This is a genomic window from Rhizobium sp. BK538 (genome assembly GCF_014197575.1).
GTDB lineage: Bacteria > Pseudomonadota > Alphaproteobacteria > Rhizobiales > Rhizobiaceae > Rhizobium.
This window is the reverse complement of record NZ_JACIFT010000016.1, coordinates 56,737-114,407: the sequence shown is the minus strand read 5'-3', so window position 1 is coordinate 114,407 and position 57,671 is coordinate 56,737. Positions and strand designations below refer to the sequence as shown.

The 57,671-nt window shown below is 58.4% G+C and carries 43 protein-coding genes (1 of these 43 running past the window's edge); 26 read left to right on the top strand and 17 right to left on the bottom strand.

The genetic code is table 11. The features are described 5' to 3' along the window. Positions 1-81: 81 nt before the first annotated feature. The 14 genes from FHX09_RS20495 (at position 82) to FHX09_RS20430 (ending at position 20,112) form a co-directional block, all read left to right on the top strand. Positions 82-1,140, top strand: a complete 1,059-nt coding sequence (locus tag FHX09_RS20495; RefSeq protein ID WP_132592418.1) for a dipeptidase — start codon at positions 82-84, stop codon at positions 1,138-1,140. Between the two features lie 44 nt (positions 1,141-1,184). Further along, positions 1,185-2,828: an ABC transporter substrate-binding protein gene (locus tag FHX09_RS20490; RefSeq protein WP_007798226.1), complete on the top strand. Its 1,644-nt coding sequence runs from the start codon at positions 1,185-1,187 to the stop codon at positions 2,826-2,828. An 18-nt stretch (positions 2,829-2,846) separates the two neighbouring features. After that, complete coding sequence (locus tag FHX09_RS20485) at positions 2,847-3,914, top strand: ABC transporter permease (RefSeq protein WP_183719767.1); 1,068 nt, start codon at positions 2,847-2,849, stop codon at positions 3,912-3,914. Then, on the top strand, positions 3,911-4,846 hold the full coding sequence (locus tag FHX09_RS20480; RefSeq protein WP_132592416.1) for an ABC transporter permease: 936 nt from the start codon (positions 3,911-3,913) through the stop codon (positions 4,844-4,846). Before FHX09_RS20485 ends, FHX09_RS20480 begins: the two co-directional genes overlap by 4 nt. Continuing rightward, a complete protein-coding gene (locus FHX09_RS20475; RefSeq protein ID WP_132592414.1) occupies positions 4,843-5,676 on the top strand; it encodes an ABC transporter ATP-binding protein in 834 nt (277 codons plus the stop codon). The genes FHX09_RS20480 and FHX09_RS20475 overlap by 4 nt, the downstream gene beginning before the upstream one ends. Then, the gene (locus FHX09_RS20470; RefSeq protein ID WP_007798219.1) at positions 5,673-6,422 is read left to right on the top strand and encodes an ABC transporter ATP-binding protein; all 750 of its coding nucleotides are present in this window, start codon (positions 5,673-5,675) and stop codon (positions 6,420-6,422) included. The genes FHX09_RS20475 and FHX09_RS20470 overlap by 4 nt, the downstream gene beginning before the upstream one ends. 160 nt (positions 6,423-6,582) lie before the next feature. Next, positions 6,583-6,777, top strand: a complete 195-nt coding sequence (locus FHX09_RS20465; RefSeq protein WP_183719765.1) for a hypothetical protein — start codon at positions 6,583-6,585, stop codon at positions 6,775-6,777. A gap of 121 nt (positions 6,778-6,898) precedes the next feature. Further along, on the top strand, positions 6,899-7,063 hold the full coding sequence (locus FHX09_RS20460; RefSeq protein ID WP_007798215.1) for a hypothetical protein: 165 nt from the start codon (positions 6,899-6,901) through the stop codon (positions 7,061-7,063). A gap of 303 nt (positions 7,064-7,366) precedes the next feature. Further along, positions 7,367-7,531, top strand: coding sequence for a DUF1328 domain-containing protein (locus FHX09_RS20455; RefSeq protein ID WP_007798213.1), 165 nt, complete (start codon positions 7,367-7,369; stop codon positions 7,529-7,531). Between the two features lie 361 nt (positions 7,532-7,892). After that, positions 7,893-16,412: a glucoamylase family protein gene (locus FHX09_RS20450; RefSeq protein WP_184450548.1), complete on the top strand. Its 8,520-nt coding sequence runs from the start codon at positions 7,893-7,895 to the stop codon at positions 16,410-16,412. A 99-nt stretch (positions 16,413-16,511) separates the two neighbouring features. Continuing rightward, on the top strand, positions 16,512-17,732 hold the full coding sequence (gene opgC / locus FHX09_RS20445) for an OpgC domain-containing protein (protein WP_132592408.1): 1,221 nt from the start codon (positions 16,512-16,514) through the stop codon (positions 17,730-17,732). 27 nt (positions 17,733-17,759) lie between these two features. After that, the gene (locus FHX09_RS20440) at positions 17,760-17,972 is read left to right on the top strand and encodes a hypothetical protein (RefSeq protein WP_037083547.1); all 213 of its coding nucleotides are present in this window, start codon (positions 17,760-17,762) and stop codon (positions 17,970-17,972) included. A 111-nt stretch (positions 17,973-18,083) separates the two neighbouring features. Next, positions 18,084-19,118, top strand: a complete 1,035-nt coding sequence (locus FHX09_RS20435; protein ID WP_007798204.1) for an aspartate-semialdehyde dehydrogenase — start codon at positions 18,084-18,086, stop codon at positions 19,116-19,118. Positions 19,119-19,293: 175 nt separating this feature from the next. Further along, on the top strand, positions 19,294-20,112 hold the full coding sequence (locus FHX09_RS20430) for a lytic murein transglycosylase (protein WP_132592406.1): 819 nt from the start codon (positions 19,294-19,296) through the stop codon (positions 20,110-20,112). A 59-nt stretch (positions 20,113-20,171) separates the two neighbouring features. Here the strand turns inward: FHX09_RS20430 and FHX09_RS20425 are convergent, their stop codons facing one another. Together FHX09_RS20425 and pdxY are read right to left on the bottom strand one after the other, a co-directional pair. Beyond that, complete coding sequence (locus FHX09_RS20425) at positions 20,172-20,813, bottom strand: carbonic anhydrase (RefSeq protein WP_007798199.1); 642 nt, start codon at positions 20,811-20,813, stop codon at positions 20,172-20,174. Between the two features lie 70 nt (positions 20,814-20,883). Next, positions 20,884-21,759, bottom strand: a complete 876-nt coding sequence (gene pdxY, locus FHX09_RS20420; RefSeq protein WP_132592404.1) for a pyridoxal kinase PdxY — start codon at positions 21,757-21,759, stop codon at positions 20,884-20,886. A gap of 254 nt (positions 21,760-22,013) precedes the next feature. Here pdxY and FHX09_RS20415 point away from each other — a divergent pair, with 254 nt between their 5' ends. Beyond that, entirely contained in the window at positions 22,014-26,789 is a 4,776-nt protein-coding gene (locus FHX09_RS20415) for an NAD-glutamate dehydrogenase (protein WP_132592402.1), read from the top strand. A 27-nt stretch (positions 26,790-26,816) separates the two neighbouring features. Further along, on the top strand, positions 26,817-28,205 hold the full coding sequence (locus FHX09_RS20410) for an MFS transporter (protein ID WP_183719813.1): 1,389 nt from the start codon (positions 26,817-26,819) through the stop codon (positions 28,203-28,205). 15 nt (positions 28,206-28,220) lie between these two features. On the opposite strand, the gene purH is transcribed toward FHX09_RS20410, so the two are convergent. The 4 genes from purH to htpX form a co-directional block, all read right to left on the bottom strand. Further along, positions 28,221-29,837, bottom strand: coding sequence for a bifunctional phosphoribosylaminoimidazolecarboxamide formyltransferase/IMP cyclohydrolase (gene purH / locus FHX09_RS20405; RefSeq protein WP_132592400.1), 1,617 nt, complete (start codon positions 29,835-29,837; stop codon positions 28,221-28,223). Between the two features lie 95 nt (positions 29,838-29,932). After that, positions 29,933-31,597: a heparinase II/III family protein gene (locus FHX09_RS20400; RefSeq protein WP_132592398.1), complete on the bottom strand. Its 1,665-nt coding sequence runs from the start codon at positions 31,595-31,597 to the stop codon at positions 29,933-29,935. 110 nt (positions 31,598-31,707) lie between these two features. Continuing rightward, complete coding sequence (locus tag FHX09_RS20395; protein WP_184450547.1) at positions 31,708-33,102, bottom strand: RsmB/NOP family class I SAM-dependent RNA methyltransferase; 1,395 nt, start codon at positions 33,100-33,102, stop codon at positions 31,708-31,710. Then, complete coding sequence (htpX, locus tag FHX09_RS20390; protein ID WP_132592396.1) at positions 33,093-34,055, bottom strand: zinc metalloprotease HtpX; 963 nt, start codon at positions 34,053-34,055, stop codon at positions 33,093-33,095. The genes FHX09_RS20395 and htpX overlap by 10 nt, the downstream gene beginning before the upstream one ends. 123 nt (positions 34,056-34,178) lie before the next feature. On the opposite strand from htpX, the gene FHX09_RS20385 reads away from it, so the two are divergent. Next, on the top strand, positions 34,179-34,403 hold the full coding sequence (locus FHX09_RS20385; RefSeq protein WP_132592394.1) for a DUF1674 domain-containing protein: 225 nt from the start codon (positions 34,179-34,181) through the stop codon (positions 34,401-34,403). 490 nt (positions 34,404-34,893) lie between these two features. Here FHX09_RS20385 and acs read toward each other — a convergent pair whose 3' ends face one another. Beyond that, on the bottom strand, positions 34,894-36,849 hold the full coding sequence (gene acs, locus FHX09_RS20380; RefSeq protein WP_132592392.1) for an acetate--CoA ligase: 1,956 nt from the start codon (positions 36,847-36,849) through the stop codon (positions 34,894-34,896). A 222-nt stretch (positions 36,850-37,071) separates the two neighbouring features. On the opposite strand from acs, the gene FHX09_RS20375 reads away from it, so the two are divergent. After that, a complete protein-coding gene (locus FHX09_RS20375) occupies positions 37,072-37,770 on the top strand; it encodes a DUF1013 domain-containing protein (protein WP_007798173.1) in 699 nt (232 codons plus the stop codon). 62 nt (positions 37,771-37,832) lie between these two features. On the opposite strand, the gene FHX09_RS20370 is transcribed toward FHX09_RS20375, so the two are convergent. Continuing rightward, positions 37,833-39,743 carry a propionyl-CoA synthetase gene (locus FHX09_RS20370; RefSeq protein ID WP_132592390.1) on the bottom strand — a complete coding sequence of 637 codons (1,911 nt, stop codon included), beginning with the start codon at positions 39,741-39,743 and terminating at the stop codon, positions 37,833-37,835. Positions 39,744-39,825: 82 nt separating this feature from the next. Beyond that, entirely contained in the window at positions 39,826-40,485 is a 660-nt protein-coding gene (locus FHX09_RS20365) for a YggS family pyridoxal phosphate-dependent enzyme (protein ID WP_132592388.1), read from the bottom strand. 200 nt (positions 40,486-40,685) lie between these two features. On the opposite strand from FHX09_RS20365, the gene leuS reads away from it, so the two are divergent. The 3 genes from leuS to holA are packed head-to-tail and all read left to right on the top strand — an operon-like array spanning position 40,686 to position 44,873. Then, positions 40,686-43,316, top strand: coding sequence for a leucine--tRNA ligase (gene leuS, locus FHX09_RS20360; RefSeq protein ID WP_132592386.1), 2,631 nt, complete (start codon positions 40,686-40,688; stop codon positions 43,314-43,316). Then, positions 43,306-43,827, top strand: coding sequence for an LPS assembly lipoprotein LptE (lptE, locus tag FHX09_RS20355; protein ID WP_007798162.1), 522 nt, complete (start codon positions 43,306-43,308; stop codon positions 43,825-43,827). Before leuS ends, lptE begins: the two co-directional genes overlap by 11 nt. Before the next feature lie 11 nt (positions 43,828-43,838). Further along, positions 43,839-44,873, top strand: a complete 1,035-nt coding sequence (gene holA, locus FHX09_RS20350; RefSeq protein WP_007798160.1) for a DNA polymerase III subunit delta — start codon at positions 43,839-43,841, stop codon at positions 44,871-44,873. A gap of 6 nt (positions 44,874-44,879) precedes the next feature. Here holA and FHX09_RS20345 read toward each other — a convergent pair whose 3' ends face one another. From FHX09_RS20345 to hemE, 8 genes are all read right to left on the bottom strand, one after another. Beyond that, complete coding sequence (locus FHX09_RS20345) at positions 44,880-45,764, bottom strand: ParB/RepB/Spo0J family partition protein (protein ID WP_132592384.1); 885 nt, start codon at positions 45,762-45,764, stop codon at positions 44,880-44,882. A 27-nt stretch (positions 45,765-45,791) separates the two neighbouring features. Beyond that, complete coding sequence (locus FHX09_RS20340; RefSeq protein ID WP_132592382.1) at positions 45,792-46,586, bottom strand: ParA family protein; 795 nt, start codon at positions 46,584-46,586, stop codon at positions 45,792-45,794. 17 nt (positions 46,587-46,603) lie between these two features. Further along, positions 46,604-47,221, bottom strand: coding sequence for a 16S rRNA (guanine(527)-N(7))-methyltransferase RsmG (rsmG, locus tag FHX09_RS20335; protein WP_132592380.1), 618 nt, complete (start codon positions 47,219-47,221; stop codon positions 46,604-46,606). A 34-nt stretch (positions 47,222-47,255) separates the two neighbouring features. After that, on the bottom strand, positions 47,256-49,130 hold the full coding sequence (gene mnmG, locus FHX09_RS20330; protein WP_132592378.1) for a tRNA uridine-5-carboxymethylaminomethyl(34) synthesis enzyme MnmG: 1,875 nt from the start codon (positions 49,128-49,130) through the stop codon (positions 47,256-47,258). 106 nt (positions 49,131-49,236) lie between these two features. Continuing rightward, positions 49,237-50,550: a tRNA uridine-5-carboxymethylaminomethyl(34) synthesis GTPase MnmE gene (mnmE, locus tag FHX09_RS20325; RefSeq protein WP_132592376.1), complete on the bottom strand. Its 1,314-nt coding sequence runs from the start codon at positions 50,548-50,550 to the stop codon at positions 49,237-49,239. A gap of 95 nt (positions 50,551-50,645) precedes the next feature. Continuing rightward, positions 50,646-51,911, bottom strand: coding sequence for a transcription termination factor Rho (rho, locus tag FHX09_RS20320; protein ID WP_085990693.1), 1,266 nt, complete (start codon positions 51,909-51,911; stop codon positions 50,646-50,648). A 186-nt stretch (positions 51,912-52,097) separates the two neighbouring features. After that, on the bottom strand, positions 52,098-52,634 hold the full coding sequence (gene hemJ / locus FHX09_RS20315) for a protoporphyrinogen oxidase HemJ (protein ID WP_007798141.1): 537 nt from the start codon (positions 52,632-52,634) through the stop codon (positions 52,098-52,100). Positions 52,635-52,637: 3 nt separating this feature from the next. Further along, positions 52,638-53,672 carry a uroporphyrinogen decarboxylase gene (gene hemE, locus FHX09_RS20310; RefSeq protein WP_183719747.1) on the bottom strand — a complete coding sequence of 345 codons (1,035 nt, stop codon included), beginning with the start codon at positions 53,670-53,672 and terminating at the stop codon, positions 52,638-52,640. A 402-nt stretch (positions 53,673-54,074) separates the two neighbouring features. Between hemE and FHX09_RS20305 the strand changes: the two genes are divergently transcribed. The 5 genes in view from FHX09_RS20305 to dnaQ are tightly spaced (at most 31 nt apart) and all read left to right on the top strand, a layout consistent with a single transcriptional unit that may run on beyond the window. Continuing rightward, positions 54,075-54,896, top strand: coding sequence for a pyruvate, water dikinase regulatory protein (locus FHX09_RS20305; protein ID WP_007798135.1), 822 nt, complete (start codon positions 54,075-54,077; stop codon positions 54,894-54,896). 31 nt (positions 54,897-54,927) lie between these two features. Further along, positions 54,928-55,527 carry a Maf-like protein gene (locus FHX09_RS20300; RefSeq protein WP_132592372.1) on the top strand — a complete coding sequence of 200 codons (600 nt, stop codon included), beginning with the start codon at positions 54,928-54,930 and terminating at the stop codon, positions 55,525-55,527. Further along, the gene (locus tag FHX09_RS20295; protein WP_132592370.1) at positions 55,520-56,377 is read left to right on the top strand and encodes a shikimate dehydrogenase; all 858 of its coding nucleotides are present in this window, start codon (positions 55,520-55,522) and stop codon (positions 56,375-56,377) included. The genes FHX09_RS20300 and FHX09_RS20295 overlap by 8 nt, the downstream gene beginning before the upstream one ends. Beyond that, a complete protein-coding gene (gene coaE, locus FHX09_RS20290) occupies positions 56,377-56,988 on the top strand; it encodes a dephospho-CoA kinase (protein ID WP_132592368.1) in 612 nt (203 codons plus the stop codon). Before FHX09_RS20295 ends, coaE begins: the two co-directional genes overlap by 1 nt. Further along, positions 56,981-57,671: the 5' portion of a DNA polymerase III subunit epsilon gene (gene dnaQ / locus FHX09_RS20285; protein ID WP_132592366.1), read on the top strand. 17 nt of this gene lie beyond the right edge of the window; the window shows 691 of its 708 coding nt (coding positions 1-691); its start codon is at positions 56,981-56,983; the stop codon falls past the right edge of the window. Before coaE ends, dnaQ begins: the two co-directional genes overlap by 8 nt.

Genomic DNA, 57,671 nt, shown 5'->3' with positions numbered 1-57,671 from the left:
CTGAAAAAAAGGGTAGCGTATTCCACCAGCTTTTCTATTCTGCGCTCTTCATATCGCCCGCCCGGGCACACAGGAACGCAGATGCAATTCGTATTTGACGGCCATAACGACGTCCTCCTCCGGCTTTGGACACATGAACGGGACGGTGGCGATCCAGTCGCCGAATTTGCAAACGGAACAGATCTAGGCCACATCGATGCTCCGCGTGCCAAGGCTGGCGGGCTGGCCGGCGGCCTTTGCGCAATTTACGTGCCCTCAGGCGATCTCGTTTTTGCGGATCCCGACAAGAACGGCCACTACGTCACCCCGCTCGCCGCCCCGCTCGAACCGCTGCCCTCCCTCAGAATCGCCACGGAAATGGCCGCGATCGCCCTTCGCCTGGACAAAGCGGGCGCGTGGCGGCTTTGCCGCACGCTAAAGGACATTCGCCAAGCGATGGCCGATGGCGTTTTCGCGGCAGTGATGCATATGGAAGGTTGCGAAGCCATCGGCCCCGACCTGGCGGTGCTGGAGGTATTCTATGCCGCTGGCTTGCGATCGCTGGGACCGGTTTGGAGCCGCCACAATATCTTTGGCCACGGCGTGCCCTTCGCCTTCCCGATGTCACCGGACACGGCTCCGGGGCTGACTGATGCGGGGTTTGCCCTCGTGCGCGAATGCAACAGGCTCGGCATCCTGATTGATCTTGCGCATATCACCGAAAAGGGCTTCTGGGATATCGCGAAGACAACAGATCAGCCGCTGGTGGCAAGCCACTCCAACGTTCATGAACTGACGCCGGTCGCTCGCAACCTCACCGACAAACAGCTCGACGCCATCAGGGAAACCCGGGGTCTCGTCGGCGTGAATTATGCGACCGCGATGCTGCGCAGTGACGGTCGCTCCGATGGCGATACGCCGTTGAGCGACATGGTGCGCCATATCGACTATCTCGTCGAGCGTGTCGGCATCGACTGCGTGGCGCTCGGCTCAGACTTTGACGGCGCGACCATACCCGACGAAATAGGGGATGCTGCGGGTAACCAGAAGCTAATTGCCGCGCTCCAGCGCGCTGGCTATGGTGCAGGAGATCTCGAAAAATTGGCCAGAGGGAACTGGCTGAGAATTCTGGCCTCGGCGTGGGGAGAAGAGGACGCCTAGGCCAGCTACTTTGTATTGAAATGAAAAAACAAGGGAACAAAGCCATGATAGTCAGCAAATTTAACCGCACTTTCCGCCTGCTTTCGGCAGGCGCCGCTCTGTCGATCATGATGGCGGCTGCACCGGTAGCCTTCGCGGAAACGCCGAAGGACACGCTGGTCGAAGGCTTCGCCATCGACGACATCATCACCATGGACCCCGGCGAGGCTTTCGAACTGTCGACGGCTGAAGTCACGAGCAACACCTACAGCCTGCTCGTCCGTCTCGACATGGGTGACACGTCGAAGGTCAAGGGCGATCTCGCCGACAGCTGGACCGTGTCCGACGATGGTCTGACCTACACCTTCAAGCTGAAACCCGGCATGAAGTTCGCCTCCGGCAATCCGATCACCGCCGAAGATGTTGCCTGGTCCTTCGAGCGCGCTGTCAAGCTCGACAAGAGCCCGGCCTTCATCATCACTCAGTTCGGCATCAATGGTGACAACGTCACCGAAAAGGCAAAGGCAACGGATGAAAACACCTTCGTCTTCACCGTCGATAAGCCCTATGCGCCAAGCTTCGTACTGAACTGCCTGACGGCAACTGTTGCTTCGGTCGTCGACAAGAAGCTGGTCCTCGATCACGTCAAGTCCGTGACGCCGAGCGCCGATTACAAGTACGACAACGACTTCGGCAACGAATGGCTGAAGACGGGCTATGCCGGCTCCGGCGCCTTCAAGCTGCGTGAGTGGCGTGCCAACGAAGTTGTCGTGATGGAACGCAACGACAATTACTATGGCGACAAGGCGAAGCTCAACCGCGTCATCTATCGCTTTATGAAGGAAAGTTCGGCGCAGCGCCTGGCGCTGGAAGCCGGTGATATCGACATCGCGCGCAACCTGGAGCCCGGCGATCTGGATGCAGTCTCCAAGAATGCCGACCTGACGACCGTCAATGCTCCAAAGGGCACCGTCTACTACGTCAGCCTCAACTCCAAGAACGAGAACCTGAAGAAGCCGGAAGTCCAGGAGGCCTTCAAATATCTCGTCGACTATGACGCGATCGGCTCGACGCTGATCAAGGGCATCGGCGAAATCCACCAGACCTTCCTGCCAAAGGGCCAGCTCGGTGCGCTCGATGAAAATCCCTACAAGCTCGATGTCGCCAAGGCCAAGGAACTTTTGGAAAAGGCCGGGCTGAAAGACGGCTTCTCGGTGACGATGGATGTTCGCAATACGCAGCCAATAACGGGTATTGCCGAGTCCATGCAGCAGTCGCTGGCTCAAGCCGGCATCAAGATGGAGATTATCCCCGGCGACGGCAAGCAGACACTGACGAAGTACCGCGCACGCACGCACGACATGTATATCGGTCAGTGGGGTTCGGATTATTTCGACCCGAATTCGAACGCCGATACGTTCACCAGCAATCCGAATAATTCGGATGCTGGCACTGTCAAGACGCTCGCCTGGCGCAACACGTGGGAAGCGCCGGAACTCGACAAGGAAACGAAGGCCGCCCTGCTGGAGCGTGACGGCGCCAAGCGTGCTGCCATGTATGAGGACATTCAGAAGAAGTTCCTGGCAAACAGCCCCTTCGTGATCATCTTCCAGCAGATCGAAGTCGCAGGCGCTCGCAAGAGCCTGAAGGACTTCAAACTCGGCCCGAGCTTCGACACCAACTATGTCGGACCGATCGGCAAGGAATAATCCGGCAGGATTGATCCGTTGAGCAACGTTGAAACAAAAATGGAGGCACGGCCCAAACAGGGCCGTGCTGTTCCTATTGCCAAGGCAGCCGGGCGATTTCTTGTCGCCGCCGTCACGACTTATCTTGGCCTATTGGCCGTGACTTTCTTCATCGGCCGCGTCGTACCGATTGATCCAGTCCTTGCGATTCTCGGCGACCGCGCTCCGGCCCATGTTGTCGAGCGCGTCCGTCGCGAGCTCGGTTTCGACCTGCCGCTCTACCAGCAGTTCTACATCTATCTGAAAAGCATTCTCTCAGGTGACTTCGGGACCTCCGTGCTGACCACCAATCCCGTCATGGTCGACATCAGGCGCGTTTTCCCCGCGACGATCGAGCTCGCGACGCTCGGGACCATCATCGGCTCGCTCGTCGGTGTTCCGCTCGGCGTGCTCGCGGCTGTCAAGCGAGGCAGTATTGCCGATCAGATCGTCCGTGTCATCGGGCTGATTGGTTATTCGGTGCCTATATTCTGGCTTGCGCTGATCTCGCTCGTCATCTTCTACGCGCAGCTCCGCTGGGTAGCTTTCCCCGGCCGCATCGACATCGTCTTTGAGTACAGCTTTACGCCGGTGACCGGCTTCTATCTGCTCGACAGCGCCATGCAGGGGCAGTGGGACGTCTTCTATGACGTTTTCCGCCACATCATCCTGCCCGCCTCGCTGCTCGGTTATTTCTCACTGGCCTACATCAGCCGCATGACCCGCAGCTTCATGCTCAATGAACTGAGCCAGGAATATGTGGTAGCGGCACGCGCCAAGGGACTTTCGGAAACTCGGGTCATCTGGGGTCACGCACTGCGAAATGCCGCCGTGCCGCTCGTCACCGTCATCGCGCTTTCGTATGCCGGCTTGCTTGAGGGTTCAGTTCTCACCGAGACGGTTTTTTCCTGGCCGGGCATAGGGCTCTACATCACCAATTCCCTCCAGAACGCGGATATGAACGCCGTCCTCGGTGGCACCATCATCATTGGCACGGTCTTCATCGGCATCAATCTTCTGTCCGACCTTCTCTATCGGACGCTTGACCCTAGGACGCGAAGCCGATGACGGTCCCTGCAAATCAATCAGCGCCGCTGAGCCGCCGCGAGTGGCTGCTCTCCGATCGGCCGCAGTCGCGCACGCAAGCGCGATTGGGCCGAGTCTACGTGACCTGGCGCCAGTTCACCGCAAACCGCCTGGCCGTCGTCGGTCTCGTGATCATCATCGCCCTCCTGTTCGTGGCTACCTTTGCGAACCTTCTCGCAACCCATTCGCCCATTGTTGGCGACCTAAAGAATGCGCGGCTGCTGCCGCCTGGCGCTGAGGGCTACTGGCTGGGCACGGACGACCAGGGTCGCGATATCTATTCCCGCCTCATCTATGGTTCCCGATTGACGCTGCTCGTCGTCGTTCTCGTCGCAGCCATCTCGGCGCCGATCGGGCTGATCGTTGGAACAGTGTCGGGTTACGCCGGCGGCTGGGTCGATGCGACGCTGATGCGCATCACCGATATCTTCCTCGCCTTCCCCAAGCTGGTTCTGGCCCTCGCCTTCGTCGCGGCTCTCGGACCTGGCATCCAGAACGCGATCATCGCGATTGCGATCACCTCCTGGCCGCCCTACGCTCGTATTGCGCGTGCGGAGACGCTGACAGTGCGACGCTCCGACTATATCTCTGCAGTCAAGCTGATGGGCGCATCGCCCCTGCGGATCGTGGTCCGGCACGTCATGCCACTTTGCCTTTCTTCGCTCATCGTGCGCGTGACGCTCGACATGGCTGGGATCATCCTGACGGCGGCCGGTCTCGGCTTCCTCGGTCTCGGCGCGCAGCCGCCGCTTCCCGAATGGGGCGCGATGATCGCGTCTGGCCGGCGTTTCATCCTGGATCAGTGGTGGGTGGCGGCCATGCCGGGTTTTGCCATCCTGATCGTCAGCCTCGGCTTCAATCTGCTCGGCGACGGCTTGCGCGACGCGCTCGACCCCAGGGAGAGCGGCCAATGACCGAGCTCCTCACCGTTCAAAACCTCAAAGTCAGCTACCCCACGCGCACGGGCGTCATCGAAGCCGTCCGCGGCGTCTCGTTTACGCTTGGCAAGGAACGCCTCGGCATCGTCGGTGAATCCGGCTCAGGCAAGTCTCAGACCGGGCGCGCCGTTATGGGCTTGACCCCGAAGCACGGCATCGTTTCAGCCGACAAGCTCGATTTCAACGGCATTGATCTTCTCGCCGCATCCGCCAAGCAGCGCCGGCAATTGCGCGGCAAACGCATCGCGATGGTCCTGCAGGATCCGAAATATTCGCTCGATCCCGTCATGTCGATCGGCCGACAGATCTGCGAAACGCTGAGGACCCATGAGAAAGTCGGCAAGGCGGAGGCGCGCGATCGCGCTCTCGCCATGTTGGAGGCCGTGCAGATCCGCGACCCCGCGCGGGTATTCGACCTCTATCCGCACGAGGTCTCGGGCGGCATGGGCCAGCGCGCGATGATCGCCATGATGCTGATCGCCGATCCGGAGTTGCTGATCGCCGACGAACCGACCTCCGCACTGGATGTCACGGTCCAGCTTGATGTTCTCAGGATCATGGACCAGCTCGTGTCGGAACGCGGCATGGGGCTGATCTTCGTATCCCACGACCTGCGCCTGGTTTCGTCCTTCTGCGACCGTGTCATCGTTATGTATGCCGGCAAGGTTGTCGAAGAACTCAAGGCATCGGAGCTCAAGAATGCGTGCCACCCCTACACGCAGGGCCTATTGAACTGCATGCCCCAAATTGGAGAAAGCAGGCATCCGCTGCCGGTTCTCGATCGCAAGCCGGAGTGGGGAGCATGAGCATCGCACTTTCAGTCGACAAGCTGAGCGTGACCTATGATCACTTCCGTGCGTTAAAGGACGTCAGCGTTGATATCGAGACCGGCGAGTCATTCGGCCTGGTCGGCGAGTCCGGATCGGGGAAGTCGACCCTGCTGCGTGCCGTTGCCGGCCTGGCACCGGTGGCAGGCGGCTCGATCAAGATCCATAGCGATCCCCTCGTTGGTGCGAAACGATCCAAGGCCTTTTACAGACAGGTGCAGATGGTCTTCCAGGATCCTTATGGATCCCTGCATCCTCGCCAGACCATAGATCGCCTCCTACTCGAGCCGCTGGCGATACACGGCATCAGCGACAGTGACATGCGGATCGCCCGAGCCCTCGACGAAGTCGGGCTTGGAAATGGCTTCCGTTTCCGTTACCCGCATCAGCTTTCGGGCGGTCAGCGTCAACGCGTGGCAATTGCCCGGGCATTGATCGTCGAGCCGTCCATCCTCTTGCTTGATGAGCCGACCTCGGCCCTTGACGCTTCAGTGCAAGCGGAGGTTCTGAACCTCCTCGAACAGGTGCGGCGAGATCGCAAGCTGACCTTCGTTATGGTCAGCCATGATCTCGGCGTCGTCACCCACATGTGCGGTCGCCTGGCCGTGATGCGAAACGGGGCCGTCGTCGAGCGACTGACTTCAGCGCAGCTTGCGCAGGCAGCCGTGACAGAGGACTACACGCGAAATTTGATGGTTGCCAGTAAGGGTTTCGTCAAAGCTTGAAGGGCAATCCTTCCAACGATTTGATTTCACTGAGGCTCGTTGGGCCTCAGCCTTAATAATCCACTAAAACACGACCATTCGACTAGACTATTGACACTTGCCTTACTTCTGTCATGATCCGGTTAACGCCCGTTAATTTTCGTGATCATGGAGATCCGGCATGTTTTTTCTTGGCGGCATGACCATGGGATATCTGCAGCCATCGGCCAAGATCGATAGAGAAGCTGCACCCTCGACATCCATTCCCGCAGAGAAAGGCCGGCGACTCCTGGAAACACCGGAAGCAACGGTCAGGTGCCGCCAAGGTGCCGGAGACGATCGTTCGTTGCTCTGGGCGTGGCGAATTCTCGTGTAATCGCCGAAGGACGGATTTTTTAACGTCCCCTGGCAGGACAGAATTTTATCTCTACCTATTAGATAGAGAAAATACGAAAACACGCTCTAACAAAAGAAGCGCGGAGAAACGGAGGCAGCACATGGCAGACTTGGGTATCTCGCATGCTCATGTGAATCAATATGGTTCCGTCCAGACCAAGAAGCCGGTCACGACACGCAGCAAGATTCAGCTTGTCGTTCACGCAACGCTTGTCACGGCGGCATTTCTTTTCGTCACAGCCCTCGTCTTTGGCATCGTAGGATAAGCCAAAGAACACGTAGTGTCGCGGCCGTCGAGAGATGCCGCGTCGGAGCCACGTTTTATTCTCTCATCACATTCATTGTGAAACCGAGAATGAAGATAAAAGGGATTCTGGGATATTCCGATCCCGGTGATTATCCTGCTCCATCTCTTCCATGCAGTCTAAGATTACGGTTGGTTGCCGGTATAGAAAAGGTGCGTCGATTTCGACGCGCCTTTTCTATTGGCTGAACCCGGCCTGGGGGCTCCAACGGAACCAATAGGGCGACCTCCCGTTATTTCGTCAGCAAAGACAAAGGAGATCGCCATGCTTTATTATGCACTCGTATTTCTCGTTGTAGCGCTGATTGCCGGGGTTTTGGGCTTTGGCGGCATTGCAGGTGCTTCCGCGTCGATCGCACAGGTTCTTTTCTTCCTGTTCCTGATCCTGTTTGTCGTCTCGCTGGTTATGCGCCTCATGCGACGCGCTTGACAAAAAACACTGGTGTAAGATTGGAAATCGGCGCTTGCCCAAGCGCCGATTTCTTTTCGACCGCAAGTGATGTTCGTACGCTGCCCCATTGCATCCTTTGAAACATCTTGACTTGAATTATCGCAATGGTGTCCAACTTTCCCGGGATGGCTCCGAAAGGGTGGAGGGCGCAACGGAGTCGTGTTCGCACATCGCCCACATAGGTTGCGTTTAAACCGTTTCGCATCGTCGGTTGATTACCGCTTCGATCTTGCTGTCTGGGATCAGGAAACCCCGGCGCTGTTCATGCGGCAGTCATATTTGGCAGTGCAAAAGGCTACGCAAAATCATCATAACTTTGTTTGGATCCAGAACCGAACCCATGAACATTTCCGCAACGTCTCCGAGCCCGTCCCGCGAGTCCGAAACGAAGCAGATCGATCATAACGACTCGATCCGCTCAACCTATCTTTCCATTGAGGATATCAAGGCAATCGGCGCCTCCGTCGCCGTGCGCGGCGTCGACTCGCTGCCCGCTTTTACGCCCTTCGATTTCTTCGCGCGGCATAAGGAAAACGAGAAGGAAATCCTGCGGGTCTACCGCACCACGGCAACGGACGTGGAATCCGGTGAAACCATTACCCCGGCAGCGGAATGGCTGCTCGACAACCATTACATCGTCGAGGAAGCGATCCAGGAAATCCGTCGTGACTTCCCGCGGCGCTTCTATCGAGAACTGCCAACGATCGACGTCAGCGGCGTGCAGATCCCGCGCACCCTGGTGCTCGCATGGCTTTATGTCGCCCACACCCACAGCACGATCTCGCAGGAAAGCCTGACGGCCCTCGTCGATGGCTTCCAGCAGAGCGAAACGTTGAGGATCGGTGAACTCTGGGCACTGCCATCGCTTGTTCGCTATGTGCTCGTGGAAAATCTGCGTCGCATTTCGATCCGCGTCGAGCGCAGCCGCCGGTTGCGTCGGCGTGCCAACGAGGCTGCAGATGAGCTTGTGCGGCTGACGGACCCGACAAAGGCAGCCGAGTATCTTAAGTCGCTCGAGTCTCTTGCCGAAGACAATACCTTCGCAACGCAATTCCTCTACCGCATGCGTGACGGCTCGCAGGCCTCCAGCGTGGCGATCGCCTGGCTCGACGAGCGCCTCGAGGCCCTCGGACGCGATACCGAAGAAACGACAATGGCGGAGCACAGCCGCCTGTCCTCCGGCAACGTCACGATGGGCAACATCATCCGGAGCTTGCGCGAGATCGACGACACCGAATGGTCCGTTTGGGTCGAACAGGTCAGCCATGTCGACAAGCTGCTGTGGGATCATTCCGACTACGGTGATCTCGATTCGGGTTCGCGCAACAAGTACCGCAAGCAGATCGAAAAACTCGCCAAGCGCTCGCCGCTTTCGGAAATGGAGATCGCCCAACTGGCGCTGGATATGACCGAAGAGGCGAAGGCCTCCGGCGAGCCACAACCGCATGAACCGAATGTCGGTGGCTTTCTGACCGGTGCCCAAAGGCCCAAACTCGAAGCGCGTGCGAACTATAGCCCGACCGCAACGCAGCACTTCGTCCGAACCGTTCGCCGTTTCAACTGGCTCTCGATCGCCACACCGGTAATCCTGCTCACCATCATCGCCATGGCGATCGTCGGCAAGTTCATGGCCAATGCCGGCATGGGACCACTTGAGATCGCGATCCTGCTGATCATGTTCTCGCTCCCGGCTTCGGAAGGCGCAACCGGCCTCTTCAACACGGTACTGTCGTTCTTCGTCACGCCGGCCCGATTGGTCGGCTACGAGTTCAAGGAGGGTATTCCCGAAGAAGCCCGCACGCTACTGGTCGTTCCCTGCCTTATCTCCAACCGTGACAGTGTCGATGAACTCGTCCGCAATCTCGAAGTTCACTACCTCGCCAACCCGCGTGGGGAGATCTACTTCGCGCTGCTCAGCGACTGGCCGGACAGCCAGGCCGAGGAAACGTCCGCCGACCTCGAGGTATTGGACTATGCCCGCCGCGAGGTCGCAAACCTTTCAGCACGGTATGCCTTCGATGGCAAGACGCGCTTCTACCTCCTGCATCGCCGTCGACTCTACAATCCATCCGAGGGCGCCTGGATGGGATGGGAGCGCAAGCGCGGCAAACTGCACGAACTGAACCTGCTGCTTCGCGGCGACCGCGATACCACTTACCTTCCGGGTGCAAACATCGTGCCGGCAAACGTTCAGTACGTTATGACGCTCGATGCCGACACACGCCTGATGCGCGATGCCGTCACTAAGCTCGCTGGCAAGCTCTACCACCCAATCAACCGTCCGGTCATCAATCCTGCCAGCGGTCGGGTCGAAAGCGGCTATGGCGTGCTGCAACCGCGCGTCACGCCGTCACTGACGACGGGCAAGGATGCATCGGTCTTCCAGCGTGTCTTCTCGATCAATCGCGGCCTCGACCCTTACGTATTTACCGTCTCCGACGTCTATCAGGATTTGGCGGGTGAGGGCACCTTCACCGGCAAGGGCCTCTATCACGTCGACGCCTTCGAAGCATCGCTCAAAGGGCGCATCGACGAAAACTCAGTGCTCAGCCACGACCTGCTAGAGGGTTCGATGGCCCGCTGCGCGCTCGTCACCGATCTGGAGCTCGTCGAGGATTTCCCGACCCGCTACGAGGTCGAAACCTCGCGCCAGCATCGCTGGGCGCGTGGTGACTGGCAGCTGCTGCCGTACATGTTCAATCCGAGGCACGGCGTCACCGGGCTCGGGCGCTGGAAGATGTTCGACAACCTCCGCCGATCGCTGACGCCAATCGCATGGTTCTTCGCCTCAGTGCTTGGCTGGTATTTCATGGCCCCGCTCGGCGCGCTCGTGTGGCAGATCCTATTGATTTTCTGCCTGTTCGTCGCCCCGACACTCTCCCTCATCAACGGTATCATCCCGCGCACCAGCGATATCGTCGCCCGCGCCCATCTCTACACCGTCTGGTCCGATATCCGTGCTGCCAACGCACAGGTCGCTCTCCGGATTATCTTCATTGCCGATTCCGCTTGCATGATGGCCGATGCCATCGGTCGCTCGCTCTACCGTCTGTTTGTCAGCCACAAGCTGATGCTGCAATGGCGAACGGCTGCCAGTGTCCAGGCCGGCAAGCAGGGAACCATCGTCTCTTACTACAAGGCGATGTGGCACGCCCCGGTGCTGGCCCTGCTCGCCCTAGCCTTTGCAGCGCTTTCCGGTGACAAGGCATATCTGGTCGGCGTTCCGTTCGCGTTTCTCTGGATCCTTTCGCCGATGGTCGCCTATTACGTCAGCCAGTCGGCCGAGACGGAAGACCGGCTTGAGGTTGCCGATTCTGTTTCTAGCGAACTTCGCAAGATCGCCCGCCGCACGTGGCGCTATTTCGAGACGTTCACAACTGCCGAGCAAAACTATCTGCCTCCGGACAACGTCCAGGAGACGCCTCATGTAATCGTGGCGACACGCACGTCCCCAACCAATATTGGCGTCTACCTCCTATCCGTCGTTTCCGGCCGGCATTTCGGATGGTTCTCCTTCGAGGAGACCATTGATCGGCTCGAACAGACGATCGCGACAATCGACAAGATGGAGAAATTCCGCGGGCACCTCTTCAACTGGTACCACACTGATACTCTCGATACGCTTGGGCCGCGCTATGTTTCCGCAGTCGATAGCGGCAACCTCGCCGGCCACCTCATCGCGATCTCGTCGGCCTGCCGCAACTGGGCGGAAGCGCCCTCCGCTCATATGCAGGGCAACCTCGATGGCGTCGGCGATACCGCAGGCATCCTCGCGGAGGTGCTGTCCGAGTTGCCGGACGATCGCAAGACGGTTCGCCCGCTGCGCCGTCGCTTGGAAGAGCGTATCATCGGATTCCAGAACGCATTGGCCGCGGTCAAGCGCGAGCACGAGTTCGCATCGATCCGCATCATCAACCTCGCCGTTCTGGCGCGCGACATTCAAAAGCTCGCTGCCAACCTCGATCATGAGGTGAAGTCCGCATTGAGCGTCGAAGTCACGCGCTGGGCGGAATCGCTCGTCAAGGTCTGCGAAGCCCACATCTCCGACAGCACCTTCGATCTGTCCAACATCGACGCACTGCGTCCGCGCCTGATTGCCTTACGCGACAAGGCCCGCGACCTCGCCTTCTCGATGGACTTCGGCTTCCTGTTCCGGCCCGAAAGACGTCTGCTCTCGATCGGCTACCGCGTCGAAAGTGGCGAACTCGATCAGGCCTGCTACGACCTGCTGGCGTCGGAATGCCGACTAACGAGCCTGTTCGGCATCGCCAAGGGCGATCTGCCGACGGAACATTGGTATCGTCTCGGCCGCCAGGTCGTCCCAGTTGGCTCGCGTGGTGCGCTTGTCTCCTGGTCCGGCTCGATGTTCGAGTACCTGATGCCGCCGCTCGTCATGCAGGAGCGCGGCGGAGGCATCCTCAACCAGACCAACAATCTGGTTGTGGTCGAGCAGATGAACCATGCACGCAAGCTGGGGATCCCGTGGGGTATTTCGGAAGCGGCGTTCAATGCGCGCGACCATAACCTGAACTACCAATACACGAACTTCGGTGTACCCTCGCTCGGCCTGAAGCGGGGCCTTGGCCACAACGCGGTCATTGCGCCCTATGCGTCGATCCTTGCCAGCCAGTACAATCCTGACGCAGCGCTTGAAAACCTCCAGCGCCTGCGCAAACTCGGCGCACTCGGCAAGTTCGGCTACCACGACGCCGTCGACTTTACGCCGACCCGCGTGCCAGAAGGCAAGACTTGCGCGGTTGTATATAACTACTATGCTCACCACCACGGCATGTCGATCGCCGCAGTCGCGAACGTCGCCTTCAATGGTCACCTGCGCGAACTCTTCCACTCGGATCCAGTGATCGAAGCTGCCGAGCTCCTTCTCCAAGAGAAGGCACCGCGGGATATTCCGGTCATGAGCGGCAAGCACGAATCCGATACCCCAGCCAGCATCCAGGACGATCTGTTGCGCCCTGAACTGCGCAAAATCTATGATCCGGCCTCGCGTGATCGCGAGCTGGTCTTCCTCTCGAACGGCCACTATTCGCTGATGCTGACCGCAACGGGCGCCGGCTATTCGCGATGGAACGGCCAATCGGTTGCACGTTGGAAAGCCGATCCGACTGAGGACCGCTGGGGCACCTTCATCTTCCTTCGCGACACGGCGACCAACGAATGGTGGTCGGCAACTACGGAGCCAAAGAGTGTCGAAGGCGAACAGGTAAAGGTTCTCTTCGCTGACGAAAAGGCGGAGTTCACTAAGACGGTAGGCGACCTCACGAGCGAAGTCGAATGCGTTGTCGCCACTGAGCATGATGCCGAAGCACGGCGCCTGACGCTCGTTAATTCGGGGACAGAGGATCGATTTATCGAAGTAACCTCCTATCTCGAGCCCGTTCTCGCGCCAGACGACGTCGACAACGCCCATCCGGCATTTGCCCGCATGTTCGTCAAGACGGAGGTCGGCAAGCGCGGCGACGTCATCCGCGTCGAGCGCAACAAGCGAGATCCGAACGAGCCGAACATGGCCGTCGCTCACCTTATCGTCGACACCTCCGGCTCTACGCGCGACACCGAGTTCGAAACGGATCGCCGCAAGTTCCTAGGCCGTGGGCGTAGCCTCGCGAACGCCGCCGCTTTTGATGCGGGAGCGACCCTTTCCGGTACCGACGGCTTCACGCTCGATCCGGTACTCTCGCTTCGCCGCACCCTCCGCGTACCGCCGGGCAAGAAAGTCAGCGTCATCTTCTGGACCATCGCTGCCCCTAGCCGCAACGAGGTGGATCAGGCCGTTGACCGGTATCGCCATGCAGACGCTTTCAACCACGAACTCGTCCAGGCCTGGACGCGCACGCAGATCCAGATGCGCCATGTCGGCGTGACGTCACAGCAGGCGGCAGCCTTCCAGCATCTTGGCCGTCATCTGGTTTATCCGGATATGTATTTGCGCGCCGATGCGGCCGCAGTTGCCGCCGGCATGCAGTCGCAGTCATCACTTTGGCCACTGGCGATCTCCGGCGATTTCCCGATTTTCACCTTGCGTGTCAACGACGACATGGATCTCGATATCGTCAGGGAAGCGTTGCTTGCGCAGGAATACCTCCGCTCGCGTGGCGTCACCGCCGATCTGGTCATCATGAACGAGCGCGCCTCATCCTATGCGCAGGACATGCAGCACGCCGTCGATCAGATGGCCGAGAACGTTCGCCGCATGGGTCAGGCCGATGGCTTGCGCCAACACATTTTCACGGTCCGCAAGGATCTGATGGAAGAATCAACATACCATGCGCTGATCTCCGCCTCGCGCGTCACGCTCCATGCCAAGAACGGCAAGATTATCGATCAGATCAATCGTGCCGTCGCGCTCTTTTCCCCGAGCAAGGAAGAGCAGCAAGAGCTGGAGCGCGCCGATCGGCTGAAGACGCCCGTCAAGCGGATCGCCCCGGCACCAGCCTCACGGCCCTCCAGGGTGGTGATCGAGGAAGAGGGGGACCTCAATTACTGGAACGGCATCGGCGGCTTTGCCGGCGACGGTCGCGAATATGTCGTGCGCCTTCCCGGAGGTCACGCAACGCCGCATCCGTGGATCAATGTAATCTCGAACGAAAAATTCGGCTTCCATGTGTCTGCCGAAGGAGCTGGTTTCACGTGGAGCGCAAACTCCCGTGATTATCAGCTGACGTCGTGGTCGAATGACGCAGTCATCAACCGCCCCGGCGAAGCGATCTACGTCGTCGATCGGGATAGCGGCGCGGTATTGACCCCGTTCGCAAACCTCTCGGAGCGGCCGGATATTCGCTTCGAAGCGCGACATGGCCTGGGCTATTCGGTATTCTCCAGCGTGCAGAACGAAATCGCGCTTGAGGTCACGCAGACCGTCGATCGCGAAAAACCGGTCAAGCTGCAACGAATCCGGCTACGCAATGCCGGCTCCAAGCCAAGGAAGCTGCGGATTTACGGCTACGTCGAGTGGGTTCTGGGCAACAATACGCAGAAGTCTGCACCGTTCATCCTCTCCGAGCACGACGAGGAGACCGGCGCACTATTCGCAAGCAACAACTACAGCATCGATTATTCCGGTCGTGTCGCTTTCTTTGTGGCCGGCGAGAAGCCATCTAGCTTTACTGCCAGCCGCCGCGAATTTATCGGCAAGAAGGGAACGATTCAGGCGCCACACGCCCTGAATTCGGGAGCCAGCCTTTCCGGCACGACAGAACTCGACGGCGATCCGGCAGCGGTTCTGGCGATCGATATCGAGATCGGACCGGACGAGGAGCGGGATATCTGCTTCTTCCTCGGCGACACCAAGACGAAGGCCGAGGCGCGGGCGTTGATCAACGATATTCGCAAGGTTGCCTTCGAGGACGTTGTCCACGCAAACCGTGCTTTTTGGCAGGGCTTCACCGGAAAACTGCAGGTTTCCACGCCCGATCAGAGCATGAACAATCTGATCAATACCTGGCTGCCGTACCAGAGCCTGGGCTGCCGCATCATGGCGCGTACGGCCTTCTACCAGGCAAGCGGTGCCTTCGGCTTCCGCGATCAGTTGCAGGATACGTTGGCGTTCGTCATCCATGAGCCGTCGATTGCCCGCAAGCAGATCCTGAACGCCGCCTCGCGCCAGTTCCGCGAGGGTGATGTTCAGCACTGGTGGCTGCCTGGCACCGGCGCTGGTGTCCGGACGATGATTTCGGACGACGTGGTTTGGCTCGCTTACGCGATCCATCACTATTGTAGCGTTACGAGGGACAAGAGCGTCCTCGACGAACAACTCGCCTTCTTGGAAGGGCCGGCACTCCTTGAGGGACAGCACGATTCCTTCTATTTGCCGGAAATCTCCGAAGACAAGGCGAGCGTCTACGAACACGCGGCCATCGCGCTGGATCTCGCGATCGCCCGCACAGGCAAGAACGGTCTGCCGCTCTTCCTCGGAGGTGATTGGAACGACGGCATGAACCGTGTCGGCATTGGCGGACAAGGAACGAGCGTCTGGCTTGGCTGGTTCCTGGCGGGTGCGCTACGTTCGTTCTCGGCATATGCGGAGGAACGTGGCGACAAGGCACGGGTTGAGCGGTGGACTCAGCATTTGACCACGCTCAAGGCCGCACTTGAAACCGTCGCCTGGGATGGCGCCTACTACCGGCGCGGCACATTCGACGATGGCAGCTTGCTTGGTTCCAAGGAAAGCCTCGAATGCCAGATCGATTCGATCGCCCAGTCTTGGAGCGTGCTGTCCGGAGAGGGCGATCCGGCGCATTCGGCAAAGGCTATGAACTCCGTGCTGGATAAGCTGGTCGATCCAGAGGCACGGATCATCCGGCTCTTCACGCCGCCCTTTGCAAACTCGGCTAAGGATCCTGGCTATATTAAGGCTTACCCGCCAGGTGTTCGAGAAAATGGTGGCCAATACACTCATGCCGCGACTTGGGTTGTCTTGGCATTGGCTGAACTTGGCCGCGGCGATGATGCCCTGCGTTGCTTCGAGCTGCTCAATCCGATCAGTCATGCCCGCGACCCGGTTTCGGCGGAACGCTATCGCGTCGAACCTTATATCATTGCAGCTGACGTCTACGGTGAGGGCGCGCTCAGCGGTCGCGGCGGGTGGACCTGGTACACAGGCTCCGCGGGCTGGCTCTATCGCGCGGTGATCGAGGGCATCCTCGGCATCAAGGTGAGGGATGGCCGCTTGTACGTGCGTCCAGCACTGGCGAGCACATGGGACGGCTTCTCCGCCGAGATTGAGCACGCAGGTGCTAAATACCTCATTTCGGTCTCAAAATCGTCCCATCCGAGAGGCTACGATGTGACCATCAACGGACGCGAAGTCACCGATCCCGACGAGGGATATCCGGTCGGATAACAGCATTTTCCTCGCTAATCATCCGGCGATTCGTTGCGGCCAAAAGGGAAACCTTTTGGCCGCAACTGCGTTTGCAAATCGGAAAAGCAGGAGAGGTCCATGGCAATAGCGCTCGAGGGAACGATCGGCGCCAAGCAAAGTTCTGTGACGGTAGCGGCGCCGAAACGCGATACGAGATTAGACGTTCTACGCGGACTCGCGCTCATCACGATTTTCATCAATCACGTACCCGGTCAGATTTTCGAGAATCTTACAACCAAGAATTTCGGCTTTTCAGATGCGGCCGAAGCCTTCGTTCTGATTTCGGGCATCGCGGTTGGCTTGGCCTATGGTACGCGCTTTGAGCCCGGCGCGTGGCTGCAGACGGTAGTGAAGGCCATGAAGCGGGCGTTTACCCTTTATCTGGCTCACATGATAACGACGTTCATGACGCTCGCCCTGTTCCTGGCCGGCGCGTGGATCTTCCACCGACCCGGCCTGCTGTGTGAAATCAACATCCTCGCCGTCCTCACCAATCTGAAGGCCGGCATTCCCTCGCTAGTACTGCTTGGACATCAGATCGGCTACAACAACATTCTGCCGATGTACGGCGCGTTGATGTTGATGGTGCCGATCATCCTTCTGCTCAACGCGGCAAGCCCTCTTCTTGCACTCGCCGTTTCCGGCACTGTTTGGCTATTTGCGGGCGTTTACGAGATAGCGCCACATAACATGCTGATCGAGGGTTATTGGTTCCTCAACCCACTGTCCTGGCAATTCCTCTTCACGATCGGCATCGTTGGCATGATGCATGTGCGCCGCGGCGGCCAACTGCCGCAGCACCCGATCCTCTTTGCTTTCGCGGCCGCCTATGTCGCGTTGTCCTTTGCCTGGGTCGTGGGCCAGCTCTGGAGCTTCGGAATTGCGCTGGCATCGCTCGGGCTGCCGCCCGTGCTGACAGGCTTCGACAAGACATTCCTGTCGCTGCCGAGGCTACTGCACGTTCTGGCGCTGACGTATCTCGTCATCAATATTCCAGCAATCTCACGCCTGCTTCGCCGGTCCACGAACAATCCGCTGACCATCCTTGGACGCCACTCGCTGAACATCTTTGTCGCCGGCACTGTTCTGGCGATGGTTGGTCAGGTGGTGCTCTACATCAACAACCACGACCGGATCGTCGGCCCAGTCTTCGTGGTCATCGGCATCGCCATTCAGTTCGCCTACGCCTACCATCTTGAGCGAAAGCGCAAGCTGGAGACCGGCGACCGCGACAGGCTGCCCAGCCGAACGATGGTGCCGGTTCCTGCGCGCGTCGATCGTTCGCAAGATCGACGCTAGACGCCAGTACCATGCGACTGTTGAGAGATCGCTGCCTTCCGCGCCGTCGCATATCATGATCGCAAAAACCTTGACTCCTGTGGAAAACCTTTTAAGAGCAACGGCGGAAAAGGAATATCCATGGTTCGTGATGAACACGCCATTGCTGCATGCAATGACCGGGCACAAGGTGCCGGGATGGGTATTGCCGTTCCGGTTTCTTCCAAAACCAAGGCCAAAACGACGACGAAAACCGTCTGACGTCTCTGGCCTGCCGCTCTCTCCCCGGCCCGGCTGGGGACAGGAAGTCGCGATGTCTTCGCGCTTCCCCCTCACCGGACAAGAGGAGAGAAGAGAAAGAGAGCTTGAGAAATGGGTTTTAAAGTTGCAGTTGCGGGAGCGACCGGAAATGTTGGCCGGGAAATGCTCAATATCCTCTCCGAACGCGGTTTCCCCGCCGATGAAGTCGTAGCGCTTGCGTCTGCGCGCTCGCAGGGCACTGAGGTATCTTACGGCGACAAGACGCTGAAGGTCGCAAACCTCGAGAACTACGATTTCTCGGACACCGACATCTGCCTGATGTCGGCCGGCGGCGAGGTCTCCAAGAAGTGGTCGCCCAAGATCGGTGCGCAGGGATGTGTCGTCATCGATAACTCGTCGGCATGGCGCTACGACGCAGACGTGCCGCTGATCGTTCCTGAGGTGAATCCCGACGCCGTTACCCAATTCAGCAAGCGCAACATCATCGCCAACCCGAACTGCTCGACTGCCCAGCTCGTCGTGGCGCTCAAGCCGCTTCACGACTTCGCCAAGATCAAGCGCGTCGTCGTTTCGACCTATCAGTCCGTTTCCGGCGCCGGCAAGGATGGTATGGACGAGCTGTTCAACCAGACGCGAGCCGTGTTCGTCGCAGATCCGATCGAGAACAAGAAGTTCACGAAGCGTATCGCCTTCAACGTCATCCCGCATATCGATGTCTTCATGGAAGACGGCTACACGAAGGAAGAGTGGAAGGTTCTCGCCGAGACCAAGAAGATGCTCGACCCGAAGATCAAGGTGACCTGCACGGCAGTTCGCGTTCCTGTCTTCATCGGCCACTCTGAATCGGTCAACATCGAGTTCGAAAGCGAGATCACGGCTGATCAGGCACGCGACATCCTGCGCGAAGCTCCCGGCTGCCTCGTCATCGACAAGCACGAGAACGGCGGATACATCACGCCCTACGAGTCTGCCGGTGAAGATGCGACCTATATCTCCCGCATCCGCGAAGACGCGACGGTCGAGAACGGCCTGAACATGTGGGTGGTCTCCGACAACCTCCGCAAGGGTGCCGCTCTCAACGCGATTCAGATCGCTGAGCTGCTTATCAATCGCGGACTTGTGAAGCCGCGCAAGCAGGCAGCCTGAACCAATCGTTAACTATGGTTTGTTAAGCCCGGCTTATTAAGGTAAGGGCTTTTTTGGCGCGGGTTTGCTGTTCTCGGCTTCCCGCGCTTGCCAAATCAAAGACGGTGACAATATTGCCGAAAGCGGGCTGCGGGCCCGGTTTGAAGGCTAGTCAGATCGGGATCGGGGTATCTCCATGCGCATGACAAGATTTCTGTTGGCAGCTTCGGCGGCCTGCATTCTCCACGCAGTTCCTGCAGCAGCCAAGGCAGCCCAGTGTGGCAACAACGGCGCCGGTTTCGAGGCCTGGATTGGCGAGTTCAAGCAAGAGGCAGCTGCAAGCGGTGTCAGCCCCTCCGTTCTTGATCGCGCCTTCGCAAACGTCTCCTACAACAGACCGACTATTGCCGCTGACCGTGGCCAGAAGAGTTTCAAGCTTTCCTTCGATGCTTTCATGCAGAAGCGTGGCGGTGCAGCGATCATTTCGCGCGGCAAGGGCATGAAGCGCGCCAATGCCGCTCTCTTTGCGTCGATCGAACGCCGCTACGGCGTGCCGGCGGGTCCGCTAATCGCGATTTGGGGCATGGAGACCGGATTCGGCAGCTATATGGGCAACCAGCATACGCTGTCGGCAGTGTCGACCCTCGCCTACGATTGCCGACGTTCCGACTACTTCACCGATCAGCTCTATGCAGCACTGCAGCTTGTCTCGGAGGGTTACCTCAACCCGCAGGCGCGCGGTGCGGCCCATGGCGAGATCGGACAGACGCAGTTCCTGCCGCGCAATGTCGTGCGCTTCGGCGCCGATGGTGATGGCGACGGCCGCGTCGATATGGTCGGCTCGCGCGCTGATGCGCTTGCCTCTACTGCTAATTTCCTGAAAGGCCATGGCTGGCAGGCTGGTGCCGGCTATCAGCCCGGCGAGCCCAACTTCGCAGCGATCGCCGGCTGGAACGCGGCGACGGTCTATCAGCAGGCCATCGCTTATATCGGCCAGCAGATCGACGGAAACTGAGAATAATTCAGCGCAAACCGCGAGCGCCGAACTGAGGTTCGGCGCTTTTTTGTTTGAGCCTAGACGTCGGGGCGAATGAAGTCGCGGGTTTCGGCGTCCATGACCCACAGTTCTCCCGTCGAAATATCGAACCAGGCACCGTGAAGTGCGATCTTGCCGGCGTCTTCCAGGGCCTTGATGTCTGGAAACGTCCTGAGATTCTCAATCGAATTGCGGATCGAGACACGCTCGAGGGCGGTTTGGCGCTCGGCAGGAGTCATCACGTCATTGGCGCCGATCTGCTCCGCCGCAGGCCTGACGAGCGACATCCAGCGTCCGATAAAGTCGCCGGGCGAAAGGGGCTCGGCACTCGGATCGAGCGCCGCCCTGATGCCACCACAGCGCCCATGACCCATGACAACGATGTCCGTAACCTTCAGAACCTGAACCGCGAATTCCAGCGCGGCTGACGTGGCATGAAAATGACCATCCGGCTCGTAGGGCGGCACCATGTTGGCGACATTGCGGATGACGAAAAGTTCGCCGGGACCTGCATCAAAGATCAGCTCGGGAGCAGCACGCGAGTCCGAACAGGCGACCACCAGTGTGCTTGGGTTCTGGCCGTGCTCGGCAAGCGTCTTGTAGCGATCACGGGCGTCCGCATAACGCCCGTTCATAAAGTTGCGGTAACCGTCGAGAAGGGTGTTTGGAAAACGCTGCATGATCTTCGATTACAGCCTGCGCCCACCAAGATCAATATCGCACTGCAAGATAGCAAGCGCGGGCGTGACGTCAGCCCTTGCGCCTTTGTGCCGGGTGCATCAAGCGCCGCATCTGCACCATCGCCATCGGCGTTGCCAGGCTTGACGCGTCGCTTGCCAGCGTCAATTCGTCGCTCCCCCGCTTCACGGCGCGGGCAAGTACCTCGTAGACGCTTGCCGTTGCAAGCTGAAGCGCCTTCTCGTCCTCCATGCCGGAAAGAAGCCGCGACAGAAACAGCGCGGCAAGAAGATCACCGAGGCCATTCGGCGGCTTGTCGATCAGGCGATGTTCCGCCAGCAGCGCATGGCGCCCCGAGAGATAGAGATTTCCTGTGCCTCCTGCCATCATCGGCACGGCTGAGGTCACCAGCATGCGGGACGGACCGAGCGACAGGGCAGCATCCATAATCGACGTATTGTCCTCCAGCGGGGCACCAGCGAGCCAGGCGAGTTCAAATCGATTAGGCGTCGCAAGCGAAGCGAGGGGTATCAGATGATCCCTGATCGCCTCGGCCGTTGCCTGCGGCACGTAAAGGCCACCCAGATCCCCCATAACCGGATCGCAAACGTAAAGCAGCTCCGGTTTCTGCTCGCGCAAAGCCGTCACGAGCCGGGCAACCGAGCGCGCCTGCCCGGCATTGCCAAAATACCCTGAAAGAACAGCCTTCACTTCACCGATCCAGGGTGCGCGAATGAGATCGTCGATCGCCGCGTCAAAATCGGCTTCGGCAAACGTGAGCCGTGTCGACCGGCCATGGCCGGGGTGCCACGGCAGCACGATCGTCGGCAGCGCCCAGACCTGATGACCGAGTGTCTCCAGCGCAAAGACCGCCGCACGATTTCCGACGGACCCACGCACAACATGGCTGGAGATAACAATGACGGTTCCTGCGGCATTATCTGACATGATGCTCTACTCGGCCTTCGATGACCGTTGATCTCCTTTTTGCAGCTCCACTGTCAACAGCTCTTCACGCAGACATGGAAACTTCCGCCGCAAGAAATTCGGGCATTCATACAACGAAGCAAAATCTTTCGAAAATATGCGTTCCGACCGCCAAAAACGCATGAAAGCTGCCTCGCAATGCACTCTTTTAGAGATTCTTTCGTCAAATCTTCTGCTAACTTGCGCCAAATCGAGGAGATGAGGGAGTATCTGCGATGGCTGGTCGAAACAATCCGAAGCGAGAAAAACAGCTCGAGAGCGCGACCAAAATCGCGGCCGCAACCGGGGAGACCTACCTCGATCCCGAATTCTTGTTCGGGCGCGCCAGCGGCGACGACCTGGAACGCTACACGCCGGAGATGTTGGCACTTTCTGCCGTGCATTCTGCAAAAGAATTAGCAGCCTGGGCAGGCAATTCAGCGCGCATCACCATCGATACCATCGCCGACGTGGAGCCAAACGGCGTTGCCGTATCCGTTCTTTCGGTCACCGACCACAATATGCCGTTCTTGTATGAATCGGTGATGGGCGAGGTCACCAGCAGTTATCGCGACCTCTACATGGCCGTGCATCCGATCCTCGTGATGGAGGACGGCAAAGCGCCTGAACTTTACTCGGCCGACCTCCAAAGCGAACCGGCCAATCGCGTCAGCCATATCCAGCTGCACCTTGCGCCCCTGACGACGGCTCAGGCAGCCGATCTGATCAAGCGTGTGAAGACCGTGGTCGAGCAGGTGCGCGTGACGGTTTCCGACTGGAGACCGATGCTCGATAAGCTCGGAACGGTGATCGACGAACTTTCTGCCTACAATGCCAGCCGCAGGAAAGCGGAACGCGATGAAGCGCTCGCCTTCCTGACGTGGCTGCGCGATGCCAACTTTACCTTTCTCGGGATGCGTGAGTACGTCTACTCGGGCAAAGGCGCGAGCGCAAAGGTGGAGCGTGACAAGGGCGCTGGCCTCGGCATCCTTTCAAACCCCGACGTGCTCGTTCTGCGCACCGGTAAGGACGCTGTCACGACGACGCCGGAAATCCTCGCATTCCTCGATGGCCCGGATTTCCTGATCGTCACCAAAGCGAACGTGAAGTCGATCGTCCATCGACGCGCCTATATGGACTATGTCGGCGTCAAGCGCTTTGACGCCAAAGGAAACGTAACCGGCGAATTGCGCATCGTCGGCCTCTTCACCTCAACCGCCTACACATCCCTCGCCAGCGAGATTCCGCTGCTCCGTTCCAAGATCGAGCGGGTGAAGGAATATTTCGGCTTCGACCCGATGAGTCACTCGGGCCGTATGCTGGACAATACGCTGGAATCCTATCCACGTGACGACCTCTTCCAGATCGACACGACCCTTCTGGCGAGCTTTGCAGAACAGATCAACGATCTTGCCGACCGGCCGCGTGTCCGCGCGCTGCCGCGCATCGATCACTTTGATCGCTTCGTTTCGGTGATCGTTTATGTGCCACGCGAGGAATATGACTCGATCGTGCGTGAAAAGATCGGAACCTATCTGAAGACCGTCTATGATGGCCGCGTGTCCGCCTATTATCCGGCTTTCCCGGAAGGCGGCGTTGCGCGCGTTCATTTCATCATCGGTCGTTCCGGCGGCAAAACTCCACGCGTGCCGCAAGCAAAACTCGAGGAGGCAATTCGAGCCATCACGGCGCGTTGGGATGACCGGTTCGAAGCCCTGGCTGGACCCAAGGCTCCTCGCTTGCTCGTAAGCCACGCGTTCCAGGATCTCTTCCCGCCCGAAGAAACCTTCTATGATCTTGAGGACATCACCGCTTGTGCAGCCGGAGAGCCGATCCGCATAGCGTTCTACACGCGGGAGAAAGACGGCGTTGAGCTGCTTTGCCTGAAGATTTTCCATTCCGGCGGCCAACTCGCCCTGTCCCGCCGCGTACCCTTGCTTGAGAACCTCGGCTTTAACGTCATAAGCGAGGGAACATTCGATATCGATGTAACCCTCCACGGCGGCCCGGAAACGCTGGTGGTGCTGCATGATATGGAACTTGAGCCTCGGGGAGGTATCCAAATCGATCTCCATCGTCATGGAGAGATGTTGGAGGAAGCGTTCCTCGCAGCGTTCAGCGGCGTCATCGACAATGACAACTTCAACCGCCTGATCGTCTCGGCGGGATTGACTGCGCGCGAAACCAGCGTCCTTCGTGCCTATGCCCGCTATCTGCGCCAGGCCGGCATTCCGTATTCGCTGGACTACATCGCTACCACTCTGGACAAGTATCCGGTAATCGCAGCGATGATCTTTCGGCTCTTTTACGACGCGCTCGATCCGAAAATTTCCGAGAAGACGCGGATCAAGAAGGCGGCCGAGCATCACCAAAGGATCGAGGCGGCTCTCTCCGATGTGCCGAGTCTCGACGACGATCGAATCCTGCGCCGCTACGTCAACGTCGTGGACGCGACACTGCGGACCAACTACTTCCAGCGCGATCAGGATGGCTCGCCGAAAGCGATGCTGGCCTTCAAGCTCGATCCGCATCTGGTCGACGGCTTGCCCGAACCCCGACCATTTCGCGAGATGTTCGTCTATGGCGTCGAAGTCGAAGGCGTACACCTGCGCTTCGGCAAGGTGGCGCGTGGCGGCCTGCGTTGGTCTGACCGCGCTGAAGACTATCGAACCGAAGTGCTGGGGCTTGTGAAAGCACAACAGGTCAAGAACGCCGTCATCGTGCCAGTCGGCGCTAAAGGTGGCTTCTATCCGAAGAAGCTGCCGGTCGGCGGCAGCCGCGACGAAATCTTCAACGTTGGTCGCGAAGCCTACAAGACCTATATCCGCACTCTGCTGTCGATCACCGATAACATCAATGGCGCCGATATCGTGCCGCCAAAGGACACAGTCAGGCTTGACGGCGACGACCCTTATTTCGTCGTGGCCGCCGACAAGGGAACCGCCACCTTCTCGGACACCGCCAACGCGCTCGCGCAGGAAGCGGGCTTCTGGCTGGACGATGCCTTCGCTTCGGGTGGCTCGGCCGGTTACGACCACAAGAAGATGGGCATCACCGCCCGCGGTGCCTGGGAAACGGTGAAGCGCCACTTCCGTGAAATGGATATCGACATCCAGACCACCCCCTTCACCGTTGCCGGTGTCGGCGATATGTCCGGCGATGTGTTCGGCAACGGCATGTTGCTGTCACCAAAAATCCGGCTGGTCGCCGCTTTCGACCATCGCGACATTCTCATCGATCCGGATCCGGATATGGCAAAGACGCTCGCAGAACGGCAGCGGCTTTTCAATCTAGCGCGGTCGAGCTGGCAAGATTTCGACAAGGGTGTCCTTTCGAAGGGCGCGATGATCATTTCGCGATCGGCGAAGTCGGTCACGCTGACGCCGGAAGCAATGGCTGCGATCGGCATCGACAAAGCCGTGGCAACGCCGTTCGAGATCATGACGGCCATTTTGAAAAGCCCGGTCGATCTGCTCTGGTTTGGCGGTATCGGCACCTATGTCAAGGCGCCGTCCGAAACAGACGCGGAGGTTGGCGACCGTGCCAACGATCCCATTCGCGTTGCGGCGGAAGACGTGCGCGCCAAAGTGATCGGCGAGGGCGCAAATCTCGGTGTGACGCAGAAGGGCCGTATTGCCTACGGCTTGAGGGGCGGGCGCTGCAATTCCGACGCGATCGACAATTCGGCTGGCGTCAATACGTCGGACGTCGAAGTCAACATCAAGATCGCGCTTGCCGCCGCCATGCACGATAATCGCCTCACGCGGGCAAAGCGCGACCAGCTCCTGTCATCAATGACGGATGAGGTCGCAAAGCTGGTGCTCAGGAACAACTATTTGCAGTCTCTGGCGATTTCGCTGACGGAGCGCAAGGGCACGGCAAACGGCCTGGAACTTGCCCGGCTCATGACGGTGCTCGAAGGCGCCAAGCAGTTGAACCGGAAGGTTGAGACGCTACCTGACGATACGGTCCTTGCCGAGCGCTATGCTGCGGGCAAGCCGCTGACCCGACCCGAGATTGGCGTTCTGCTTTCCTATGCCAAGATCGTGTTGTTTGATGCCCTGGCCGCCAGCGATTTGCCTGATGATCCCTATTTCACCGCAACGCTTTCGAACTACTTCCCCGCAAAGATGCGCAAGACGAACGCATCCGACATCGACGCCCATCGTCTGAAACGCGAGATCATTGCGACCGTGCTTGCCAACGAGGCCATTAACCGCGGCGGCCCTGGCTTCGCTGTCAGCATGATGGATGCCACAGCGGCATCCGCACCGGAGGTTGTTCGGGCGGCAATCATTGCCCGTGATGGCTTCGATCTCGGACGGCTCTGGACGGAGACGGATGCGCTGGACGGAAAGATCGGCGGCCAGATCCAGAACCGCATCTACGAGGAAATCAGCCACACCTTCACGGTGTTGACGCGCCTCCTTCTGAAGACACAGATGGTCAAGGGCGATATGGCTGCCACCATCGAGGGACTTCAAGCAGCCCTGAAGAAGCTCAAGCCGATTTTCGCCAGCCAGACAGTACCCGAGCTCGAGGCACGCCGCCAAGAATATCGCGAGGCCGGCGCGCCCGATAAGCTGGCCGCCGAGATCTCGGGGCTCCTCGGCTTTGCGCTCGTGCCTGAGATCATGCAGATCGCCGAACGCACGGGCGAACCACTGGCTCGCGCAGCGGAAAGCTATTTCGCCGTCTCACAAACATTCCGGATCGGGCGGTTGCTCGCCGCCGGATCGCGCATCATCTCGGCCGACCACTACGAGAATCTGGCGCTGGCACGCAGCATCGACCAGATCGCCAGTGCGAGACGCGATATCGTCATCTCGGCGCTCGCAAACCATGGAAAGGACAAGCTTCCGGTTCAGGCTTGGCATGCCGGCGATCGCATCAGAATCAACCGGATTGCAGAGGAACTATCCGGGTTGAGTGACAGCGGCGATCCGAATCTTGCCCGGATCACCGTGGCAGCGGGTCTGTTGACCGACCTTGCGCGCGACGGGGCGAGGTGAGACAGTTCCGCTCGGAATCAGGAGCGGATTGTGAATCGCATCGACTGGACGGGAACTCAGCCGGCTAGGGCATCGGAGAAGGGCATCTGGGGCTGGATGCTCTTCGACTGGGCAGCCCAGCCATTCTTCACGGTCGTGACGACCTTTATCTTCGGCCCGTACTTCGTGTCACGCCTGACGGCCGATCCGGTCTCCGCTCAGGCGATGTGGAGCAACATGGCGACGATCTCTTCGGTGATCATCGCCATCTTGTCGCCCGTCCTGGGTTCGATTGCAGACCAGTCCGGCGCGCGAAAGCCTTGGATCGCTTTTTTCGCCGTCATCAAGATTGCGAGCCTCTTCTGCCTCTGGTTTGCGTCACCGGGTTCGTCGCTGGTCTACCCAGTAACCTTCATGATCCTGGCGTCGATCGCGGCCGAGTTCTCGATCGTCTTCAACGACTCCATGATGCCGCGGCTCGTCAGCAAAGACGAGGTCGGCAAGTTGTCCAATACGGCCTGGGGTCTTGGCTATCTTGGCGGGATGATTGTCCTGATCGCCGTGGTCGTCCTGCTTGCGGGAAATCTGGAATCCGGCAAAACAATTCTTGGTCTTGATCCCTTGTTCGGTCTTGATCCACACCAAGGGGAAGATGCCCGCATCACCGGGCCGATCTCGGCCGCCTGGTACCTGATCTTTATTCTTCCGATGTTCTTTTTCACACCGGATGTCAGCAAGGGCCTTCCGTTCGGTGCCGCGGTGCGAACCGGCCTTGCCGAGCTGAAAAGCACGCTTGGCGAGCTCAAGCACCGCCGAGGCATTCTTCATTTCCTGGTCGCCCGCATGATCTATCAGGATGGCGTCAACGGACTGCTGATACTTGGTGGCGCCTTTGCCGCAGGAATGTTCGGCTGGGCGACAATCGAAATCGGGATCTACGGGATCATACTCAACGTCGTCGCAATCTTCGGCTGCATCATTGCAGGCCGGGTCGATCGACATATCGGATCCAAGTCGACAATTGTCATCAGCTTGGCGATGCTGTTGCTTGCAACCGTTGGCATTGTGTCGACGGGGCCGGGATACACGCTCTTCGGCCTGCTCGAACTGCCGACCGCCGATTCCGGTGGACTCTTCGGGACGGCAGCCGAGAAAGCATACATCGCCTACGGCCTGCTGATCGGCCTTGCCTTCGGCCCGGTGCAGGCGTCGTCACGCTCCTATCTCGCACGAAGCGTAAGCCTGAACGAGGCGGGCCGCTATTTCGGCATCTATGCGCTTTCAGGGCGCGCCACGAGCTTCCTGGCGACGCTGTTCTTCTCCGCCGTGACCTATATGACGGGCTCGTCGCGGCTTGGAATGGCAACACTTGTACTCTTTTTGGCCGCAGGGCTGATCCTGCTCGTCCGCACGCCCTATCCTGCGGACAGGGCGTAACGGCGGCCTACCCGCTTAGTGGCGGAAGTGCCGCATGCCGGTAAAGACCATTGCGACATTGTGCTCATTGGCAGCGTCGATCACTTCCTGATCGCGCATCGATCCGCCCGGCTGGATAACCGCCGTCGCGCCGGCTGCGATCATTGACAGCAAGCCATCGGCGAAGGGCAGGAAGGCCTCCGAGGCAACGGCCGAACCGTGCGTCAACGGCTCTGTGAGCCCGAGGGACCTGGCAGCTTCCTCGGCCTTCACGCCGGCGATCCGCGCAGAATCCACGCGGCTCATCTGGCCTGCGCCAATGCCGGCCGTCTGCCCGTCCTTGGCATAGACCACCGCGTTCGACTTGACATGCTTGGCGACCTTGAAGGCAAATTTCATGTCCTCGAGTTCCTGCTGGGTAGGCGCACGCTTGGTAACTATCTTCAGCTCCAGATCCTCGACCATGCCGTTGTCTCGGCTCTGGACGAGCAAGCCGCCGGAGACGGTTTTCGCCGTCAGACCGGCAGACCGCGGATCTGGGAGCCCGCCTGCAGTCAGCAGACGTAGGTTTGCCTTGCGCGCAACGATGGCCTTCGCCTCCTCAGTAACTTCAGGCGCGATGATGACTTCGGTAAAGAGCTTGATGATCTCTTCCGCCGTTTCCGCATCGAGTGTCTGGTTAAGGGCGATGATGCCGCCAAAGGCGGAAACGGAGTCGCAGGCAAGCGCGCGCTTGTAAGCTTCGAGCAAGCTGGAACCGGTTGCCACGCCGCAGGGATTTGCGTGCTTGATGATCGCGCAGGCTGCTGACTTTTCCGGCAGGAACTCGGCGACGAGCTCGTAGGCCGCATCGGTGTCGTTGATGTTGTTATAGGAGAGCTGCTTGCCCTGAAGCAGTGACGCCGTGGCAACACCGGGGCGGCGTTCGCCCGTGACATAGAATGCCGCCTTCTGGTGCGGGTTCTCGCCGTACCGCATCTCTTCCTTGAGCACACCACCAATGACGCGATGACGCGGGGTGTCTATCGAGAGCGCCTCGGCAAACCAGTTGGAGATCATCGAATCATAGGCAGCCGTGCGAGCAAACGCCTTGGCTGCCATCCGTTGGCGGAAGCCATAGGCAGTGCCGCCGGCGTCGGAAGCGAGATGTTCGAGTAGCTCGGCATAGTCCGCCGGATCGGTCAGGATCGTCACATAGGCGTGGTTCTTGGCCGACGCACGGATCATCGCGGGACCGCCGATATCGATATTCTCGACGGTCGTCGGATAGTCACCGCCGGCAGCACGAACGTCCTCGAACGGATAAAGATTGATGACGACAAGGTCGATACCCTCGATGCCGTGCGCCTTCATCGCAGCTTGGTGTTCCGCGTCATCGCGAATGGCAAGCAGGCCGCCGTGCACTTTCGGATGCAAGGTCTTGACCCGACCATCCATGATCTCAGGAAACCCTGTGACGTCGGAAACATCGGTCACCGCAAGTCCGGCGGCTGCAATTGCCTTGTGAGTGCCACCTGTCGACAGGAGGCGAACGCCCTTATCGGCAAGTGCGCGCGCGAGCTCGACGATACCGGTCTTATCGGATACCGAAAGCAACGCTGTCTTGACGGCGACCTTGTCGGGTGCGGGAATTTTCTTGGAAACAACGGCCATGAGGCTTCTCCGTTTGGTCTTCAGGAGATATCCGGCGAGGGATAAGCGGATGATGGCGCCGCGTTAGCACAGCTTTGCCGCCGCGGAAACAGTCGCTAGCTCTTACGCGATAAAAACCAGCGTATTTCCGGTCGGTCAGGATAGGAGAAGGCGATCTCGATCTGATCGGAACCGCAAATGCCCGACGCGTCGGCAAAGAAGACGTCCTCGCCAATCAGCACTTCGTTGCCGGGCGAGGAGAACAGCCATGTTTCTCCATCGGGTGCCGTCATCATCACCGACTCTTTGTCAAGCTGCTTTAGATTGATCGAGGGGTGGGCATGGAAGCGCGCCACGGCACGCACGGCCTCATCGACCTTGCCTTCCGGCGCAACCAGTCGATCATAACCCGTAACGATCAATCCCGTGGCGTTCAGGGTCAGCTCTCGCTCATGCAGAACACCAAATGCGTTAAGGTAGCCGTCATGGCTCGCCTTGATTACGTCGCGCCCGTCATCGGCGAGCGCGCGATCGACGCTTACGGTTTTGACGCCATCAGTAATCACGTTCGCAATGAAGTCTGACGGCGCAAAACGGCTGGATGAGGTGTCGTTGACAGTTACAGTGCTATGCGCAGCAGTCGTTCGAGCGATCTGCACGTAACGCTGTCCGGCAAATTTCGGCGATCCGGAATTGACAATAAAACGGTGACGTCCGGAGGACATCTCAAACGACAGGCAACCGGCATGTGCCGTGCGGGACAGGCTGCCAGTAGGCGGCAATCCGGTATCGGCAATGACCACGGTTCTACCCGCAGCCAGCCGCTGATAGCGCGAATGGGGCATCGCCTTGAAGGGATCGCCCGCGGTCTCGTCGTATCGCAGCAACGACATCAATTCCGTCGCGAGAGTCGACGTCGCGCCATTAAAAAGCGCGAGATCGCCATCCTGGTGCCGGAAGAAGCGCAGGGCCGGATACATACGATCGATGCCCGAGATCAGTTTCTGCGGCAGGTCATGACCGAGATTGACGTAGGTTTGCCGGAGCGGAAGGAGATCGAGGAGCAGCTCCAATCCGACCCGCGGATTGCGCGAGACATGACCTCCGTCAGGTAGAATCTGGCTGTCAAACTCCCGATCCAATGCTTCGGCAGCGCGTCGGAGCGCACCTGAGCGCGTTGGCATTGCAATGGAGGCCATCGCAAGGGCGATCCGCAATCGAAAGCGAACTTCGCCGGGAGGCGCGTACTTTGCCATTCGGCGTAGAAATCGAACTTGAAAGGCTAGCGAGCGCAGGAAACGGCGATAGAAGCCGCGATCGGCATTGTGAAGGACAACGGGCGAATGCGAGAGCCAGGAAATCACCCGCTGCGCGGTGACATCGATCCCCCAGGCGATGCCTTCGATGCGGCCGCCATGCAGCGACAGCCAGTTGTTGACGATGGAGCGGGCGACGCTCGAGTGAAGGTCACTCTTCTTGGTCCGCATATGGCGAAGCCATCCGAAGCCATGAAGCCGCAACGCGAAGGATCGGGACGGAAGGCTGAAATTGAAAGGCGACTTGCCGCCCGTTTCGAGAAGGCGTCCGGCAAGCGGGAAGCGGCCGTTCAAAATCTCTTCGGCCACATGCGGATCGACCGCACGTAGGTCGGTCGGGGCGACAATCAGGCGCTCCGGGGCGTGAACCGTGTGGCGGAAGAGGCGCAGCCGCAGAAGTGCTCCGCGGCACAGCGTGCGCCGCCAAACCTCTCCCAAGTAAAGAGCCGAGAACCCGGACCACATGTTTATTGTCTATTGACCCGTGTCGTTAAGAATAAGTGAATAAGCGCAGAATCCGTGACACTTACGTATCAAATTATGACGGGTGCTCAACTATGCCAGTTGCCTTTCGATCAGGCAACACGGCGCATAACGACGGCGTAGAAGCCGTCAAGGCCACCCGCAAAACCGGCGGGAACCTCCAACATGTCGGGCGTCGTGCGGAATTCTCCGAGGTGGCTGATAGCAGACTCCAGTCCCGGCCAGCGCTTGGCATCAATGGCGACACGCTCGAGCATCGGTGTATCCGAAAGGACGCGAGCGGCTACCTCTTCTCCCTCGGTCGGATCAAGCGAGCAATTGGAAAAGACAATTGTGCCGCCCGGCTTCAGCAAGGTTATCGCGTGGCGCAGCAGGCGCTCCTGAAGCGCAGCAAGTTTCGCAATGTCGTCCGGCCCCTTGACCCAGAGAACGTCGGGATGTCGGCGCGTCGTCCCCGTCGATGAGCAGGGCGCATCCAGCAGTATGGCATCGAACAGTTCCGCTGGCTGGTATTTCGTCAGGTCGCTGGCAACCGTCTCGCCACTCAACGCTAGCCGATCCAGATTGGCTCGCAAACGCTTAATACGGTTTTCGGATTGCTCGACCGCCGTAACGTCACCCCCAGCAAGGATCAACTGGGCCGTCTTTCCGCCAGGCGCTGCACACAAATCCGCAACGCGTTTTCCCGCCAAGTCACCGAAGAGCTGGGCAGGGATACTGGCGGCTGCGTCCTGAACCCACCAGGCGCCCTCCGCAAATCCCTCGAGTGAGGGAATGCCGCCCTCGAAGGCGGCCAGCCGAACACCACCGGTCGGCAGCACAAGGCCGCCCAAACGCTGCGCCCAGCTCCGCGCGTCCGTTTTGACGGTAAGATCAATTGCGGCCGGCTCGAGCTGCGATTCAGAGATCGATCGTGCCCTTTCCTTGCCGTAGGCCTTTTCGAGCCTTTTAAGAAACCATTCCGGCATGACCGGAATGGCGTTGATTTCAGCCAGGACATCCTCTTTCTCGCGTCCGAGACGGCGTAGGACGGCATTTACCAGCTTGGCAAAGCGGCGATTCCGCGGGTCCTGATTTGATTGCTCAACTGCGAGGTCGACCGCGGCATGATCCGGCACATCAAGATAGAGGATCTGCCCCGCGGCAATCGCGAGAACGTGATGCAATGCCCGCGCGCCTTCGGGAAGCGGCGATTCGAGCAGGAGGGAAATCGCGGCATCTATGCGCGGCAAATGGCGCAGCGTCGCATTGAGAATGGCACGCGCTAGTGCGCGGTCACCCTCATTCAGAGTCTTATAGGCTGGATTACCATGTTCATTGTCCAAGGCGCCGTCAAGCGGGAGCTTCCGGTCCACGACGGCTGCCAGGATCTTGGCCGCAGCGGCACGAACCTGCAATCCGGGTTTTGCTGGCGCAAGGACAGGCCCCGAGTTGGAAGGCTGTGCTTTACGAAATGGCTTTTTCTTGCCGTCTGAATTCAAGACCACGGACCTTTCGGCGGTTGTGAACCACCGCGATCAAGACCGGTATTCGGAACCGAGCGCGATTTGCGCATCGGATTATCAGCGCGAACCGGCGGCGTCGAGACATTCATGCCTCTGCGTGCCATTTCCTGCAGCGCCGCAATCCGGTTTTCCGTGTTCGGGTGTGTGGAGAACAGATTGTCCATGCCGGCGCCGGTCAGCGGATTGATGATGAACATATGGGCAGTTGCCGGATTGCGCTCGGCATCGTAGTTCGGCACATGCGACGCGCTCCGCGCGATCTTGGCAAGCGCCGAAGCAAGCCACAGCGGATTGCCGCAAATCTCCGCGCCACGGCGATCGGCCGAGTATTCGCGCGTCCGGCTGATGGCCATCTGAACCATCATCGCGGCGAGCGGCGCGACAATCATCGCCAGCAACACCCCTATGAAGCCGAGCGGATTGTTGTTGTTTTCCCGGTTGCCACTGAAGAAGAACGCAAAATTGCCCAGCATTGAGATCGCGCCGGCGAGCGTCGCGGTGATCGTCATCGTCAAGGTGTCGCGGTTTTGCACGTGGGCGAGCTCATGCGCCATGACGCCGGCGACCTCTTCCGGCGTCAGTGCGCTCAGCAGGCCGGTGGACGCGGCAACGGCAGCGTTCTCGGGATTGCGACCCGTCGCGAAGGCATTTGGTTGCGGGCTGTCGTAGAGATAGACCTTGGGCATGGGCAGACCGGCATTGCGCGCCAAATCCCTTATGATCGAGAAGAACTCCGGGGCATTGCGCTCGTCGATCTCCTGCGCGTGATAGGCCGACAGCACCATGCGGTCGGAATTCCAGTAGGAAAAGAAGTTCATCCCAGCCGCGATCACGAACGCGATCATCATGCCGCCGCGCCCGCCGATCAGAAAGCCGACGGCCATGAACAATGCGGTCATGAAGGCGAGCAACATGGCTGTACGGACGAGGTTCATTGCTATCTCCAAAATACGCCTAAGCGGATCCGCGCAAGGTCAGAGGGTTTCAATTGCGGCGCCGGCGCACTATGATTTGGTCATTCACCAGCCATTTTCAATATTTTTGGGCGGAAACGCGTGATGCAGGCAGCGGATAATGACAACAACGAAACCCTAGCGGCTGAAGCCGCCGAGACTCCCCGCAAGTTGCTCCCGCCGGCCGCCAAGCGCGCGCTTGCCGAGGCGGAAGAGCGGCGCCGAAACGAGAAGCCGGTAGAAATGCCGCCAGAGATAGGTGGCCGCGGCGGTGCCGATCCCTCCCGCTTCGGGGACTGGGAAATCAACGGCAGAGCGATCGATTTCTAAGTAAATATTCCTATTAACTTTCTCCCACGATCGGAATTTATTCCTTTCATGAGAAGGATTGCTTCCCTTGTCGCACTGGCCGCCTTTGTCGTAACTCCGGTCGCGTCCGAGGCACGCGACGAAATAGCGGGCCGGTATCGGCTGAAATCCTAAGAGTGATCGATGGAGATACTCTTCTGGTCGAAGCTCGTCCTTGGCCGCAGCAGACAATGGAAGTCTATGTTCGGATTCGCGGTATCGACGCGCCTGAGATGCACTCAGGCTGTGCCGAAGCCCGACATCCAGATCACCCGAGATCCAGCTTACGCAGATTGCTGGCGGACAAGTATTTTGGCCGCATCCTGGCAAACGTAACATTTTCAGATGGCAGGAACCGGCTCAATATCTGTTGGGCGGGGGATCGTACGGGCCTATGATGGCGGCCGAAAGCCGCGCGTAATCTGTCCCGAACAGAACTGAAGCCGCCCCGATCGCTCGGAGCGGCTTTTGCTTAGACTGTCACCTTGTTCTGGCGGTTGGCAATCAGATCGTCAACAACGGCGGGATCAGCAAGCGTCGAGGTATCGCCCAAAGAGCCGAAGTCGTCCTCGGCGATCTTGCGCAGGATGCGGCGCATGATCTTGCCGGAACGGGTCTTCGGAAGACCGGGTGCAAACTGTATCTTGTCGGGTGCTGCGATTGGGCCGATTTCGCTGCGAACATGCTTGACCAGTTGCTGGCGCAAATCGTCCGAACCTTCATTGCCCGCCATTAGAGTAACGTAGCAATAGATGCCCTGGCCCTTGATCGGGTGCGGATACCCAACGACGGCCGCCTCCGACACAAGGTTGTGCGAAACGAGCGCGGATTCGACCTCGGCGGTGCCCAAACGGTGCCCTGAAACGTTCAGCACGTCATCGACACGACCGGTGATCCAGTAGTAGCCGTCCTCATCCCGTCGGCAGCCATCGCCGGTGAAATACTTGCCCTTGTAGGTCGAGAAGTACGTCTGGATGAAGCGCTCGTGGTCGCCATAAACGGTGCGCATCTGCCCCGGCCAGCTGTCGGTAATGCAGAGATTGCCGTCGGCCGCACCCTCGAGCACATTGCCTTCATTGTCGACCAGCTGCGGCTTGACGCCGAAGAATGGCATCGTCGCCGAACCCGGCTTCAGGTCAGTCGCGCCCGGCAGCGGCGTGATCATGTGACCGCCGGTTTCCGTCTGCCACCACGTATCGATGACAGGGCAACGCTTGTCGCCGACGACGTTATAGTACCATTCCCACGCTTCCGGATTGATCGGCTCGCCAACCGTTCCGAGCAGACGCAGGCTGGAACGCGACGAGCGCGTGACGAAGTGGTCGCCAGCACCCATTAGCGAGCGGATCGCCGTCGGCGCCGTGTAGAAGATATTGACCTTGTGTTTGTCGATGACCTCCCAGAACCGGCCCTGATCCGGGAAATTCGGCACGCCTTCGAACATCAGCGTCGTCGCACAGTTCGCAAGCGGACCGTAGACGATATAGGAGTGCCCGGTCACCCAGCCCACGTCGGCGGTGCACCAGTAGATATCGCCAGGGTGATAGTCGAACACATATTCATGGGTCATCGCCGCATAGACGAGGTAGCCGCCCGTCGTATGCAACACGCCTTTCGGCTTTCCGGTGGAGCCAGAGGTGTAGAGGATGAACAGCGGATCCTCCGCCTTCATCTTCACCGGCGGGCATTCAGGCTTAACCGTAGCGACTTCCTGATGGTACCAGAGATCGCGGCCCGGCGCCCAGCCGGTCTTGCCACCGGTACGCCGCACCACGAGGACCTTGTCGACGATGACATGCTGACGAGCGGCGATATGAATGGCCGTATCGGTATTGTCCTTCAGCGGCACCGGCTTGCCGCCGCGTACGCCTTCGTCGCAGGTGATCACAAAGGTGGACTCGCAGTCGACAATACGACCGGCCAGCGCTTCCGGCGAGAAGCCGCCGAACACGACCGAATGAACTGCGCCGATGCGGGCACAGGCGAGCATCGCATAGGCCGCCTCGGGAATCATCGGCATATAGATGGTAACGCGATCACCCTTCTTGACGCCGTGCTTCTTCATGACGTTCGCCATACGGCAAACGTGCTCATAGAGCTCGTTGTAGGTGATCTTCTTGTCAACGTAGGGATTGTCGCCCTCGAAGATGATCGCCGTCTGATTGCCGTTGGTCTTCAGGTGCCGGTCGATACAGTTGTACGAAACGTTCGTCTGCCCGTCCTCGAACCACTTGATCGAGACCCGGCCGGTGAAAGACGTGTTCTTGACCTTGGTGTAGGGCTTGAACCAATCGATCCGCTTGCCATGCCTGCCCCAGAATTTGTCGGGGTTCTCGACGCTTTCCTCGTACCACTGCTCGTACTTGGACTTATCTATAAGCGCATGGTTCTTCACCGGTTTTTGCACCGGGTAGATCTTTTCGGACATGGAACTCCTCCTCACTCGGACACCGGACGGAACGAAGCAGTCCGGACTGGCTCTGGGCATTCATAGCAGGTCGAATTTGCCCGGCAATTAGACAAAGGTCATTTCATTCGTGATCAATTGCAATTCTGCGTCACTGCGGTTATATAGCGCCATATTTCCCGGACATAGTGGTGACAACCCACGGACCGCGACACCGGCGCGGACGACAGAAGGACTATATCCATGGCTCAACAATTGCTCATGCCGAAGGCGACCGCCATCTGGCTCGTCGACAACACAGCCCTGTCATTCGACCAGATCGCACAGTTCTGCAAACTGCATCCGCTCGAAGTGAAGGCGATTGCCGATGGCGAAGCCGCGCAGGGCATCAAGGGTCTCGACCCGATTGCGACCGGCCAGCTTTCCCGCGACGAAATCGCCCGTGCCGAAAAGAACCCGGCACACAAGCTTAAACTCTCCGAGCCCAAAGTTCGCGTGCCCGAATCCAAGCGCCGTGGCCCGCGCTATACGCCGGTTTCCAAGCGCCAGGATCGCCCAAACGCCATTCTCTGGCTGGTGCGCAATCATCCGGAACTGAAGGATGCGCAGATTTCCCGTCTCGTCGGCACGACGAAGTCGACGATCGAGCAGATTCGCGAACGCACTCACTGGAACTCTGCAAATCTGGCGCCGATGGACCCGGTAACACTCGGTCTTTGCAGCCAGATCGATCTCGACATGGAAGTCGAAAAGGCGGCAAAGGGCCGTCCGCTGCCAACGGCAGCCGAGCTTGGTGCAACCTTGCAGTCTGCGCATGAGACCGAGCGTCTGACGAGCCATGAGCGCGAAGAGGAGAAGGAAATCGACGCCGATGCCGTTTTCGCAAAGCTGAAGTCGCTGAAGTCTTCTCCGAAGGATGAGGACGAAGACGATCACTACTGATTGTCTCTCGATGAGCGATAAACAAGGCCCTGCGTAAGCGGGGCCTTTTTATTTCTGCGCTTCTATATCGGAAACGAACCGAATCCGCGCTTGCGCAACGCTTCCGCGATTTCCTCGAGAATTGCCGGATCGTCGATCGTCGCTGGCATTTTCCACGGCACGCCGTCGGCAATCTTTTGGATCGTCCCGCGCAGAATCTTGCCGGAGCGTGTCTTGGGAAGGCGGTCGACCGTTATGGCGGTCTTGAAAGCAGCCACTGGGCCGATCGCGTCGCGGATCAGCTTTACGACCTCCGATTCGATGGCCGATGTTTCCCGTGAAACATTCTTTTTGAGAACCAGAAGCCCGCACGGCACCTGGCCCTTCAGCTGGTCGGCAATTCCGACCACAGCGCATTCGGCAACATCCGGATGCGTGGCACAAACCTCCTCCATCGCTCCCGTCGACAGGCGATGACCTGCACAGTTGATGATGTCGTCGGTTCGCGACATGATGAAGAGGTAGCCATCCTCGTCGACGTAGCCGGCATCCGCCGTTTTGTAATAACCCGGAAATTCAGCCAAATAGGCCGAACGGAAGCGCTCATCTGCGTTCCACAGCGTGGGCAGGCAACCGGGAGGCAGGGGAAGCTCGACAACAATGTTCCCGAGTGTCCCCGGCGCAACGGGGTGACCGGCGTCATCGAGGACATGGATACTATAGCCGGGCATGGGTACCGATGGGGAACCATGCTTCACCGGTAGCACCTCAAGGCCGAGCGGATTCGCCACCATTGGCCATCCCGTTTCGGTCTGCCACCAATGATCGATCACGGGAACATCGAGCATATGCTCGGCCCACTTCAGTGTCTCCGGATCAGCACGCTCTCCCGCCAGGAACAGGGCTCTGAAATTGGGCTTCGAATAGGCTTTGAGGTGTGCGCCCTCGCTATCTTCGCGGCGAATGGCGCGGAAGGCCGTAGGTGCGGTGAAGAGAACGCGCACATCATGCTCTGAAGCAATGCGCCAGAAGACGCCGGCATCAGGCGTGCCGACCGGTTTTCCTTCGAAGATAACACTGGCAGCGCCAGCCAGGAGCGGCGCATAGACAATGTAGGAATGGCCGACAACCCAACCAATATCGGAGGCGGCCCAGAACACTTCACCCTGCTGGATGCCGAAAATGTTCGTCATCGACCAGTTGAGGGCGACCATGTGACCGCCGTTGTCGCGCACGACGCCCTTGGGCTGGCCCGTCGTGCCAGACGTATAGAGAATATAGAGTTCGTCCGTCGCCTCGACGGGGGTGCATTCGACATTCACACCACGATTTCTCGCGACGGCAGCTTCGAAATCCTCGTCACGACCATCAACCAGGTCCGCCGCAAGCTGCGTCCTCTGCAGAACAAGGCAATGGACCGGCTTTGACTTCGCGATGGCGATTGCCTGATCGACCAAGGGCTTGTAGGGCACCACCCGTCCCGGTTCGAGCCCGCAACTTGCGGTCAGAATTAGTTTCGCTCCCGAATCGTCGATGCGCGCCGCAAGCTCATTTGCCGCAAAGCCACCGAACACGACGGAATGGACAGCGCCGATGCGTGCGCAGGCAAGCATAGAGAAGACCGCTTGCGGCACCATCGGCATATAGATGATGACGCGGTCGCCCTTCGCGATTCCGCGCTGCCGCAGCGTCGCAGCAACGGCGTTCACTTCGGCAAGGGCTTCGTCGTAGGTAAAGACAGTCTTCGTACCGCTCATGGGGCTGTCGTAGATAAATGCGGTATTGCCGCCGCGACCGGCTAGAACATGGCGATCGAGGCAATTGTAGCAGGTATTGGTTTCGCCTCCGGCGAACCAACGGCCATATGGACCGCTCTCCGGTGAAAACGTCCGCTCCGGCTCTTTGAACCAGTCAATTTCCGCCGCCGCCGCCCGCCAGAAGGCCTCCGGATCGCCCTTCCATCTGGCATAGGTCCGCTGATAGTCACCCTGCATCTGCTCCTCCCCAGGATATGCAAGTTACCTTAGCAATCTAGGAGAGGCAGGGCAGGAGAGGAAGCCCGACCAAAGCAGCGTATCAGCGGGCGCCGAAGATCGCGGAGCCGACACGAACGCTGGTCGCGCCAAAGGCAATGGCCGTTTCATAATCCCCGGACATCCCCATCGAAAGCTTCTCGACGCCGCACGCCTTAGCAAGCTTGGCGAGCAATGAAAAATGCGGACCGGGGTTCTCATCCGCTGGCGGGATACACATCAGTCCCTCGATGGCGAGGCCGAGTTCATCACGACAAAAAGCGACAAACACCGCGACGTCATTCGGTGCGATCCCAGCCTTCTGCGGCTCAAGCCCTGTATTTACCTGGACATAGAGACGAGGGGTCTTCGCCTGACGCTTCATTTCGTCAGCGAGTACACGGGCAATCTTCTCGCGATCAACTGTCTCGATCACGTCGAACAACGCAACCGCCTCTGCCGCCTTGTTAGACTGCAGAGGTCCAATAAGATGAAGTTCGATGTCCGACGTCTCCAATTTCAGCTCCGGCCATTTTACCTGGCTTTCCTGAACCCTGTTTTCCCCGAAAGTCCGCTGCCCGGCCTGTAGCGCCGGGCGGATGGCGTCTGCGCCGAATGTCTTTGAGACGGCGACAAGCTGAACCGAACCCGGGGATCGCCCGCCCTGCTGTTCGGCTGCGGCGATATGCGAGCGCACATCGTTCAATCGCTCTTCAAGTTCCATCACTCGCCTCGACAAGACCGCATGAGAAGATCGCAATGCACTAAACGCCCGGGCTGTGCTTGCCAAGGCCCCACACGCCCGAAATCGTGGACGGCAGACCGAGATCGGACGCTTGCCGCACCCGTAAAACTTGACGCTACGGTGGTTTCATGGTGAAGGTCACCACCAACTTCCCCTGATTTTTCGGAAATACGAGTACCATGGCAACCGAACGTTATAACCCGCGCGATGCTGAACCTCACTGGCAGCAGAAATGGAACGAAGCGAAGGTCTTCGAGACCGACAACAGCGATCCGCGCGAGAAGTATTACGTCCTTGAAATGTTTCCGTATCCATCCGGTCGCATCCACATGGGCCATGTGCGAAACTACGCGATGGGTGACGTCGTAGCTCGCTACAAGCGCGCTCGCGGCTATAACGTGCTGCATCCCATGGGGTGGGACGCCTTTGGCATGCCGGCCGAGAATGCAGCAATGGAGCGCGGCGTCCATCCGGCGTCCTGGACCTACCAGAATATCGCGTCGATGAAGTCTCAGTTGAAGGCGATGGGCCTATCACTGGATTGGAGGCGCGAGTTCGCGACCTGCGATGTTGCCTACTACCAGCATCAACAGCATCTTTTCCTGGATTTCCTCGAGAAGGGGCTCGTCTATCGCAAGCAGTCGAAGGTGAATTGGGATCCGGTCGACAACACTGTTCTGGCCAACGAACAGGTTATCGACGGACGCGGCTGGCGTTCGGGCGCACTCGTCGAACAACGCGAATTGACGCAGTGGTTCTTCAAGATCACCGACTTCAGCCAGGACCTGCTCGAGGCGTTGGACACGCTTGATCAATGGCCTGAAAAGGTCCGGCTGATGCAGAAGAACTGGATCGGCCGCTCCGAAGGCATGATGCTCCGCTGGGAGATCGTTCAGGAGACCGCGCCGGCCGGAGAAACCGAGATCGAGGTCTATACGACGCGCCCGGACACGCTGTTCGGCGCCTCGTTCCTGGCGATCGCGGCTGACCATCCACTGGCAAAGGATGCCGCAGCGAAGAGTCCGGCCATCGATGCCTTCTGCGAGGAATGCCGCCGCGCCGGCACCTCGCTTGCCGCGCTGGAAACTGCGGAGAAGAAGGGAATCGACACCGGCATACGGGTAAGGCATCCACTTGATCCTTCGTGGGAACTGCCTGTTTACATCGCAAACTTCGTCCTCATGGACTACGGGACTGGCGCCATTTTTGGCTGCCCGTCAGGCGATCAGCGGGACCTTGATTTCGCACGCAAGTACGATTTGCCCGTCGTTCCGGTCGTCATGCCGGCAGATGGAGATGCTGCGACGTTCAGCGTTGGTGATGTTGCCTATGACGGCGACGGCGTGATGATCAACTCGCGCTTCCTCGACGGCAAGACCACCAGCGAGGCATTTGATCTTGTCGCTGACCGTTTGTCATCGATGACGCTTGGGAACGCTCCCCAGGGCGAGCGCAAGGTTAACTTCCGCTTGCGTGATTGGGGCATCTCGCGCCAGCGCTACTGGGGCTGCCCGATCCCGGTGATCCATTGCGATGACTGCGGCGTTGTTCCCGTTCCGAAGAAGGACCTGCCGGTAAAGCTGCCGGAGGACGTAACCTTCGACCAGCCCGGCAATCCGCTTGATCGTCATCCAACATGGCGGCATGTCGCCTGCCCGCAGTGCCGCAAGGATGCACGACGGGAAACCGACACGATGGACACTTTTGTCGATTCCAGCTGGTATTTCACGCGCTTTACTGCGCCTTGGGAAGGCAAGCCGACTGACCCGAGCGCTGCCAATCGGTGGCTGCCGGTCGACCAGTACATCGGTGGTATCGAGCACGCGATCTTGCACCTGCTCTATTCGCGCTTCTTCACCCGTGCAATGCGCGAGACAGGCCATGTCGATGTGAAGGAACCTTTTAAGGGTCTCTTCACGCAGGGCATGGTCGTGCACGAGACATACAGCCGCGGTACCGGTATGAGCCGCGAGTGGGTCGCACCGGCAGACATTCGCATCGAGGAACTGGACGGAAAACGCCGCGCCTATCACCTCTCCAACGGCGAAGAAGTCGCTATCGGATCGATCGAGAAGATGTCGAAGTCGAAGAAGAATGTCGTCGATCCGGACGATATCATCGCCTCTTACGGCGCAGACACTGCGCGCTTCTTCGTGCTTTCGGATTCGCCACCGGAGCGGGACGTTATCTGGTCGGAAGCAGGGGTCGAGGGCGCTCACCGGTTTACGCAGCGTCTGTGGCGACTAATTGCCGAGGCGTCGGACAACCTTCGCAATGTTGCTCCGACTCCGGCTAAGGATGGGGAAGCTCAGGCTATCTCCCAGGTCGCGCACAAAACCTTGAAGGCCGTGCAGAATGACTACGATCGTCTCTGGTTCAACAAGGCCGTCGCGCGGATCTACGAGCTCGTCAATGCCCTGGCATCACCTTTGACCCGTGTAGGCGCGGGGGAGGGCGATCGGACGTATCGCGCCGCCGTACGCGACGCTGCAGAGATACTTATCCAGTTAGTAGCGCCGATGACACCGCATTTGGCGGAGGAGTGCTGGGCAGCGCTGGGCAACGGCGCATTGCTGGCACACACGGATTGGCCACGTTATGACGAGACCCTTGTCGTTGAAAACGATTTGATTTTGCCGGTTCAGATCAACGGCAAGAAGCGCGCCGAATTGACAATTTCTCGCGACGCAGATCAGAATGCCGTCACCGAGGGTGTGCTTGCATTGGATGAGATCAAGAAGGCTCTGAACGGTCAGACGCCTAAGAAGATCATCGTGGTTCCGCAAAGGATTGTGAACATTGTCGTTTGATATCGCTTTTAAGCTGCTGCGCGGCTCAGGCATTGCCGCAATCCTTGCATCCGCGGCCTTTCTTGCATCCTGCCAGGTTCGCCCCCTCTATTCCGAAAGCTCCGGCGTCGCGGGTAAACTCGCGTCTGTCGGCTTCTCGGAAGCAACGAGCCGTGTCGGGCAGGAAGTTCGCAATCGACTGATCTTTATCGCTTCACGCGGCGCCGGCGAGCCCGCGAACCCGGACTACAAGGTAGAGCTCAGCGTTCGGTCGAATGTCATTAGCACTCTGCTTGTCGCGTCGTCAGATGAGTCGCTAGCCGGACGTGCAACTGTCAGCGTTGACTACACCCTGAAGTCGACGAAAGATGGTCATGTCATCAAGGCCGGCAATCGCTATGCCACCGCCCTGCTCGACTTCCCCGGCCAGGAATTTGCTAAACAGCGCGCTATTCGCGACGCCGAGAATCGCGCCGCGCGGCAGGCTGCCGAGTTTGTTGGTGCCGACATTGCGGCCGCGCTTGGCCGCTGAGGAGCGGATGCATGGCGGAAATCAAATCGCATGAGTTTGAAAGCTTTCTTGAGCGATCCGCCCGCAACTACCGGCTCTTCGTGATCTATGGGCCGGATCGTGGCCTTGTCTCGGAGCGCGCAACCCTTCTTGCTGCCAAGACAGGCGTTTCGCTCACGGATCCTTTTTCGCTGATCAAGCTTGACATCGCCGACTTGCAGCGGGACCAGGGACGTCTCCTGGACGAGACTGGCGCGATCGGCCTTTTCGGAGGGGACAAACTAGTCTGGATCCGTGGAGCAGCCAACGAAAAATATCTCGTCGATTCCCTGCAGACTCTTTCCGCGAGCATGCCGGAAGGCACGTTCGTTATTATAGAAGCCGGTGACCTCAAGAAGGGTTCGCTGCTGCGGAAAGGCGCCGAGACAGCACGCAATATCGTCGCAGTACCCTGCTACTCCGACGATGCTCGCGCGCTTAACAGCTTGATAGACAGCGAACTTTCGAACGCAGGCATCGCCATCACGCCAGCTGCACGACAAGCCTTACTGGTGCTTATTGGCGGGGATCGGATTGCCTCTCGCAACGAACTGCGAAAGCTTGCGCTCTATTGCCGTGGTAAATCGACGATCGAAGAGCATCACGTTACGGAAATTATAGGCGACGCCAGCGCAATCTCAGTGGACGATGCCGTCGATGCGGTGCTGAGCGGCAATCCGACCAGTTTCCTGAACGCGATGCAGAAGATCATATCGTCCAAGACCGCGGTGTTTCTCGTTATACAGGCCTGCCTGAAGCAATTTCAGTTGCTGGATGCCATGAAGACGGAAATGGAAGAGAAGCGATTGCCGGCCGCGCAGGTCATGCAGACGCTGGGCCGTCATCTGCATTTTCGACGAAAACCGATCATCGAGCAAGCACTTCGAACTTGGTCCGCAGACGCCCTAGCACGAGAAGCCAATCGTCTGCAGGCCACTATCCTGCAGACTCGCAAGCGTGCGTCCCTAGAAGACAGCGTCGCACTCCAGACGCTGCTTTCGACCACACTCCAATCGGCGCGCCGGTAATTACTCTCAGCGACGCTCCAGAAGACGGCAGATTTCTTCTAGCTGTTCCAGGGACTTATAGGATATCCTGATCTGACCACCGCTTGCTTTATGATTGATCGTCACATCAAGGCCGAGTGCATCGGATAGGGTCCGTTCCAAGGCGAGCGTATCTGAATCCTTCTGATCCTTTTGATGCGCCAGGGGTCTCGGTTCGGACTGCGCCTTGATATCGTTTTGAGCCAAACGCTCGGCGTCGCGCACCGACATGCCTTTTGATACTATCGTGCGGGCGAGCGCGGTCGGGTCAGAGGTCGGCACCAGCGCTCGGGCATGACCGGCAGAGAGACTTCCGGCGGCAAGGAGGTCTCGAACAGGCTCTGGCAGCTTCAAAAGACGCAGTGAATTCGCCACATGGCTGCGGCTCTTGCCGATGATTTCGCCAAGGTCGTTCTGGGTATAGCCATATTCCGCCATAAGTTGCTCGTAGCCGAGCGCCTCTTCCAACGGATTGAGGTCGGAGCGTTGAACGTTTTCGACAATCGCGATCTCGAGAGCGGTTTTGTCATCGACATTACGCACGATGACAGGAATCTCGATCAAGCCAGCAAGCTGCGCCGCGCGCCACCGTCTTTCGCCGGCTATGATCTCGAACTGGCTACTCGCCAACGTGCGGACTACAACGGGCTGAACGATACCATGCTGCCGGATCGAGCTCGCAAGCTCGTGCAATTCGCCGTCATCGAAGAACCGTCGAGGATTGCGCGGATTGCGACCGACGAACTCGATGGGCACCATTTGATCGGCACTCACTCCGCGATTTGGGGCATCAACCGGCATCGGCTGATCCATCTCACCGATTAATGCAGCTAGGCCACGGCCAAGTCTTCTCTTCGAGACGTCATCGTTCATGTCTTAACTCGCTATATTTTCCTTAAATCACGCCGCGAGACGTTGGCGTTCGCGTTGAATAACCTCTGACGCCAACTGGAGATATGCCTGACTCCCCGCGCACTTCAGATCGTACAGAATCGCCGGCTTGCCGTAGGATGGCGCCTCTGAAACGCGAACGTTCCGCGGAATCAACGTATGGTAGACTTTCTCACCGAGATGCATGCGGACATCGTTAACAACTTGTTGCGCCAGATTGTTGCGAGAATCAAACATCGTCAGCACAATTCCCTGGATATCAAGCTGTGGGTTGACCGTGCGCCGAACTTGTTCGACGGTTTCGAGTAGCTGACTTAAACCCTCTAACGCAAAAAACTCGCATTGCAACGGCACAAGCACGGAATGCGCGGCTGCCATGGCATTCATGGTGAGCAGATTGAAAGAGGGCGGGCAATCCACGAGAATATAGGAAAAGCGGAAAGTTGCTTCTTTTACTAGTGCCTTCTTCAACTTGAAAACACGGTCGCTCTGGCTTGCGATCTCCATCTCGATCCCGAGTAGGTCCATCGTCGATGGCACGATGTGGAGATTTGGAACAGCAGTTTCCTGCGAAACCTCCTCTATTCCATAATCTCCCAGCAACAAATCATAGGAAGATAGCCGGCGATGCTTGCGATCAATCCCCAAACCGGTGCTGGCGTTGCCCTGAGGATCGAGGTCTACAATCAATACCCGCTCACCGATGGCAGCAAGTGCCGTCGCCAGATTGATCGCCGTCGTCGTCTTGCCAACGCCGCCCTTCTGATTTGCAATGGTGATTATCCGATTTCGTTCGCCAGCCATAGCCAAAGCCCGATTTGTTAAGCCACGCGCTGGAGGTTGAAAATCTCCAAAATGACAGAATCCTGCTCGACAGCGCTCTTATGTTCTAGCAGATCGAATCTCCAGCTACCATGCGCTTTATCCAACTCGCGTCGGTAATCCCGGCCTTTATGAAGATAGGCTCGAAGAGTTACGTTCCGTTTCGACCACGGTTCAATATAGCCCAGTAGCTTTCCAAGGTCGGCGAGCGCACGTGCGGAGACAAAATCACAGTCCCCGACAATTGACGGAGCATCTTCGATCCGAACCGCGTGAACGGTGCCCCTGCCGCCGGTTTCGCGGAGTGCGGTGCGCAAGAATGCTGCCTTCTTGTGATTGCTCTCGACAAGATGAACCCAACCTCCGTCCAGCTCGGCCAGCATGATGGCTGTGACAATCCCCGGAAAGCCACCCCCGCTGCCTAGGTCAATCCAGGTAAGAGGCGCCGACTGGATCTGGAAGATCTGCGCCGAGTCGGCGATGTGCCGGCCCCACGCATCATCTAGCGTCGACGGCGCTGTCAAGTTGATCGATCTCGCCCATTTTTGAAAGAGGGCCACGAAGTGTTCGAGACGCCCCTGTGTTTCACGTGAAACACGTCGACCGTTCAGCTGCATTGTAGGACTCTCGTAGATTGTAGTAAGACGATCTTCAGGCGGAAGCCGCAACGTCCATAGCGCCGCGCCGCAAGTGGACGAGCAACAACGAAATGGCAGCGGGCGTCATCCCGTCGATCTTCGCTGCCTGCGCTACATCATAGGGGCGAGCAATACGGAGCTTCTGCTTGAGCTCGTTGGATAGGCCAGAAAGCGCGCCGAAGTCGAAGTCACCCGGTATCACCCGATCCTCATCTCGCTTCACTTGCGCGATGTCGGCTGATTGTCGCTGCATGTAAACGGCATAGCTTGCTTCTATCTCCAGGGCTTCTGCCACCCGAGCGTCCATCTCGCCTAACACCGGCCAAACCTGCTTGAGATCCTGAAGGCCAAAATCGGGATAGGAGAGAAGATCGTAGGCTGATCGTCGCTGACCATCCTGGTTGAGTTTTAGACCAAAGTCCGCAGCTTCGCGTGGCGTCACTGAGAGGGTTTTCAATCTGACGCGCCCTGCGTCCAACGCATCGCGATACGCTTGGAAACGATTCCGTCGCCCCGCGGAGGCGGCGCCAATTTGTATCGCCAAAGGAGTTAAGCGAACATCGGCATTGTCAGCTCTCAGCGACAGGCGATACTCGGCGCGAGAAGTAAACATCCGGTAGGGCTCGGCAACACCGCGTGAGGTCAAGTCGTCGATCATCACGCCGATATACGAATCCGTCCTACTGAAGCGAACCTCGTCCTGGTCCCCTGCAAGCCGCGCCGCGTTAATACCAGCAACAAGACCCTGAGCCGCCGCTTCCTCGTAGCCAGTGGTTCCATTGATCTGTCCGGCAAGAAAGAGTCCCGGCATCTTCTTAACTTCGAGCGTTGGTTTCAGCTCCCGCGGATCGACGTGATCGTACTCGATCGCATAACCAGGCTGCAGAATCACCACCCGCTCAAGCCCGGGAATCGTGCGAATAAATACGTCCTGGATTTCGGCGGGCAGGGACGTCGAGATGCCGTTGGGATAAACGGTGCTATCGTCAAGCCCCTCAGGTTCAAGAAAGACCTGATGCCCGTCGCGCTCGCCGAACTTGACCAGCTTGTCCTCGATGGATGGGCAATAGCGCGGGCCGACACCCTCAATCTGCCCTGAATACATTGCGGAGCGCTGCAAATTCTCGATGATAACGCGGTGAGTCGCTTCGGTCGTCCGCGTCACGCCGCATTCGATTTGCGGATTCACAATTCGGTCAGTGATGAACGAGAAGGGGACAGGCTCTTCGTCAGCGCCCTGACGGCCGACATTCTGCCAATCGATAGTAGCTCCATCGAGCCGCGCTGGCGTGCCGGTCTTTAGACGTCCCAACCGAAGACCAAGGCTCAAAAGTGTTTGGGAAAGCCCAACGGATGGTTCCTCACCGATGCGGCCGGCCGGAATCTTCTGATCACCGATATGAATGAGGCCTCGCAAGAACGTACCTGTCGTCAATACGACCGATCTGCATGAAAGAATCCGGCTATCTTTCATCACAACAGCCGCAACCCGCCCATTCTTGATGGATACATCGAACGCATCGCCTTCGATGATAGTCAGATTCTCAATGCTCTCAATCTCAGCGAGCATGGCCTGGCGATAAAGCTTACGATCGGCTTGCGTGCGAGGACCTTGAACGGCCGGACCCTTCTTTCGGTTTAGCATCCGAAACTGAATACCAGCCGCATCAGCCATACGACCCATGAGCCCATCCATAGCGTCAATCTCTCGAACGAGATGACCCTTTCCAAGCCCGCCGATTGCTGGATTGCACGACATAACTCCAATGGTGTCGCGTCGATGGGTCACCAAGGCAGTCTTAGCGCCAAGACGCGCGGCCGCGGCCGCGGCTTCGCATCCAGCGTGCCCGCCGCCGATGACGATGACATCGAACCGTGAGGTATCCATTCTTCAAGCTCCTGAGATCGTCAGGTGATGCGCGATGTCGCCCGGCGAGTCAAGGCGTTTCACGTGAAACCCGCCACTGGTCGCGATTCGCGATGTTTCACGTGAATCATTTTCCGATGCAGAATTCACCGAAGATGACATCAAGGAGGTTCTCGACATCGACACGTCCGGTAACGCGTCCCAAAGCATCGCCAGCAGCGCGCAGATCCTCCGCCCGGAGATCCAAACCACGGTTTGGGGCAAGAAGAGACGCTCGCAGAGCCGCCAATGACCTTGCAAGCGCCTCCCTATGGCGTGCCCGGCTCGGGATGGCCATGGACTGAGGATGCACCTTTTGCTTCAGACGTTGCACAATCAGACCCCGAAGTGCGTCCAGTCCGGTCCCATCTTCGGTCGAGATCAGGAGATCGTATTCTCTCATACTTCGGCGAGATAGATCAGATTTCGTGCCCACCAATACAGCGCTTTCTGGTGGCTCGTCCGTCCCAGTGTCTGTTGATAGGTCTTCGACAAAGATCAACAGGTCCGCTTCTGTGATGATCTTCTCAGCCCTCCGAATACCCTCACGTTCGACGATCTCATCCGTGTCGCGAAGACCAGCAGTGTCGTAGAGTTTGACAAGGTACCCATCCATGCTCAAATCGACTTGCAGGACATCTCTGGTCGTACCGGCGATGTCGGTGACGATCGCAACCTCGCGCTTAGCCAAGGCATTCATGAGGCTGGACTTGCCGGCATTCGGCCTGCCTGCAATGACGACTTTGAAACCATCACGGATAATCTCACCAGCTTCCAGCTGCTCAAGGTGGCTGGCGAGCTCCTCTGCCAAGCTCGACACATCCGCCCAGACCTGATCGGATACTGAACCCGGAACATCTTCCTCATCGGGAAAATCAAGCTCAGCCTCGATCAATGCACGCGCGCGTGTCAGTCTTTCTGACCAGCCATAGTAAATGGAAGATAGGCCTCCGGAGCTCTGCTCGACAGCAAGACGTCGCTGCATCTCCGTTTCGGCAGCAATGAGATCCGCCAGGCCCTCGACCTCAATCAGATCCAGCTTCCCATTTTCAAAGGCACGCCGCGAGAATTCTCCTGCTGCTGCGGGTCGCAAATTTGGGAGTTCTGCGAGTTCGCGGTACAGAGCGTCGACAACCGCACGACCACCATGAAGATGAAGTTCTGCAACATTTTCACCAGTAAAGGAATGCGGTGCCGGGAAGAACAGGACGAGGCCGGTGTCGATCACGAGACCATTACGAGTCCGAATCGATCGCAATACTGCCTGCCGCGAGGTCGGCAATTCCCCAACAAGAGCGGCAAGCACAGCTGGCACGTCCTCTCCGCTGATTCGCACAACGGCTAGACCCGCCGGAACAGCGCCGCTCGACAGAGCGAATATCGTTTCCTTGTTGGGCATCATCTTCCTCCTCCAGTTCAAGGCTGAAGAGAACGTTCGTTGAAATAGGAAAGCCGGCCACAGCGGTGACCGGCTTTATCGAAGAATCCGGCTAAGGATTATGTATTCATAGAATCGAAGAAGTCCGGATTGTTCTTCGTCTGTTTCAGTTTGTCGATCAGGAACTCGATCGCGTCGGTCGTTCCCATCGGGGCCAGGATGCGACGCAACACGAAGATCTTCTGAAGATCCTGTCGCGGCACCAGCAGGTCTTCCTTACGCGTGCCGGACTTCAGGATATCCATCGCCGGGAAGATACGCTTGTCGGCGACCTTGCGGTCGAGAACGATTTCGGAGTTTCCGGTTCCCTTAAACTCTTCGAAGATCACTTCATCCATGCGGCTGCCGGTATCGATAAGAGCCGTTGCGATGATCGTAAGTGATCCGCCCTCTTCTATATTGCGTGCGGCGCCGAAGAAGCGCTTCGGGCGCTGCAGCGCGTTCGCATCAACACCACCCGTGAGGACCTTGCCGGAAGACGGGACAACAGTGTTGTAGGCGCGGCCCAAACGCGTGATCGAATCAAGCAGGATCACAACGTCGCGGCCGTGTTCCACGAGACGCTTCGCCTTTTCGATGACCATTTCGGCCACCTGGACGTGGCGCACAGCCGGTTCGTCAAAGGTCGAGGATATGACCTCGCCGCGAACGGAACGCTGCATGTCCGTGACTTCTTCCGGGCGTTCATCGATGAGAAGAACAATGAGATAGCACTCGGGATGATTCGCCGTGATCGAGTGTGCAATGTTCTGAAGGAGAACGGTCTTACCGGTGCGCGGCGGCGCGACGATCAGGCCACGCTGACCCTTACCAAGCGGTGCCACGAGATCGATGACGCGCGGCGACAGGTCTTTGGTGGTGGGGACATCCAATTCCATCCTGAAGCGTTCATTCGGATACAGCGGCGTCAGGTTATCGAAATGCACCTTGTGACGAATCTTCTCGGGATCGTCGAAATTGATGGTGTTGACCTTCAGCAGCGCGAAGTAGCGCTCGCCTTCCTTGGGCCCGCGGATCGGGCCTTCGACTGTATCGCCGGTCTTCAGCGAAAAACGGCGGATCTGCGATGGTGAGATATAGATATCGTCCGGGCCCGGAAGATAGTTCGCGTTGGCAGACCGCAGGAAACCAAAACCGTCCTGGAGAACCTCCACAACGCCTTCACCGATAATCTCTACGTCCTGGCTGGCGAGCACCTTCAGGATTGCAAACATCAATTCCTGTTTGCGCATCGTGCTCGCATTTTCGACCTCGAGCGATTCGGCGAATGCCAGCAGATCCGTCGGGGACTTACTCTTAAGTTCTTGAAGCTTCATTTCAGCCATGAAGTGACCATTACTCTTAAATTCTGGGGGGAAGGCGATGTCGAGGCTGTAACCGGTCCTGCGAAGGGATCGCAGACGATCGAACTTTACATACTGCCACAAGGATGAGGTGGACCGAAAATAGCGAGTAAGGTTCACCGCCGCAAGGGGGCTGCTTAAAAGAAAATTTAACCGAATGGCCTTCCATCAGAACGGCTTGACCACGACCAGAATAACAATCGCGATCATCAATAGGGTCGGCGCCTCATTCATGAAACGCCAGTAGCGCGCCGACCGGCGGTTCTCATCGCGCTCGAACGCTCTGGCTGCGCGAGCAAAAAGGACGTGCACGGCCGTCAGGAGCACAACGAGACCAATCTTCGCATGCAGCCAGCCACCCTGAAAGCCGTAGACCGACCAAGTGAGATAGAGCCCAAAGATCCAGGTGAGCATCATTGCCGGGTTCATGATCACCTTCAGCAAGCGACGTTCCATGACCTTGAAGGTCTCGGACTGCGTCGAGCCAGGCTCGGCGTCGGTATGATAAATGAAGAGTCGCGGCATGTAGAAGAGGCCGGCCATCCACGAAATTACTGCGATGATATGGAGCGCCTTGATCCACAGATAGAGATCATTTGGGTTCCACAGAAATAGCCCCACGGCCAGAAATCCGAAGAACAGGATAGCAAAGTGCGCACGGCGGCGCGCATAAGTGCCAGGCTTCTCATCTGTCTGCTTTTCCATGTGCTATCGGCTCCAGCTGCGAACATGCTCGACAAGCAGCTGGACGTTCTGAGGGTCGGCCTGGGGAGTAATTCCATGGCCAAGATTGAATATCAATGGACCGTCGCCAAGCTTCTCGAGGATGTCGGTGACCCCCTCCTCGAGCGCCGCGCCGCCGGCAACGACGCGCATCGGATCGAGATTGCCTTGTACGGCTCCATCCTTTTGCAGTTCTACAGCAAAATCCAAGGGCACCGACCAATCAAGCCCGATCGCATCTGCCTTCGTTTTCTGGCGGTAGTCCTTCAGCAGGAACCCGGCTCCCTTAGCGAAGGCTATAACCCGAGCGTTCGGTCGCCGCGCCTTGATGGAGGCGATCATCCGCGCCACAGGCTTTACCGCAAACGCCTCGAACTCCCGCTCGCCGAGAACACCAGCCCAGGAATCGAAGATCTGTACGGCATCTGCACCTGCATCGATCTGCGCAATCAAATAGTCGGCCGACACCTCGGCCAGGACCGCAAGCAAATGTTCGAACGCCTTCGGATGCTTATAGGCAAAGAGGCGAGCGGGAGCCTGATCGGGCGTGCCATGGCCAGCGATCATATAGGTCGCAACCGTCCACGGAGCACCACAGAAGCCGAGAAGGGTTGTTTCACCCGACAGTTCCTTCCGCAGGCGCGCAACCGTTTCCAAGACCGGCTGCAGATAATCGATGATATGGTCGGTCTTGATCAGGAAGATTCCCGCTTCGTCGATGGGATCCATCTGCGGTCCATGGCCCTCCGTGAAGCGAACGTTCCGCTTCATCGCATCCGGAATCACCAAGATATCAGAGAAGAGAATCGCCGCATCGAAGCCATAGCGGCGAATAGGCTGAAGAGTGACCTCCACAGCATGTTCAGGCGAATAACAGAGATCAAGGAAGCTTCCGGCCTTCGCGCGCGTTTCCCTGTACTCAGGAAGGTATCGTCCAGCCTGTCTCATCAGCCAGATTGGAGGAGGGGTGAGGGTTTCGCCATCCAAGACCCTCATGATTTTCCGGCGGCTTTCACCCACGCGCTTCTTCCCTAAAAAAAATCTAAGATATTTTAAAAGGTTTCTATTTCTTAGAGTCTGTTTCTATCAAGGATTAAAATTAATCCACTGCCGGAGCCTTTTGTCGCGCCACCGCAAGTTCGCAGCAATTGAGTGGCGGGCTCTTGGCCTGAAATCGTGGATAAACCAGAAAACGCAAATTATTCCAATCGGATAAGATATCCGGCAGGTTCGGTTGAACTGTGGAAAAAACATAGATTGTGGTCGAACTGTCAATCGCTATCCACGGAACCAACAGGCCGCGTTGTCGGCTCCCGTGAAATTCGATTTGTGGAAAAGGTGACATGTTTTCCCTTGCCTAACCCCCTCGGGCTCTCTTAGCTCTCCGTTGTCCAGTCTTTTCAACAGGCCACGGAAAATAGCGTGGAGAACCGCACGAACTTCTTCCATCTGCATCTGATTTCTGACTCGACCGGCGAAACGCTGATTTCCGCCGGGCGCGCGGCATCAGCACAATTCAAGTCCGCGCAGCCGATCGAGCACGTCTACCCACTCGTTCGCAATCGCAAGCAGCTTTTGCAGGTTCTCCAATCGATCGACAGTCAGCCAGGTATCGTTCTCTACACGATTGTCGACCGTGAGCTCGCGACCCTCATTGACCAACGCTGCGCGGAGATGGGCGTTGCGTCAGTGAACGTGCTCGAACCTGTCATGAACGCATTCCAGATTTATCTCGGTGCACCGTCGCGTCGGCGCGTTGGCGCGCAGCACGTGATGAACGCAGGCTACTTCGCGCGTATCGAAGCACTCAACTTCACGATGGATCATGACGACGGCCAGATGCCCGATGACTACAATGATGCTGACGTCGTCATCATTGGCATCAGTCGGACGTCGAAAACGCCGACCAGCATCTACCTTGCGAATCGTGGCATCAAGACAGCCAATATTCCGGTCGTCCATGGTGTGCCGCTCCCGGAAAGCCTGTTCGCCGCGACCAAACCTTTGATCGTCTGCCTGATTGCCACGACCGATCGGATCTCTCAGGTCCGTGAGAATCGCATTCTTGGAGCGACGCCTGGTTTCGACCGAGGGCAATACACTGACCGAGCCGCCATATCAGAGGAGCTCAAATACGCTCGATCGCTCTGTGCTCGGCACAATTGGCCACTCATCGATGTGACCCGCCGTTCCATCGAGGAGACGGCGGCAGCAATTGTTGCTCTCCGTCCGAAGCTGCGTTAAGCGCTGCGGCAGCAGACCTGTTCGAGGCTCCATGACACCCAAGCTTATTCTCGCATCCTCAAGTCCGTTCCGCCGCATGCTGATGCAAAATGCTGGTCTCGCATTCGAGGCCCATGCAGCTCACATTGATGAGCGTGCGGTCGAAGCGCCTCTCGAAAGAGAAGGTGTCACGCCTGATGCTGTCGCCCTCGTTCTTGCCAAGGCCAAGGCAAAGGAGGTTAGTGATCGCTTTCCGGCCTGCCTTGTGATCGGCTCGGATCAAACGATGTCGCTCGGCCCGCAGACCTTTCATAAGCCTAAGAACATGGCCGATGCCGCGAACCACCTTGCAATGCTGTCGGGCAAGACGCACCGGCTGAACAGCGCGATTGCGATCGCTTACGACGGCGACATCGTCTGGGAGCATGTTTCACACGCAGAGCTTACGATGCGTTCGCTCGGCGCCGATTTCATCCAGCGGCATTTGAAGCGCGTCGGAGAGAAGGCGCTTGCGAGCGTCGGCGCTTACCAACTCGAAGGAGAGGGGCTTCAATTGTTTTCGCGGATCGACGGCGACTATTTTACAATCCTGGGATTGCCGATGTTACCGTTGTTGGAGAAACTGAGAGAATTGGGTGCCATTGATGGATGATTCACGTGAAACATTTGGGCCTCGGGCCTTCGTCACGGGGTTTCCCATCAAGCATTCCCGGTCGCCTCTCATCCATGGCCACTGGTTGAAGACACTTGCACTCCCAGGGTCCTATCGCGCCCATGAAGTTGCGCCGGCCGATTTTCCAGCCTTTGTCGCGTCGCTGAAGAGCGGCGCCTCCGACTTCGTAGGCGGCAACGTCACCATCCCGCACAAGGAAATGGCGTTCAAACTTGCTGACGACCCGGACGCACTTTGCGAAGAGCTTGGTGCGTCCAATACGCTTTGGATGGAGGAGGGTCGGCTCAAGGCGACGAACACGGATGGACGCGGCTTCACCGCAAATCTGGATGAGCGACATCCGCGCTGGGATAAGGCGCAGTCGGCCGTCGTCCTCGGTGCCGGTGGCGCGAGCCGCGCCATCATCCAGGCTCTGCGCGATCGCGGTGTCAAGGAAATTCATCTGGTCAACAGGACGGTCGAGCGCGCTCAGGAATTGGCGGATCGGTTTGGGCCGAGCGTAAATGCGCATTCGATGGCGGCTTTGTCGGAAGTCATGTGCGGTGCCGGCCTTTTCGTCAACACGACCTCATTGGGCATGGACGGCGAGGATGCCCCACGGATCGATTTTTCGCCGCTGCTCTCGGATGCTGTCGTAACCGATATCGTCTATGTCCCTCTAAAGACACCCTTCCTTATGCAAGCCGAGCAGCAAGGATTTGCCGTTGTCGACGGACTAGGCATGCTATTGCATCAAGCCGTTCCTGGCTTCGAGAAGTGGTTCGGGCATCGCCCCAAGGTCGACGAGAAGCTACGCACGCTCGTTATCGAGGACATGGACAAGCACTGATGTTACGGATCGGATTGACCGGCTCGATTGGGATGGGCAAATCAACAATGGCAAAGCTCTTCGCGGAAGCGGGAGTGCCTGTGAATGATTCCGATGCCGTCGTCCATGATCTCTATGCAGGGGAGGCAGCGCCCCTGGTCGACGCTGCCTTTCCCGGAACAATGAAGAACGGTGCTGTCGATCGCCAGGAACTCGGTCGCCAGCTGACCGGAAGTCCTGATGGGTTCAGGCGCCTTGAAGCCATCGTCCACCCGCTTGTGAGAAAGCGTGAGGCGGAGTTCATCGAACGCGAGCAACAACGCGGCTCAGGGATGGTGCTGCTCGATATCCCGCTATTGTTCGAAACGGGAGCCGAGAGCAGGGTCGATGTTATCGTGGTCGTCAGCTGTGATCCACAGATACAGCGGGAGCGCGTACTTGCGCGGCCCGGTATGACAGTGGAAAAATTCAACATGATTCTTGCCCGCCAAACGCCGGACGTCGAAAAGCGGGCAAGGGCCGACTATGTGATCGATACCGGACACAGCATCGAAACGGCCAGAAAACGGGTCGCGGAGATTGTCTCGGATTTGAGACGGCGGCTCGCCAGTGGGGAATTCCTGAATGCGTGAGATCATTTTCGATACGGAAACCACGGGGCTGGATAACCGCGTAGACCGGATTATCGAGATCGGTGGTATTGAGCTTTTCAATCATTTCCCAACCGGCAATACGATCCACATCTACATAAATCCGGGCGACCAGAAGGTGCACCCGGACGCGCTTGCCGTGCACGGCATCACCGATGAATTCCTGAAGGACAAGCCTTCATTCGCAGACGTTGCGCAGCAAATTATCGATTTCTTTGGCGACGCAAAGTGGATTGCGCATAACGCCACGTTCGATATGGGCTTTATAAACGCGGAATTAGCCCGACTTGATTTGCCGCCGATCCTGCCCGACCGCGTGCTCGACACGCTGTCAATGGCGCGTCGAAAGCATCCGATGGGTCCCAATTCACTCGACGCGCTTTGCCGTCGCTATGGCATCGACAATGCGCACCGTACGAAGCACGGCGCGCTTCTCGACTCTGAACTGCTTGCCGATGTCTACATCGAGATGATCGGCGGACGCCAGGCCGCACTTGTGCTAGGAAACGCCGCAAGCAACTCGGCCGGGCAGGAAATAGTGGTCGAAGAGATCATCATCGCGCTCGAACGGCCGCGGCCCCTTGCGCCACGCCTCAGCGAAGCCGAGCAGCAAGCCCATGACGCACTGATTGCCAAACTCGGCGCGAAGGGTGTTTGGGGAAAAT

Excerpts from the sequence above, each read along its gene's own strand:
- mnmG (WP_132592378.1), bottom strand. The coding sequence starts at position 49,130 with ATGGATACCTCACGGTTCGATGTCATCGTCATCGGCGGCGGGCACGCT.
- FHX09_RS20370 (WP_132592390.1), bottom strand. The coding sequence starts at position 39,743 with ATGCAGGGTGACTATCAGCGGACCTATGCCAGATGGAAGGGCGATCCG.
- holA (WP_007798160.1), top strand. The coding sequence starts at position 43,839 with ATGGCGGAAATCAAATCGCATGAGTTTGAAAGCTTTCTTGAGCGATCC.
- FHX09_RS20475 (WP_132592414.1), top strand. The coding sequence starts at position 4,843 with ATGACCGAGCTCCTCACCGTTCAAAACCTCAAAGTCAGCTACCCCACG.
- FHX09_RS20490 (WP_007798226.1), top strand. The coding sequence starts at position 1,185 with ATGATAGTCAGCAAATTTAACCGCACTTTCCGCCTGCTTTCGGCAGGC.
- FHX09_RS20480 (WP_132592416.1), top strand. The coding sequence starts at position 3,911 with ATGACGGTCCCTGCAAATCAATCAGCGCCGCTGAGCCGCCGCGAGTGG.
- FHX09_RS20455 (WP_007798213.1), top strand. The coding sequence starts at position 7,367 with ATGCTTTATTATGCACTCGTATTTCTCGTTGTAGCGCTGATTGCCGGG.
- rsmG (WP_132592380.1), bottom strand. The coding sequence starts at position 47,221 with ATGCAGCTGAACGGTCGACGTGTTTCACGTGAAACACAGGGGCGTCTC.
- FHX09_RS20345 (WP_132592384.1), bottom strand. The coding sequence starts at position 45,764 with ATGAACGATGACGTCTCGAAGAGAAGACTTGGCCGTGGCCTAGCTGCA.
- hemJ (WP_007798141.1), bottom strand. The coding sequence starts at position 52,634 with ATGGAAAAGCAGACAGATGAGAAGCCTGGCACTTATGCGCGCCGCCGT.
- FHX09_RS20340 (WP_132592382.1), bottom strand. The coding sequence starts at position 46,586 with ATGGCTGGCGAACGAAATCGGATAATCACCATTGCAAATCAGAAGGGC.
- FHX09_RS20460 (WP_007798215.1), top strand. The coding sequence starts at position 6,899 with ATGGCAGACTTGGGTATCTCGCATGCTCATGTGAATCAATATGGTTCC.
- FHX09_RS20495 (WP_132592418.1), top strand. The coding sequence starts at position 82 with ATGCAATTCGTATTTGACGGCCATAACGACGTCCTCCTCCGGCTTTGG.
- acs (WP_132592392.1), bottom strand. The coding sequence starts at position 36,849 with ATGTCCGAAAAGATCTACCCGGTGCAAAAACCGGTGAAGAACCATGCG.
- FHX09_RS20400 (WP_132592398.1), bottom strand. The coding sequence starts at position 31,597 with ATGTGGTCCGGGTTCTCGGCTCTTTACTTGGGAGAGGTTTGGCGGCGC.
- FHX09_RS20465 (WP_183719765.1), top strand. The coding sequence starts at position 6,583 with ATGTTTTTTCTTGGCGGCATGACCATGGGATATCTGCAGCCATCGGCC.
- mnmE (WP_132592376.1), bottom strand. The coding sequence starts at position 50,550 with ATGATGCCCAACAAGGAAACGATATTCGCTCTGTCGAGCGGCGCTGTT.
- opgC (WP_132592408.1), top strand. The coding sequence starts at position 16,512 with ATGGCAATAGCGCTCGAGGGAACGATCGGCGCCAAGCAAAGTTCTGTG.
- FHX09_RS20470 (WP_007798219.1), top strand. The coding sequence starts at position 5,673 with ATGAGCATCGCACTTTCAGTCGACAAGCTGAGCGTGACCTATGATCAC.
- leuS (WP_132592386.1), top strand. The coding sequence starts at position 40,686 with ATGGCAACCGAACGTTATAACCCGCGCGATGCTGAACCTCACTGGCAG.
- FHX09_RS20435 (WP_007798204.1), top strand. The coding sequence starts at position 18,084 with ATGGGTTTTAAAGTTGCAGTTGCGGGAGCGACCGGAAATGTTGGCCGG.
- FHX09_RS20300 (WP_132592372.1), top strand. The coding sequence starts at position 54,928 with ATGACACCCAAGCTTATTCTCGCATCCTCAAGTCCGTTCCGCCGCATG.
- FHX09_RS20415 (WP_132592402.1), top strand. The coding sequence starts at position 22,014 with ATGGCTGGTCGAAACAATCCGAAGCGAGAAAAACAGCTCGAGAGCGCG.
- rho (WP_085990693.1), bottom strand. The coding sequence starts at position 51,911 with ATGGCTGAAATGAAGCTTCAAGAACTTAAGAGTAAGTCCCCGACGGAT.
- FHX09_RS20365 (WP_132592388.1), bottom strand. The coding sequence starts at position 40,485 with ATGGAACTTGAAGAGCGATTGAACGATGTGCGCTCGCATATCGCCGCA.
- pdxY (WP_132592404.1), bottom strand. The coding sequence starts at position 21,759 with ATGTCAGATAATGCCGCAGGAACCGTCATTGTTATCTCCAGCCATGTT.
- FHX09_RS20425 (WP_007798199.1), bottom strand. The coding sequence starts at position 20,813 with ATGCAGCGTTTTCCAAACACCCTTCTCGACGGTTACCGCAACTTTATG.
- htpX (WP_132592396.1), bottom strand. The coding sequence starts at position 34,055 with ATGAACCTCGTCCGTACAGCCATGTTGCTCGCCTTCATGACCGCATTG.
- FHX09_RS20385 (WP_132592394.1), top strand. The coding sequence starts at position 34,179 with ATGCAGGCAGCGGATAATGACAACAACGAAACCCTAGCGGCTGAAGCC.
- coaE (WP_132592368.1), top strand. The coding sequence starts at position 56,377 with ATGTTACGGATCGGATTGACCGGCTCGATTGGGATGGGCAAATCAACA.
- purH (WP_132592400.1), bottom strand. The coding sequence starts at position 29,837 with ATGGCCGTTGTTTCCAAGAAAATTCCCGCACCCGACAAGGTCGCCGTC.
- FHX09_RS20430 (WP_132592406.1), top strand. The coding sequence starts at position 19,294 with ATGCGCATGACAAGATTTCTGTTGGCAGCTTCGGCGGCCTGCATTCTC.
- FHX09_RS20375 (WP_007798173.1), top strand. The coding sequence starts at position 37,072 with ATGGCTCAACAATTGCTCATGCCGAAGGCGACCGCCATCTGGCTCGTC.
- FHX09_RS20295 (WP_132592370.1), top strand. The coding sequence starts at position 55,520 with ATGGATGATTCACGTGAAACATTTGGGCCTCGGGCCTTCGTCACGGGG.
- FHX09_RS20450 (WP_184450548.1), top strand. The coding sequence starts at position 7,893 with ATGAACATTTCCGCAACGTCTCCGAGCCCGTCCCGCGAGTCCGAAACG.